Genomic DNA, 56,303 nt, shown 5'->3' on the forward strand with positions numbered 1-56,303 from the left:
TTTTTAACCCCGAGGACGCCCGCTGGAATCCGGCCAAGGCCAGCCAGGGGCTGCTTCGGTCGGCCCAGCTCGAGGGGGCCCGTTTAGCTTTGGAGAGTCCGGTCTGGCATCTGGAGGAGGGCTCAGGCTCGGTTCGCCTCTATACCCCCAAGGGGCGGATCGAGGCGGGCGCCGTTGTGCTGGCCACAAACGCCTGGGTGGGCCGGCTAATCCGGGAGCTTGTGGGCCGTGTGGTGCCGGTGCGGGCGCAGGTGCTCGCTACGGCCCCGATTCCCAGGCTTTTTCCCCATGCCACCTCTACGAACTATGGCTACGAGTATTGGCAGCAAGATCAAGAAGGGCGCCTGATCCTGGGCGGCTATCGGTGGTCGGTCCCGGATCGCGAGATAGGCTGCGCTGTCGAGGGGCTAAGGCCAGAGGTTCAGGCCGGATTAGAAAGGTTTTTGCGCCAGACCTTTCCGCAGCTGGCGGATGTGCCCATCGAATACCGGTGGAGCGGTATAATGGGCTTTAGCTACGATGAGCTGCCTCTGTTGGGTCCCGTACCGGGATGGTCGCGGCTTTGGATGGCGGGAGGATACACGGGGCACGGGACGGCCTTCGCGTTCTGGTTTGGTCGGGATCTCGTGCGCGCTCTCCAGGAGGGCTGGTATCCAGAGGGGGCGCTCCGCTACTTCGATACGGCTCGCCTGGAGCGCCTGGCCTCGGTGTAACGATCTGGTTTGGACTCCCGGACGCGATTGCCCCTTTGAGGGTGAGCCCGTAGCTTTCGGGCGCGTCTATAGCCGAGGAGGTCGGTATGAGCGTTTCTCGTCGGGATTTTCTGCGCACCGCGGCCGCCGCAGGAGTCGGCGCGGCCGCCGCGCCGTATGCAAGCGCCTTTGAATCCGTCTGGGGAGCGTCTTCCGAGGCCCCACAACGGGCTCCTCGGCCCGTTGTGATCGCCAGCGGCAACGGGCTTCGCGCTGTCGAGAAGGCTATGCAGATGATCCTAGAAGGTGCTGACGCATTGGACGCCGTCATAGCCGGGGTGAACCTGGTCGAAGACGATCCCGAGGACATGACGGTCGGGTTAGGGGGGTTGCCCAACGAGCGCGGCGAGGTCGAGCTGGACGCCTCCGTTATGCACGGACCCACGCATCGAGCCGGGGCCGTGGCCGCGCTCAAATACATCCGCAACCCCTCCAAAGTGGCCCGTCTTGTGATGGAGCGCACCGATCACGTGCTGCTCGTCGGCGAGGGGGCGTTGCAGTTCGCCCTTATGCACGGTTTCAAAAAGGAGGAGCTGCTTACCGAGAAGGCCCGCCTGGCCTGGGTGCAGTGGAAGGAGACGCTGAGCAACCGGGACGACTACCTGCCGCCGCACGGCCCACAGGATCGAGACATCGGCGAAGAGCTTCGGGAGGTGATCCGCTACTACGGTACGATCTCCTGTCTGGGTCTTGATTTGCGGGGCAACCTGTCGGGTGTGACGACCACAAGCGGGCTCGCCTTCAAAATCCCGGGCCGCGTAGGAGATTCTCCGATTATCGGAGCGGGTCTATACGTCGACAACGAAGTCGGAGCGGCGGGCTCAACCGGCCGCGGCGAGGCTAATTTGGTGAACTGCTCTTGTGTGTTCATCGTAGAACAGATGCGCGCCGGCAGGTCTCCTGAAGAGGCCTGCCTGGAGGCCTGTAAGCGCATCGTGCAACACAACAAGATGCGGCGCCTGCAGGACGAACAGGGACGGCCGAACTTCAACGTGCGCTTCTACGCCATCAACAAGGCCGGCCAGTTCGGATCGGCCGAGATCTGGCGTAGCGGCAAGTTCGCCCTGCACGACGGCACCCAGGCTCGGCTCTTGGATTGCGCCTACCTGTACGAGCGCCGTTGAGCTCCGCCATGATACGGGCCCTGTTAGCCTGGCAGACCCGCGCGGTCTTGTATCGGCACTGGCGCGTTTGGCGCCGCACATGGCATCTGGGTTTTTTGCCGCCCGTTTTGGAGCCCTTGCTGTATTTCGGTGTCTTCGGCCTCGGTGTAGGCGCTCTTGTGGGCGCCTTCGCAACCCCGCATGGGACGTTGGCGTACGCCGACTATCTGGCCGCGGGGGTTGTGGCCGTAAGCCTGCTGTATCAGTCCTTTTTCGAGGGACTCTATGGCTCTTATGTGCGCATGTTCTATCAGCGCACTTTCGATGCGCAGCTGGCCACGCCCGTGCAGATGGAGCACGTCGTGTGGGGGGAGATCCTCTGGGCGGCCCTTAAGGGCCTTTTGAGTGCCTTCTGCGTGCTCCTGGTGCTGATCGCGCTGGCGCTTGCCGGACAGCTGAGTATTCATCTTTGGGCCCTGGCCCCCATCGCCTTTGCGGGGTTCCTGGCGGGTGTAGCCTTCGGCGCCGGGGCGCTTTTGTTTACGGCCAAGGTGCCCCACATCGACTTCATGAACTATCCCGTCTTCCTCATCGCCGTACCGCTGGCCTTGTTGAGCGATACCTACTTTCCGTTTTCCACCCTACATCCCGTAGCGCATGCCCTTAGCCAGCTCAATCCGGTTTATCATCTGACGCAGATCGTGCGCGATACGCTCACCTGGGGCCGATGGACGACCCCGGACACGCTGGGACTGGGGGTGTTGGGCGCCTACGCCGTGGGGCTTTCCGCCGTGGCGCTGCGCTGGATGCATGAGCGCGTTCTCGGTGAGCCGTATCGGCCGCGCCGCACTCCGGCCCACATGCGGGCGCCGGCTGAGGTCCAATCTCCGAGATGCTGGGCCGAGAGCGCTTAAAGCGGCTAGCCGCGCTAAAGGAGAAGAAGTATCGTCGGCGCTACGGCCGGTTTCTGGTCGAAGGCCCTCATCTGATCCAAGAGCTGGCCATGTCGGACTGGCCCGTGGAGTGGCTACTCCTTACGCCCGATCGCGCCAAGGATCCGGCCCTCAGGCAGGCGCGGCGCAAGCTGGAGGGCCGCGGCGCTTCGGTGGCCTTGCTTTCGGAGGCGGATATGGCCCGTCTTTCGGAGGTCGCGACCAGCCAAGGCGTCGTAGCCGTCTGTCCGCTTCCGGATCGCTCCTGGAGCCAGAAGCAGCTCGCAAGCTGGCGGCGGGTGCTCCTGTTGGATGGGCTCGGAGATCCGGGCAACGTGGGGGCGATCATACGCACAGCGGCCTGGTTTGGCTGGGATGCCGTTTTGCTGGGGCCGGGCTCGGCCGATCCCTACAACCCCAAGGCGGTGCGGGCGAGCATGGGCGGTTTGTTTTTCGTGCCCGTCTACGAGGTTTCTTTGGAGGAAGCGCTAGAGGCCCTATTAACGCACGATGTGGCCCTCTGGGCGGCTGTGGCGGAGGGAGGAAGGCCCCTTGGGGAGGGGGTGCCCGTGCCGGAGCGCGTGGCGCTGCTAATCGGCTCAGAGGCCGCAGGGATACGACCGCAGTGGCTTAAGAGGGCTCATGCGCGCGTCTGCATCCCGCGCCTGGGCCGCGGGGTCGAGTCCCTCAATGCGGCCGTGGCAGCGGGCATTCTGCTGGCCTATCTCAGCGGCCTGGGCCCCAAAACCAGCGCAGGCTGAAGACTAGACGCCCCCGGCTGACTTGTTCGTACACGATCGGATCTGGTCCTACGGGGGCTGCATACTGGCGAAACTGATCCGAGAAGCGCGTCTGCGCGTAGGCCACGTCCAGCCGGGCGTTTTCCCCCATCGGGACGCCCAACCCCAAGCTCCAGGAGCGCTGGCCGAGCGCAAGGCCTCGATGTGGGCTGGGGCTGTTGCTCCAGCCCCCTCGCAGCACAAGCCCCTGCGGGCTTGGCAGCTGTAGCTCGGCGCCGAGGCGCTGCTGCACAGTGGGCCGATAGTCTCGACGCAATCGGCGGTTGGCTTCTCCGAACGTGGCGCTGGGCGCAAGCTCCAAGGCCGTCCAATCGGTCCATTCGGCCTCCGCACTTATGCGGATCAAGGCCATGCGCAGCGAAGCCCCGGCCGAGATCCGGGCGGGCAGCAAGATGCGGTAGCGATACAGGCCGGACCGGCTATCGGAGAAGCGCTCCCCGTTGTCGAAGGCCGTGCTGAGGGAACTTCTGTAGCGATCGCGCACCTCCAGGCGGCCCGGCACAAGCAGGGAGGCTCCCACCCGCGCCGCGGCACCGGCCGTATACAGCAGCCCCAGGCGGGCCTGTAAGCCGGACAGTTCTGAAGAGATCTCATCCAGCAGGCGCAGCGACTCAAAGTCCGTCGTGCCGCCGCGGCCGTTATGGATGTTGCGGCTGTCGAGCTCTTCGAAGACGCGCTCGTAGCGGTATTGACCCGTATACAGGTAAAGGGCCGCTCCGAAGTGCAGGTTTCGAAGCGCCTCGATCCCATAGGCCAGGCTGATCTGCCCCATCTGGCCGCGCTCGAAGACCTCTCCCTGCTGGTCCACTTCGCCTTCGAGCACGGCTGGATAGTAGCGCCTGCCCGGCAAGGTGTCGATGGCGTAGGTGCGAAAGGCCAGATCAAAGTAAAAAGGGCTTGTGAGGAAATACTCCGTGATGGAATGGCGCGGATTGAAGGCAGCAAACGAAAACCGGCGCGTGAAGTTGGCGGCCTCGTCGTATCCGATCCCGATAGCTAGGCTACCTCGACGGGTGGGGACTTTCTGTAGATACGCCAAGCTGGGCAGCTGCAGGCGCTGTACGTTATCCCGTTGGATGCGTTCCAGATACCGCGCTTGATCTTGCACCCCCGTGCCGCTCAGGCTCACCAAGAGCTCGCTTCGAGAGCTCAAGCTCAGGCCGGCCGGGTTGGAGAAGGCCGCCTCCCAGGAGCCCCCTATGGCCACGTATGCGCCTGCTAGGCCCAGGGCCGTCGCGCTCGGGGCTATGTGCAGCCGGCTATAGCGCAGCGCATCGGTTTCGTTTTGAGCCCACGCGGGGCTGAGCGCACCCCAAACGGCGCATGCGAGCAAACCGATTCGCAGCCGCCTCATAGCGCCTTTCTGGGCCCGGCGAAATCAGCTTCCATCTCGAGGCGCGCGCGCAGGCCGGCTTACGCCTTCAAGCTCGCTGCGCAGCGGGCGCTGCGGCGGAGGGGCCTCCATGCGCGCCGGGGAGCCATGGCGTGGGGGGCTTATCTCCCGGGTCGCGGGCGCGGAACGACCCGCTTCGCGCGACCTGGTTTCCGCAGGGACTGCTGTGCGTTGTGGTCTTGCGGCGGGGGTCAGAGGCGCGCCGAAAGCGGACCGCGGATGCGCTCCAGGTTCGCTCTTGGGCCGTTCGGCGGGGCTGAGGATCGGGTTTACGCCTGAGGTCCGCACGCCCTCTACGGCATCCCGGCTGCGCAGCATGCCCTTCAGAGGAGGCGCTGGGGAGACCGCTTGCGTTCTAGGTGTATGCCCGGGCGCTGAGTCTGAATACGGGGTGCGGCCCGATTCGCGGGGTCCGTAATCGGCAGGCTGAGGGATCCGATACCGGTATAGCCCCGTATAGCGCCACGGCGAGGCGTAGTAGGCCGGACGCCAGAAGGGATCATAATACGAATAGTAGCCCCAGCGCCACCACGGGTAGCGGAAGATCAGCGTAATGCGCACGGAGCGGGGCTCCCAACACCAAGGATCCCACCAAAAAGGGTCATAGTAGCCCCAGATGCCATACCAGCCCACATATCCGTAAGGTGGGCCAAAGGTGTAGGTCCACGTCCTATAGAAGCGATCAAAAGAGCGGCGCTTAAGATAAGCCCAATCCGAAGCCGATGGGCTTTCCTCGGTGTACCCTTGCTCCGGCTGCGCAGGTTGGCTCAGCTGCAGCTGCGTATAACAGCCCGCCATCAGGGGCAGGACCGCGATCCAGAGGGCGCCTCGTGGCATAGCCGTCTTCCCTATGTTGCGCATGTGATTTTGACGCCTAAGATAGCATTTTGTTGCCCCAGGGCGCAGAACTCAGGCGAAGACAGCCGAAAAGAGCATGCCAACCGCACAACAGAAGACGCAGGCCCTGAGGCGGTGTCCGCTTTTTCCGTCAGCGTGTTCCGATCTGGGACATACCCCTTGCCTACGGCCCTCTAGAAGGTGTTTCTTTCGGTTCGTATGGCGAGGAGGGTTATTCCTATGCTGCGCTCATGGTTCGTCGTGCTAGCCGTTCTCGGAGCCGTTTGTTCCGCGGAAGCCCAAGGCCGACTTGCTAGGCGGCCAGATCCCAAGGCGGATTTAGAGGCCCGCGTAGAGGCGTTAAGGCCGGAGCTGGTGCGGCTTTCGGATGCGCTCTGGGAGTATGCGGAGACGGCACTTCGGGAGGTGCGTTCGGCTGCGCTGTTGGCCGAAACGCTCGAACGGGCCGGGTTTCGGGTAGAGCGCGGCGTCGCCGGTCTGCCCACGGCCTTCGTGGCCACTTACGGCAGCGGTCGGCCGGTGATCGGGATTCTGGCTGAATACGACGCCCTGCCCGGCGTGGGCAACGCCCCCAAGCCCGAGAAGGCGCCGCGCTCCGACGGGGTGGACTCCGGACACGGGTGCGGGCACAACCTCTTTGGGGCCGCCTGCGTGGTGGCGGCGATAGCCCTCAAAGAATATATGCAAGCGCACAACCTGTCCGGCACGATCAAACTCTTTGGCTGTCCGGCCGAAGAGACGCTGGTGGGCAAGGTGTACATGGCCAAAGAGGGGCTCTTTAGCGATCTCGACGCCGCGCTGGAATGGCATCCCGGCACCGAGACGGAGGTCCGCAATCAGCCCGGTCGTGCGATGAACAACTTTGTCGTGGAGTTTTTCGGACAGGCCGCGCACGCCTCCGCCGACCCCTGGAATGGTCGAAGCGCCCTGGACGCGGTGGAGCTCATGAACTACGCCGTCAACCTGCTGCGTGAACACGTGCGCCCCTCGGCCCGTATCCATTACGTGATCTCGCATGGAGGGGGGGCCCCTAATGTCGTGCCCGAATACGCCAAGGTTTGGTATTACGTGCGCGACACTTCTCGCGTGGCTGTAGAGCAGCTCTATGAGCGGGTGCTCAAGTGCGCCGAGGGGGCGGCTGTTGCCACGGGCACCCGCTACAAGGTCACGCTGCTTGCGGGGGTGCACGAATATCTGCTCAACCGGCCTCTACAGGAGGCCTTATACGCGAACCTGCAGCGGGTCGGGGCGCCCCGATTTAGCGAGCAGGATCAGGCCTTCGCGCGGCAGCTGCAGCGCTTTTTGGGGCTCGAAGAAAAGGGGCTCAGCACCGCAATCAAGCCGCTGGCCCCCAATCCGGAGCCCGCTACGGGGGGCTCAACCGATGTGGCGGAGGTGAGCTGGATCGCGCCCACGGCAGGCCTCAGCGTGGCCACGGCCGCGCAGCTCATCCCTTGGCATAGCTGGGCCTCCACGGCCTGTCACGGGACCTCGATTGGGCATGCGGGGGCGCTGGTGGCGGCCAAAGTTTTGGCCCTCACCGGATATGATCTATTGACGCAACCGCGGCTGCTTGAGGCAGCTAAGGCGGATTTTCAGCGCAAAACCGGAGGCCGACCCTATCGGTCGCCTGTGCCCAAGGATCAAAAGCCGCCTCTCGAGGAGCGCCCATAAATGTCACGGCAAAAAGGCCGGATCCCGTCCGGCCTTTTTGCTTGCAGGCGCTCAAAAAAACCCACTTTTCGGTGGGCCATATCGGGGAGCCAACGGTGGGACTCGAACCCACGACCTGCTCATTACGAGTGAGCTGCTCTACCGGCTGAGCTACGTTGGCTTGCTCAACGAAGGCTTGGCAAATATACGCCGAGCCGCGTAGGGCGAGCAAGAGCATAGACCCCGACGGGCAAAAACGATACAAGCTGGATCCAAAAAGAAAAATGCCGGACGGAAAAAGGGAAAAAATCCGCTTTTTGAGCTCCCGGCACATGGCTTGCTGCGGCGTACCAGGCCCATTAGCGTGGTCTTCCCATGCGTGGTTCCGAGCCTTGCAGCCGTTTCCTCCCGATCCTCGGGCTTTGGGTTTTATCCTGGGGGGCCACGATCGGGGTACACTTATGGGCTTATCAGCGGGGGGCTGATCTCGCTCTTGCCCTCTTCGGTGGGATCTTCGCCTTGGGACTGGTGGGCTCCCTGCTGCTGTGGGGCGCATATACCGGCGCAGATCAGGTACACCCGTCTCGGCAGGGGTGCTTTTCTGAATCCCCCAACATAACGGAGGCTTCTGAACCCGACTGGGCGCATTGGCCTGTAGCAGTGGCTATAGTGGACCCCCACGGCCGTATCGAGAGGGCCAACGCCGCTGCGCGGGCCCTTAAGGCCGGGGCCCGGCATGTACAAGATTGGGGGCTAGAGGATGAACAAGGACGACCTTTGGCGGGCTGGATAAGCATCGGTTCCGCCTCCCAAAGCTCAATCGTAGGGGGGATGGTATTTCGGCGTACTGCAGATGCCCAAGACCGCCGTTGGGTTGCCTTCCTCGCTCCGCACGCCCGGGCTGGACGTTGGTATCTGATTTTAGCTCCGACACCCCAAGCCTCCGCCTCCACGGCGCTCGATACGTCGGAGGAAGGCCTTCAGCAACGGTTTTTGAGTCTGCTATCCCACGAGATCCGCACCCCGGCCAACGTGCTCGTGGGCTACGCCGAGATGCTCAAGCGCGAATGGGGGGAACCGCAGAACCTCTTCATACGGGAGGCTTTAGAGGCGATCGCGCAAAACAGCTTGCGCTTGGTGCACACGATCGAGAGCCTGCTGGAGATTGCGCGTTTGGAAGCGGGAGAGTGGCGTCCCAGCCCTAGGCCGGTCTATGCCGATGCGTTGTTAGAGCGCCTCGCGGGTCGTTACGCCTCGCTGGCCCAGGCCAAGGGTTTGCGATGGTCTTTGCAGCTAGAGGCCGGTCCGTTGCCCGTGCGGTCGGACCCAGATGCGTGTCGGAAGGTGATGGAATCCATCCTTGAGAACGCGATCAAGTTTACCGAGCGGGGAGGTATCGCTGTGCGCACACGTCGACGGGGGGCCAACTGGGAGCTCAGCGTGCAGGATACCGGCATCGGCATCGCTCCGCAGGTGCTGCAGCGTTTGGGGGAGCCTTTCCGTCAAGGGCATGAGGGCCTGTCCCGGCCTTACGAGGGACTGGGCCTGGGCCTGGCGCTCGCACACCGACTGGTGCGCCTTACGGGCGGGGAGCTGGAGATCCGTTCCCAGTCCGGCGTAGGCACGACCGTGTGGGTGCGCTGGCCGCTGCTCACCCCCAGGCCGATTCCGGAGGGCGTCTGTCTGCGAGGTTGCCGGGTGCTGCTATACGACCCAGATCCGCGTCGTCCAGGCTGGTTGGCCGCGCTCCTAGAGCGCGTGCAGGCCGAAGTGCTGCGGGTGCAGACGCTGGAGGCCTTTTGGGAGGCCCTGGGGCGGGGGGGGTTCGATGTGTGCGTGGTGAACTTGGCCCCGATGGAGCAAGGGAGCTGGGAGCGCTTTCTGGAACGGATTCAGACTCTGCGCGCCTTACCGCTTGTGGCGGTGGCTCCCCTTAGGGGAGAAGCCGATCGCCGCACCCTCTGGGGACTGGGGTGCTCCGGGGCGATAGACATCTCCCAGAGCGGAATCGAGCTCGGCCGCGAGGTTATGAGCTGTTGGCTAGCCGCTTCCTAGCTGCCAGCGGCTGCACGGCCTCCAGCATCCAGGAGTGCAGATGGCTATTGGTGGCCAGGATCTGACGGCCGAAAAGGTAACCAGATCCCCCGTCGAAATCCGTCACCGCTCCGCCTGCCTCGGCCACGATCAGGGCGCCGGCGGCCACGTCCCAGGGGCTTAGCCCGAGCTCCCAGAAGCCGTCGAAGCGGCCGCAGGCCACGTAGCAGAGGTCCATCGCCGCCGAGCCGGGTCGACGCACCCCTTGGGTGTGCCGCATAAAGTAGCGCAGCACCTCTAGATAGGCGTCGATCCGATCGAATTCCCGGTACGGAAAGCCCGTCGCTAGCAGCGCATGCTCGGGCCTGCGAACACGCGAAACCCGGATGGGCTGGCCGTTCAAGTAGGCGCCCTGGCCGCGCACGGCCCAAAAGAGCTCATCCCGGCCCAGTTCGTAGACCACGCCGAGCGCAAGCTCACCTGCAGCTTCCAAGGCGATGCTTACGGAGCAGGCCGGCACGCCATGTACGAAGTTCGTGGTGCCGTCCAGGGGGTCGATAAACCAGCGCAGGGGGGCCTCAGAGGCCGTTTGGGCGGGGGCGCTCTCTTCGGCTACGAAAATGCTTTCTGGCAAGGCCTCGCGCAGTATCGTGAGAATGCAGGCCTCGGCCTCTCGGTCTACTTCCGTAACCAGGTCGTGTACGCCTTTGAGGGCGGCCGTTTCGGGATCGAGGCGACCCCAGCAGCGGCGGATGATCGCTCCGGCCTCGCGCGCGGCGCGCCGAGCAGCTTGCAGCGCCCCGTCTAAGGACAGGTTCAGAAGCTCCAAGGCCATCGGCGCAGTTCCTCTAAGGCGGCGTATGCGGTAAGATCGTAATGAATCGGGGTGATCGAGACGTATCCGGCCGCTATGGCGGCCTCGTCCGTGTCTTCGCCCTCATCGAAATTCACGAATGTGCCCGTAAGCCAATAGTAGGTGCGGTTAAAGGGGTCGGTGCGGGAATCGAACTCCTCGATCCAGCGGGCTTGGGCCTGACGCGTGACGCGAATGCCTTGGATCTGCTCCAGGGGCAAAGGGGGAATGTTCACGTTCAGCAACACCCCCTGGGGAAGGCCTCGGCGGAGCACCTCAGCCGCGATCCGGCTTGCGATCTGACGCGCGGCCGACAGATCCGCCTCCCAGTTCTGTTCGCAGAGGGAAAAGGCGATCGAGGGGATGCCGTAGAGCGCGCCTTCGGCTGCGGCCGAGACCGTGCCCGAGTAAAGCACGTTTGTAGAGGTGTTGGATCCGTGGTTGATGCCCGAGACGACCAGATCGGGGCGTCGCTCCAGGAGCTTGGCCAAGGCCAATTTCACGCAGTCTGCCGGTGTGCCCGTTACGGCCGTGCCCCACAAGCGCCCACTGCGCCGATGCGGATAGGCCCGCAAGGGCTGCTGCATCGTGATGGCATGCCCCACGGCGCTCTGCTGTCGTTCTGGGGCCACCACGCGCACTTCGCCCAGGGGGGATACGGCTTCCACGAGCGCCTTCAGACCGGGGGCGTCGATGCCATCGTCATTGCTGACCAGAATGAGGGGGCGATCGGACATGGCCCTTTAATAGCTTTCCTCCGGGCTCGGAAAGCACTGCGTTTTGACGTCCCCCACGTAGCGCCGAACGGCATCTTGGATGAGCTCATCGAGCTCCAGATACCGGCGTACAAACCGCGGCCGGAACTCCCGCGTAAGCCCCAGCATGTCGTGCAGCACCAGCACCTGCCCGTCGCAATGAGGACCGGCTCCGATGCCGATGGTGGGGATGGAGAGCATCTCCGTAACCTCATGGGCCAGCTGAGAGGGGATCTTTTCGAGCACGATCGCAAAACAGCCGGCCTCCTCGAGCAGCTTGGCGTCCTTGCGAAGCTGGGCGGCCTCCTGTTCGTCGCGGGCCCGAACCTGATAGGTGCCAAACTTGTAAATGGACTGCGGGGTCAGTCCCAGGTGCCCCATGACGGGGATGCCGGCCTCCACGATGCGCCGGACGGCCTCTAAGACCACCTCGCCGCCTTCGAGCTTGACCCCATGCGCTCCGGTCTCCTTCATGATCCGGATGGCACTGGCCAGGGCCTCCTGGCTGTTGCCCTGGTAGGTGCCGAAGGGCATGTCCACAATCACCATGGCTCGGCGGACGGCCCGCACCACGCATTGGGCGTGATAGATCATCTGCTCCAACGTAATGGGCAGCGTCGTCTCATGCCCGGCTATGACGTTGGAGGCCGAATCGCCTACCAGGATGATGTCCACCCCCGCGGAGTCGACCAGCCGGGCCATCGTGTAGTCGTAGGCCGTAAGCACGGCGATCTTTTCGCCTCGGGCTTTCATCTCCACCACAGTCCGGGTTGTAACCCGTCGGACGGGCCCGGGCGTTTGCGGCTGGATGCTCACCGGTGGGATTCCTTGTGGGGAAGCGTCTCGGTGGCGAAAGTTAGAACGTATCCTGTGGGCAATACAACCCCCCCTTAGGCGGCCAGAGGCTTAAGGCGCCTAGCCTTAGACCAGCTCCCGGCTGTAGACGGGGGTAAGCCATCCGTAGGGATCCTCACCGTCGTGGACGATGTGAAAGAAGGCCTCTTGCAGCCGGGCCGTGATGGGGCCGCGAAAGCCAGTCCCGATCGGGATCCGATCTACGGACCGAATCGGGGTGATCTCCGCGGCCGTGCCTGTAAAGAAGAGCTCATCGGCCACATAGAGGCTTGAGCGCGGCAGGCGCGTCTCAACCACCTCCAGACCCATATCACGGGCCAATCGTATGACGGCATCCCGCGTCACCCCGGGCAAGATGGGGGCTTCTAGGGAGGGGGTGAACAAGCGACCATCCCGCACCAGAAAGAGGTTTTCTCCACTGCCCTCGGCGATGAATCCATCGTAGTCGAGTGCGATCCCCTCGGCGTAGCCATTTGTGAGGGCCTCCATTTTGATGAGCTGTGAGTTGAGATAATTGCCCCCGGCCTTGGCGATGTACGGGATCGAATTGGCCGGAAGACGGTTCCAGGAGGACACTTGCACGTCTACGCCTTGCTCTAGCGCCTCCTGACCTAGATATGCCCCCCACTCCCAGACGGCTATAGCCACCTCGACGGGGCAATGCAGGGGGTTAACCCCCATCGGTCCGTATCCGCGAAACACGATGGGCCGAATATAACAGGACTCAAGGCCATTGGCCCGGATGCTCTGCAAAACGGCCTCTTCCAGTTCCTCCGGTGTATAGGGGATGGACATCCGGTATATCTTGGCCGAATCATAGAGCCGGCGCAGGTGCTCCCGCAGGCGAAATATCGCCGTGCCCTTTTTCGTTTTGTAGGCCCGAATGCCCTCAAAGACGCTCGAACCGTAGTGAATGACATGAGCGAGCACGTGCACCCGGGCCTCTTCAAAGGGCACTAACCGTCCGTTGAACCAAATCCACTCGCAAAGCGGCTCCATAGGGGGCTCCATAGGCTGTTTGTCGCCGGCCAAAATACACGGGGCAGCAAGCGCGCGCAAGCTGAGCGGGCAAACTTAATGAAGGCGAAGAGCGGAAAGTTCCGAAAGAATTTCGTCTATGCTGCCTACCGGCTTAAGAAAAGAAGAGGGCCGCATGCCTTGCGCCTGCGTCTCCAGGCCGGGCTCGGCGTCTATGAGGCGTATAAGGGGCTCCCAAAACGGGGCCCAAACCCAAATCGGCTTGCGCATCCCCCAACCTTTGTAGGCGAGCTCCCACACCAGGGCCACTTCCACCAGGGTGCCCGTCCCGCCGGGCAACACCACATAGGCCGAGCCGATCTCCACCAGCCGTCGCAGGCGCTCAAAGAGGTCGGCGGCCGGCGCTAGCGCGTCCAGGTGGGCATTGGGCGCGCCCACACCGGCAAGCGGCACCCCAAGGCTTCGGCCGCCCCCACGCCGACAGCCGCGGGCGCTAGCCTCCATCACGCCCCCATAGCCGCCGTTGCACACGTTGTAGCCGGCCTGGGCCAGCCGGAAGCCCAACTCCTCGGCCAACGCATAGAGCGGTTCCTCCGGCAGAGGCCGGGAGCTGCCGAAGATCGTCACATAAGGACGTTCTGCCACGGAGGATCTGCGCTTCTTCGGGGCCAAAATTGTCGATTGCGAAGCGATAAAAACCAGCGCCCTAAAAAGAAGACCCCGTGCCTCACCACGGGCACGGGGTCCACAAGGAGGCGTCACCTCTACGACACTGGGATGAGAAAAGGCAACAAGCCGAGTGCCAAATTCGCGAACATCCGCACAAGGCCCCTCAAAGAGGGCTAGTGGCCGGCAGACTGTTTGGTTTTGCGGACAGGGCTGTGCGGAAAGCCGGACCATAGGCGCGTTGCACACCGCCGGAGGGGCGTTCTAACTTAGCTCACCGAACCCGAACCAACCGCTTGAGCTTTGCATGGATCTGCGTCCCCATCTGGCGGCTGCTTTGCGGGATGCCGCCAAGCGGGCCGGTCTGGACGGATCGGCTCTGGATGCCATAGCATTTCAGAAGCCGGCTCGTCCGGAGCACGGAGACTGGGCGACCAACCTGGCGCTCCGGCTGGCCGCGGAGTTGGGCCTTCCGGCGCGCGAGATCGCGCAGCGGCTCATAGAGCAGGTTTCCTTCGATCCCCGCCGGGTCAGCCGGGCTGAGGTGGCCGGGCCCGGGTTCATCAACGTCTTCTACGCCCCGAGTTTTCTGCACGACACGCTGGCCGAGATCCTGGCATCTCCCGACGACTACGGGCGCAGCAGGCACGCAGCGGGCCGTCGGGCTCTAGTGGAGTTCGTAAGCGCCAATCCCACCGGCCCCCTCACCGTGGGACATGGCCGAAACGCCGTTTTGGGCGACGCCATAGCTCGGCTCTTGGAGTGGAACGGATACGCCGTCACGCGCGAATATTACTTCAACAACGCGGGCCGGCAGATGCGCCTACTGGGCGAATCGGTGCGGGCCCGTTACCAGCAACTGCTGGGCCAGGACGTCGCGTTTCCCGAGGAGGGCTATCAGGGGGAGTACATTTGGGATATTGCGCGGGCGCTGCTTGCGGAACACGGCGATCGCCTGTTGGCCGTCGAGGAACTGGAGCCCTTCAAGGAGGCCGCCGAGCGGATCATCTTCGCCGATATCCTGCGCACACTGGCGCGCCTGGGCGTGCAGATGGATTCTTTCTTCAACGAACACGATCTGTACAAGTCCGGCGCCCTCAAGCAGCTCATCGAGCGCCTCCGGGAGCGCGAGCTGGTCTACGAGTCCGAGGGCGCCCTTTGGTTTCGAGGGACGTCCCTGGGCCGGCATCGCGATGTGGTGCTCCTCAAAAGCACGGGCGAGCCCACGTACCGGCTTCCGGATATCGCCTATCACATTCATAAGCTGGAGCGCGGCTACGACCTCATCGTAAACGTCTTCGGCGCCGATCACATCGACACTTATCCGGATGTGCTGGCCGCGCTGCGGGCTTTGGGCTATGAGGTTGAGCGCGTACGCGTGCTGCTGTATCAGTTCGTGACCCTGCTCAAGGATGGGCAGCCCTACAAGATGAGCACCCGGCGGGCCACGTTCGTCACGCTGGATGAGCTCATCGACGAGGTGGGGCCCGATGTGACGCGCTTTTTCTTTCTCATGCGCAGCCCCGGTACGCACCTGGAGTTCGATCTGGATTTGGCCAAGGAGGCCTCGGAGAAAAACCCTGTCTTTTATCTGCAGTACGCGCATGCGCGCATCGTCTCGATCGTGCGCAAGGCCCAAGAGCTGGGCCTGGTCTTTGAGGAGGCGCCGGCCTACGAGCTGCTGACGCATCCGCACGAGGTGGCGCTTATGAAGGCGCTCCTGGACCTGCCTCTGGTGATCCAGGAGGCCGCCGAGATGCTGGAGCCGCACCGCGTGATCGGATACCTAAACGAGGTGGCGGCCGCTTTTCATCGGTTCTACCACAGCTGTCGGATCATCGGCGAAGAGCCCAGGCTCGCCTCGGCCCGGATGCATCTGGCGCAGGCGGCGCGCGTGGTGCTGCGCAACGGGCTAAACGTCCTGGGCGTTTCGGCTCCGGAGCACATGTAGGGGATGAGCGATCGGGCGCTTTTCGAACAACTGCAGCGCCTGCTTACGGAGCAGCGCAACCCGGCTTCCCAGCACATCGACTTGGCCGATACCGAGGAGATCCTGCGCATCATCAACGCCGAGGACCACAAGGTGCCGGAGGCCGTCGAGCGCGAGATCCCCTATATAGCGCAGGCCGTCGAACTGGTGGTGACGGCCTTTCGCGCTGGAGGCCGGCTCTTCTACGTTGGGGCGGGCACGAGCGGGCGCATCGGCGTGCAAGACGCGGCCGAATGCCCTCCAACTTTTGGCACAGACCCCGAGATGGTGCAGGCCATCATCGCCGGCGGGCCGGAGGCCGTCTTCCGAGCCCAAGAGGGGGCCGAAGACCGCAAAGAAGACGGCGCCCGCGCGATCCGGGAGCGCGGCGTCTGCGCCCGCGACGTGGTATGCGGCCTGGCCGCCAGCCGGCGTACCCCCTTTGTCGTAGGGGCTATCGAGGAAGCCCGAAAGCTCGGAGCCCGCACGATCTTCGTCACCTGTAATCCGCGTCACGAGTTCGACCTAGAGGTCGACGTAGCCATCTGCCCCGTGGTGGGGCCTGAGGTCATCATGGGCTCTACGCGCATGAAATGCGGCACGGCGCAGAAGCTCGTGTTGAACATGATCTCCACGGCCGCCATGATCCGGCTTGGCAAGGTCTACGAAAACCTCATGGTGGACCTGCAGCTGACGAACCAGAAGCTCCGGCAGCGCGCACGCCGTATCTTGATGATGATCACCGGCGTGGACTATGAAACAGCCTCCCGGGCCTTAGAGGCGGCCTCGGGGCATGTTAAGACGGCCCTGGTCATGTTGCTTGCGGGCGTGGACGCCGGTGAGGCCCGCTGGCGCCTTGAGGCGGCCGGGGGGGTTGTGCGTCGGGCCATCGCCGGGCTTAATTCCCCTTCGCGACCGGAGCCCGGCTAAGGGCTGCGCCCGCCCGCAAACAGAAAGGCCCGAGGCGCTTGACCTCGGGCCTCGCTTTGGCAAAGGGATATCTATTCGGTTTTCTCTGCGGCGGGCTCGGCCGTCCGCTGGGTGCGGAACCAAAGCTCCCCCGTCTTCTTGTCCCAGTCGAGTTTGATCTTGTCGCCCTCTTTGAAGGTGCCCTTGAGGATTTCCTCGGCCATGGGATCTTCGACATACTTTTGGATCGCCCGTCTGAGGGGTCGGGCCCCGAACTGCGGGTCGTAGCCCTTTTCGACCAGGAAGTCCTTGGCGGCCCGGGTGATCTCCAGCTCGTAGCCCAGCTCCCGCACCCGTCGCATCAGGTCCGCCGTCATGACGTCGATGATCTGGTAAATGTGCGGCTTCTCCAGGGGATGGAAGACGATCACGTCGTCGATGCGATTGAGGAATTCAGGGTTGAAGACCCGTCGGAGGGCGTCTTCGATCGTGGATTTTATGTTTTTGTAGTTGACCTCTTGCGTAGTGGGGGCGAAGCCGATCCCCTTGCCTAGGTTCCGGATGTCCCGGGCTCCGATGTTGGAGGTCATGATGATGATCGTGTTCCGGAAGTCCACGCGCCGACCTAGGCCGTCGGTCAGGATGCCGTCGTCGAGGACTTGAAGCAAGATGTTGAAGACGTCGGGGTGGGCTTTCTCGATCTCATCCAAAAGCACGACCGAGTAGGGCTTGCGGCGCACTTTTTCGGTCAGCTGACCGCCCTCCTCGTAGCCCACATAGCCCGGAGGCGCTCCGATGAGACGGCTAACGGAGAATTTCTCCATGTACTCGGACATGTCGATGCGGATAAGCGCCTCTTCGGTGTCGAACAGATACCGGGCCAGCGCCTTAGCTAGCTCCGTTTTGCCCACGCCCGTGGGGCCCAAGAAGATGAACGAGCCGATCGGGCGCTTGGGGTCTTTTAGGCCGGCTCGGCTGCGCCGGATAGCCCGCACCAGTTTGTCGATGGCCTCATCCTGGCCGATGACCTGGCGCTTGAGCTCCTCGGCCATGTTGAGCAGCTTACTAGACTCACTCTGGGCGATCTTGTGCACCGGGATGCCTGTCATCATGGCCACGACTTCGGCGATGTGGTCGGCCGTGACTTCGTAGATCGTGTTGGCCGATTCGCGCTCCCAGCGCTCCTTGGCTAGCTCTAGCTCCTCTTGCAAGCGCTTTTCGCGGTCCCGCAACCGGGCCGCCTCCTCAAAGCGCTGGCTGCGGACGACCTGGTTTTTCTCCTCCTTGATGCGCTCGATTTCCGCTTCCAGGTCCAGGATCTCCTGGGGCACTTTGATGTTCGACAGCCGTACCCGCGCGCCGGCCTCATCGATGACGTCGATGGCCTTATCCGGCAGGAAGCGATCCGTGATGTAGCGCTCCGATAGCTTCACGGCCGCCACCAGGGCCTCATCCGCATAACGCACGCCGTGGTGCTCTTCATACTTGGACTTGATGTTCCGTAGGATGTCTAGGGTTTCCTCTGGCGTGGGGGGGTCGATGAGGATCTTCTGGAAGCGCCGCTCTAGGGCGCCGTCTTTTTCGATGTACTGCCGATATTCGTCCAGCGTCGTGGCTCCGATGCACTGGATATCCCCGCGCGCTAGGGCGGGCTTGAACATGTTCGAAGCGTCCAGGGAGCCCGAGGCGCCTCCAGCCCCCACAAGCGTATGCAGCTCGTCGATGAACAAGATCACATCCGGGTTTTTTTCGAGCTCGTTCATGACGGCCTTGACGCGCTCTTCGAACTGTCCGCGGTACTTGGTGCCCGCCACGAGCGCGGCCAAATCCAGGGACACGATGCGCTTGTTGTAAAGGGCGCGGCTGACCTTCTTCTGCACGATCCGAAGGGCCAACCCCTCGGCGATGGCGGTTTTGCCCACCCCTGGCTCGCCGATCAAGACGGGGTTGTTCTTCTTGCGACGGCTTAGCACCTGCGCTACGCGCTCGATCTCCCGGTCGCGTCCGATTACGGGGTCGAGCTTGCCCTCTTCAGCTAACTTCGTCAGATCCCGGCCGAAGTTGTCCAGCACGGGGGTTTTGGACTTCTCCATCTTTTTGGGCTCCGTCTTGGTGGCATGACGAGCTGCCATGAAGGTGCCGAATGAGGCACTGGACGAGCCGCCAGAACGGCCAGAGCGGCCGCTGATGATGGCGTCTAGCTCACTGCGCACGCTCTCATAGGACACCCCGAACTCATGTAGAATCTGCGCTGCGATGTTCTCTTCGTCTCGCAGCAGGGAAAGCAATAGGTGCTCGGTGCCGATGACGTCGCTTTTGTAAAGCTTGGCCTCAAGGTAGGTGATCTTGAGCACCTTTTCGGCCTGTTTGGTCAGGGGCAGATTGCCCACCGTAAAAGTTCCCCCCGTGGGCCGTACAGCTTCTTCGATGCGCCGCTTTAGGCGGTTGAGGTCCACCCCTAAGTTGCGCAAGATCTTGACGGCAATCCCTTCGCCCTCTCGGATGATGCCCAGCAGCAGGTGCTCCGTGCCGATATAATCGTGACCCAGCCGAATGGCTTCTTCCCGGCTGTAAGAGATCACGTCACGCACCCGATTGGAGAAATTGCCTTCCATAAGACGCTTGCGTTTTCGTTTTAGCGGCCCCCGCCTTAGCGGCCCATCCGTCGAACTCAAGCCAAAGCCTATAACCCCATAAGCCTGGTCGGAATTTACATGGGGTCGGTAGGCTTGTCAACTACTAAGACCGCAAATTCATTGCCAGAGGCCGAACGATTCCGTGAGCATTCAACGTGATGCTTACGTCGGGGTTCCGGCCTCCCGCTCAGATGGCGAAACGAAATGCCGGAGTGTACTTTAATAAAGCCGGAGTCGCATCCACATGGAAAGCCGCAGCCCCTACGTGCCCCTGCAGACGGGCGATGGCTCCTGGACGCTCTACGAGCCGGAGCGGGGTCTATGTTTTCGTTCTCGGTTCGGGGCCTGCACCGAAGCCCGACACGTGTTCCTGCGCGGCACCCGCCTGGAACGCTATGCTCCCCCCTGGCGAGTGCTGGAGCTGGGCCTAGGGGCCGGCATGAACTTTCTGGTGACCGCAGAGGCTTTTTTGCAACGTTACTCCGGAGGTCTGTTGGAATACCACGCCATCGAGCGTTCCCCCGTAAGCCCTGAGCTGATCGAGGCCTTGCGGTATCGGGAGCGCCTGGAGCATCCGGAGCTAGTGGAGGTGCTCTGTGAGGCTCTTGCGCGCGCCCGTCGGCATCCGGATCGCTGTCCGCAGGTGGTCTTGGGGGCCCAAGGGCGCGTGTGTCTGTATCTGTACCCCGTCGACTGGCGTCAGGCCCCGGTGCCGAAGTTAGCTGCTCAGGCCGTCTACCATGATCCTTTTGACCTTAAGAGTAACCCGGAGTGTTGGACGCGAGCCTGTTTTGCCTGGCTGGCTCATCGCATGGCGCCGATGGGCATCCTGGCCACCTACGGGGCTGCGACCGCAGCCCGCAGGGCCATGCTGCGCGCTCGGCTCATCATCGCCCGCTTGCCCGGCGTGCTGCGCAAGCGTGAAATGACCGTAGCGGCCCATCGCGCCGAGGCTCTGGCTGGATACTTCATTCTGCCCTATAGCCGGTTCTTTCGGAGCTGCGAGGATGCCTCCTGAGCAGGCGCTGATTCTGCTTGTGGGAGGGGGAATAGCCGGGCTTAGCCTGGCTGAAGCGCTTTTGCAGGCGGGCTTTCCGGCTTCGGCGCTCTGCTTGGTAGACGCCCGGGGGCCTAGCGCCTCTGAGGTTCCGGAAGCCTTGCTGCACCCTTTTTCTGGGCGTTCTGTCGCGCCAGCTCAGGAAGCGTTGTGGGCGTATCAGGATGCGCTGTTGTGGCTGGCTCGCACGGGGGAGCGAGGGCGTCCGCTAGAGCTCATTCGGGTGCCCGTTGACACGGAAGAAGCCGAGCGCCTAGAGCGCTCTTATCGGGGGAGGGCGGCTGGCCGCGGCCAGATCGCCCTGGTGGAGCGCTTGGACCCTGCAGAGGCCCGGCGACGCTACTCGAATTTGCAGCTGGCCCAGGTTGCCTATCGTCTTCTGCCCGCTTGTGCGGTCTCAATGAGCGTGCTTGTGGGGCGTTTCCACGCCCTGTTGAGATCCGCCTCCGTATCCTACTTCGAAGGGCGCCTAGAGGCTTTAGAGCGCATGGGTTCAAGCTGGATCGCTCACGGATCCTGGGGTAGGCTGCGGGCCGGGCGCGTCGTGCTGGCCGTGGGAGCTGAGCTGGGCACCTGGTTTCCAGCTTTGCCGGTGCGTCGATACCAAGGAGATCTGCTGCGGCTTCGGCTTGCGCCAGGGCCCTCCTTCGCCCTGCACCGGCGCGGATATCTGATCCCGGAGTCAAGCCAAACCGCTTGGTTGGGGGGCATGTACCGCGCTTTAGATGGGTCACCCTTTGAGACGAGACCTCTTGAAGAACTAAGGGCTTATCTGGCGGAGGTTTATCCCCCACTTGAGCAGGCCGAGGTGCAAGCAAGCTGGGCTGGCTGTCGGCTAGTGGCGAGGGATTTTCGCCCCGTACTCGGCCCCGTGCCCGGCTGTGAAGGGCTCTTCGTCTTCGGCGCGCTTGGCTCTAGGGGGCTTCTATGGGCCCCCGGTCTGGCGCAGGCGCTGGCCGGCTTTCTGCGTTGGGGAGGTGTGGAGCGTTTGCCGCGTTGGGCGCTCGCGAGCCGGTGGCCCCTTGAGGCGCTTGCTCCGGATCCGGAGCGCGTGCGTTCGTAGCGGGCCCCTGCAGGGATCCGCTTACCCCCCATAACAGCAGCCCTAGGCAGGCGGCAAAGGCAAGAAGCAGCGGAAAACGCTCCAGCAGGTGCCGCACCTCGAAGAGGGCCTGTCCCAGAAGCGCGCTCATGAGCGCTGTGCCCATAGCTCCTCCCACGTTGCGGGCGAAGAAAACGAGAGCCGTGATCACCCCCAGCTCATCGCGGCGAGCGGCTTCCTGGGTGCTGATGAGCAGGGCGATCATAACCTGTCCCATGCCCGCGCCTATCAGGATGCCGCAGAGCATTTGCACGCCGAAGGGCGCTCGGCTGAGCGCGGCCCAGGCCGAAAATCCAATTACGATCAGGGCGGCTCCGAGCCGCACAAGCCGAACCGCCCCCCAACGCGGCAGCCAGCGCGCCGCCAGGGCTCCGCTCAACGTCCAGCCCCCGCTTAGGGGCGTGAGCAACAGACCCGCCTCAGCCGCAGATCGACCGAGCGCGACCTGGCCCCAAAGGGGAATGAAAGCCACGGCCCCGAAGAAGGCCATCCCGCCCAAGTAATTGCCCAATAGCGAACCGCGCAGGAAGCGGTCGCGAAAGGCGTGCACGGGCACCAGGGGCACAGGCTGATGCGCCTCTATGCAGGGGAGCATGAGCAGCAAAGCGGCAGCAGCCCCTGTCAACCCCCACAGGTGACGCTCTAAGCCGTATAGGAGCATTGCGCCGCTGCAGGCAAACCACAGGGCGCCCGGAACGTCTAGGCGAGAGCCTCGACGATAGCCCGCAGAGCGGGGGTAAGCGCTGCCCACCAAGCTCAAGGCCGCTACGCCCACGGGCAGAGCCAGCCAGAACACGGCTCTCCAGGAGAGCACATCCGTGATCAGCCCGCCCGCCAGAGGGCCTATAGCGGAGGAAAGCCCCCAAACCACGCTGATGTAGGCCTGCATGCGGGCCCGTTCGGCCATGGGATAGCATTCTCCGATGAGGGTCAGGTTGAGCGTTTGCACCCCACCGGCTCCCAGCCCCTGAAGGGTTCGAGCCGCGATGAGGGTCATCATGTCCCAGGACGCCCCGCTGAGGGCCGAACCAAGCAAAAACAGCCCCACCGCCCAGCAGTAGGGGGTTCTGCGACCCCACAAATCCGAAAGCCGTCCCCACAGGGGGCCGCTGAGGGTCATGCTGAGCAAATAAAACGTGAAGGGAAGGCTATAGAGCTCGGCGCCTCCGAGATCCCGTATAACGCGCGGCATGGCCGTAGCCACCACAGTGCCCTCTAGGGCCACTAGCAGCACCCCTAGGATGACCCCTGTGGTGAGCCGGGCCCGCCGCTCGGGTTTTACCGCATAAACCAGAGACTCCATGCGAATCGGGCGCGAAGATACGGCGAATTAGCGGGATTCGCCCTTATGACCGTTTACTTTTCTGTGTCGTAAGCCGTAGGTTTGCGCAGGTATGGGGCGTGCGGCGCGCACCTGGTTACGCAGCGTGTGGGCGGTTTTTCGTAAGGAGGCCGCATCGGAGCTGCGCCTACGCTATGGGTTGCAGACGCTGTTTGTCTTCGCCGCCTCCGCGCTCATGCTCGTAAGCTTTGCCGTGCGGGGCCGACAAGTGGAACCCGGGCTGCACGCGGCCCTGCTGTGGGTAGTGCTGCTGTTTTCGGCTAGCAGCGGTTTGGGTCGCGCCTTCATTAGCGAGGAGGACCGGGGCACGGTCTGGATCCTACGCTTGCACGCCCCGGCTTCGGCTGTCTACGTAGGCAAATGGCTCTTTACGCTGGCCCTTACCCTGCTGCTGAGCACGCTATCCGTCGGCGCCTATGAGCTGTTGTTGGGGCTCTCGGTACGGCGGCTTGACCTGCTGGCCCTCCTGCTGGGGCTCGGCTCTTGGGGGCTTTCGGGGGTTATGACCCTGCTTTCCGCCCTGATCGCCCGCACGAGCGCCCGCGGCCCCTTGCTAGCGGTCTTAGGTTTGCCTGTGCTCATTCCGGTGCTTCTGGTGGGCGCGCATGGCACCGAACAGGCGATTCGAGGCGGAGGGCTTGCGGAAACGAGCGCCGCGCTTTTGGCGTTAACCGGGTACGCTGGGGCCATGTTTGCCGCCTCCTGGGCGCTGTTCGATTACGTTTGGCAGGAATGAGTATGCGCATAGCGTTCTGGAAGGGACTTGTGGTCCTTTGGATAACGGGGGTCCTGGTGGCCGCATTCGCAGTCGAGATCCCGCGGCTTCCGATTCTGGAGCAGAGTGCGCGCAACCTGTACTTTCATGTGCCCATGTGGTTTACCATGATCCTAGGCTTTGGGCTGGCCGTGTGGTACAGCCTGCGGTACCTGCTGCGAGGCCGCACCGAGGATGACCTCAAGGCCGAGCAGGCCGCGCGAGTGGCTGTGCTCTTCGGCGTGCTGGGGCTGCTTACGGGCTCATTGTGGGCGCGTTTTACCTGGGGGGCCTGGTGGAACTGGGATCCGAAGCAGACGCTGGCCCTGGCCCAGCTGTTGCTTTTGGGGGCGTATTTTGCTCTGCGCAGCGCCGTGGAAGAGGAGCGGCGCCGAGCGCGCCTGAGCGCCGCGTACGCCTTTTTGGCCTTGCTGAGCATGCCGTTTCTGCTCTTCATCGTGCCCCGACAGCTGCCCAGTCTGCATCCGGGTGCAGAAGGCAACCCCGCCTTTGATGAGATCACCGCGCCCCAGATGCGCGTTGTGTTCTACGCCGCGGTGTTGGGCTTCCTGGGGCTTTTCGCCTGGCTCTTTGAGCTTAGCTATCGCCAAGCTCGCCTGCGCCGCCTTCTGGAGGCGCAGCGCGAGCAGATAGAGGAACCGTAGCCATGTCCACCGTAGACAGCCTGCAGCGGCTGCAGGAGTACACAGACACGCTCCTTGCGTCCACCGCGGGGGCGCGTTCCGGGTTTGAGGCCGTCATGCTGAGCCAAGAGAAGCTCTACGTGGTGCTCGGAGTCGTGCTGCTGATCTGGGCCGGCATCGTGGCTTTTCTGTGGCATCTGGAGCGTCGTACCCATCGACTGGAGCAGGAGCTAGAGCGCTTACAGCTTCTGGAGCCCGAAAATGAGCCGAACGCATAAGCTTCTTGTAGGCGGACTGCTGGCGGCGGGTTTCCTGGGGCTGCTGCTGTTCAACTTCGGTCAAAGCGTTGGCGGATATATGGACTTCGCCCAGGCGGAGTCCTCGGGAGCTCGCGCCCATGTAGTGGGCTTTTGGGTTCCTGAGCGGGGAACGCGCTTTGACCTGGCCCGCGCCGAGTTCAGCTTCTGGATGCGGGATGAATCCGGGAACCTGCGCCGCGTAATCTACCCTGGCCCCAAGCCCGCCGGCTTCGAAGACGCCGAGCGCATCGTGGTCGAGGGCCGCATGCGCGAAGGGCTCTTCTACGCGGATCGAATCCTGATCAAATGCCCCTCGAAGTACAACGATCAGGTTCCCGCTGAGCTCAAGCCCAGCTCGAATCTGTGATGCGCCAGATGGAGCGGCCATGGACATAGGATTTTGGGGGAGCGCGCTGCTTAAGCTGGCCTTCGTGGCCACGGCGGTGTCCGGATGGGCCTACTATAAGGCCGTGCGGCAGCCGCCGTGGGAGGAGGCGTGGACCCGCTGGGGGCGCGCGTCCTGGATGCTCGCCCTCGGGGGGCTTCTGGGCGCTTCGGCTCTGCTGCTCTACCTGCTTGTGGCCCAACGCTTTGAGTACGCCTATGTGTATCAGCACACGGCGCGCGAGCTGCCCCTGCTATACGTCGTCTCCGCCTTTTGGGCGGGGCAGGAGGGGAGTTTCCTCCTGTGGGCGCTCTATCAAGCTGTGCTCGGATGGGTGCTAGCGCGCACGGCGGGCAGCTTTCGAGCCCCCGTTATGGCTGTGGTGGCCGTAAGTCAGCTTTTTTTGCTCTCCATGATGCTCGGTGTGCGCTTGGGCCCGCTTGAGATCGGCAGCAGCCCCTTCTTGCGGCTGGCTGAGAAGTTCCCCGACGCCCCGGTCTTTCGGCAAAACCCCGCCTTCCGACCCGAAGACGGCAACGGGCTAAACGACCTGCTGCAAAACCCCTGGATGGCCGCCCATCCGCCGACGCTTTTCGTCGGGTTTGCCGCCATGGTGGTGCCTTTCGCTTTCGCCGTGGCCGGAATGTGGACGCGCCGCTACACGGAGTGGATCCGTCCCGCTCTGCCCTGGATGCTCTTCGCGACACTCGCCTTGGGGGTGGGGATCATTCTAGGCGGCTACTGGGCCTACGTGACGCTTTCCTTCGGGGGCTACTGGGCCTGGGATCCGGTTGAGAATTCCTCGCTTGTGCCTTGGCTGATTGGGGCCGCGGCTCTGCACGCGATGATCGCCTACAGAGGAAGCGGCACCAGCTACAAGGCCGCCTTGCTTTTGCCCGTGCTCGCCTTCGCCTTTGTGGTCTACTCGACCTTTCTGACGCGCAGCGGGATTCTGGGCGACTCTAGCGTGCACTCTTTCGTCGATCTGGGCCTCTACAATCAGCTGCTGCTCTGGATCCTAAGCGTAGTGGGGCTGGGGCTCGGGCTCTTCGCCTATCGCTTTCGCGAGCTGCCCAAGTCCTCACGGGAGCCTCGTCTGCTGAGCCGCGAGTTCTTGCTCTTCTTGGGCGCCATGGCGCTTTCGGCCACGGCGATGGTTATCATCGTGGGTACAAGCACCCCCATTCTGGGGCGGCTTTTCCGGGAGAACCCCGCCCCGCCGGATGCGCACTTCTACAACAATTGGACCCTGCCCCTGGCCATAGTCATAGGCCTGCTTATCGGATTGGGGCAACTACTTTGGTGGCATCGCACCGAGCCGCGCCGCATCAGCCGCCTCGTATTCGGTCCCTTTATGTTGGCCGCCGCCGCAGCGGCCCTGGCCCTATGGGGAGCCGGTGTGCAGGAGCTGTCTTATTTATTGCTTGTTTTCGCTTCTGCCTTCGCTTTCTTCGCCAACGTCTGGGTGCTGATGCGCCTGTTCCGGGGGAACCCCCGGCTCGCCGGAGGCGCGGTGGCTCATCTGGGCGTAGCCCTTATGCTAGTGGGCATTGTGGCCTCCTCGGGGTACGATCAGGTCCTTGTGCCACCTGGAGAGGGCATCCTGCTCGGCAACCCAGAGGATCCCCACGTAGCCCATCGGGATGCGCGCCCCAAACACTTCCAGCTCTACCTGGGCGAAAGCAAGCAGGCCCAAGGCTATCGCATCGCGTACACGGGCCGGCGTACAGAGCCTAGACGCGGGGAGACGTTCTATCGAATCGAGATCACCGACCCGAAGGGCCGGCTCGCCGTTCTGGAGCCAAGCGCATACAAAAGCCGCAACGGCCAGGCCATTCAGCATCCGGATGTGGCCAGCTTCTGGACGCACGATCTATACGTGGCTGTGGTGCCGGACTGGATGCTGCGCTCCGAAGAGGACGACAGCACACGGCATCGGTTCTTGCTGCGCCGCGGAGAGGCCGAGCGTATAGGCGATTACGAAATCCGGTTCCTGCGCTTTCGCGTCCTTAAGGCTCCAGAGCCGATGCGGGCTGAGGGCGAGCTGAGGCTGCCAGAAGGCCTGCGGCCTGAGGACGTCGACATCGCCGTAGCCGCCGCGGTAGAGGTGCGCAACCGCACTAGCGGCCAAAGCCGCACGCTTGAGCCCGTATACCTGATCCTTAAGGACCGCACACAGCGCTTTCTGGCGGCCCAAGTAGCGGACTGGAACGTGATGGTGCGCTTTGAGGGCATGCGCGTCGAGCAAGGGCAGGCCGAATTGGTCGTAGAGGGCCTCGCACAGCCGCCCTGGGTACTGGTGGAGGTGCACCGGAAGCCCTTCATCGGGCTGCTTTGGCTGGGCACGCTCGTGCTCATGCTCGGCTTCTCGATGGCCATTCTGCGCCGGTGGTGGGAGCTGCGTCGGCTAGAGGCCTTGCGTCGCTCTGTCCAGGAGCCCGTTCAAGAACCGGTCCTCGCTTGAGGTATGCCGACGTACGCGTTGCGGATCGAATACGACGGCACGCGTTACGCCGGCTGGCAGCGGCAACCGAGGGGGATCAGCATCCAGCAACTTCTGGAGGAGGCGCTCCAGGTGCTGGTGCGCGAGTCCGCGCGCGTGGTGGGCGCCGGACGCACCGATGCCGGGGTGCACGCTCGGGAGCAGGTGGCCCATGTGCGCCTGGAGCGGCCCATAGGACCGCGTCGGCTGCTGGCCGGTCTGAACGGGCTTTTGCCGCGGGATGTGCGCCTGTGGGCCGTGGCCGAAGCCCCTCCGGGGTTTCATGCCCGCTATAGCGCGCGACGCCGCACTTATCGATACTACCTGAGCACCGCACCCTCGGCCCTGGACGGGCATCAGAGCTGGTTTTGCCCATATCCGTTGGATTGGGATCGCCTCCAAGAGGCCACGGCCCAGCTGGTGGGCGAACGCGACTTCGGCGCTTTTGTCAAACAAGGCTGCGCGGCCGCAAGCCGGAGATGTTTCGTCTACGAGGCCTCCTGGCATCGGCACCCGCTCTGGCCGAGACGTTACTATTTCGAAATCACGGCCAACCGGTTTTTGCGCGGCATGGTTCGCTTGCTTGTGGGTACACTCGTGCAGATCGGCCGCGGAAAACTGCCCCCTGACGCTGTGCGGGCTTACTTGGCCCATCCCGAACAAAGCCGGGCCATCTGGGCCGCCCCGGCTCATGGCTTGGTGCTGGAGGCCGTCGAATACGAAGAGGAGCTGCCATGGGTATACGCGAGCGCATCCGGTCTGTAAGGCTGCTGCTTGTGGCGCTGTGGGGGATGTACTTCCCCTCCTGCGGCGTTCCGGCCGGTCTGAACCTGTTTCCCGTAGAAGAGGACGTGCGCCTGGGTGCGCAATTTGACGCCGCGTTGCGGCGCAGCCCGGAGTACGCCATCTGGGAGCCCCGAACGGCAGAGGAAAGGGCGCTGCTGGCCTACGTACAGGGGATCGTGGACACGCTGCTGCGCCATAACTCCGTGCCCCACGAAGAGGTGTTCCGCTACCGCGTCAGCCTCGTACGAGGGGAAACGGTAAACGCCTTCGCCACGGCCGGGGGATACCTGTACGTGTACACGGGGCTTCTAAAGCAAGTCGAATCCGAAGCCGAGCTGGCCGGTATTCTCGGACACGAAGTCGCGCACGCTGCCCATCGGCATGTAACGCGCCAGCTCACGGCCCGTTATGGGCTCTCTTGGGTAAGCCAGATCCTGCTCGGGCAGGACCCCGGTTTGCTCGAGCAGCTCCTGGCCTCTCTGGGAACGGGACTTGCCGCGCTGCGCTTCAGCCGAGATTTTGAACTTGAGGCCGACCGATCGGCTACGCGCTGGCTTTTGGCCTCTCCATACCGAGCGGATGCCATCCTGAATTTTCTGCGGCGTATTCAGCACCAACCTCGTCCACCGGAGTTCCTTTCCACGCATCCGGATCCGGCTCGCCGCATCCGGGAGATCGAGCGCCTTCTGGCCGCACCCGGCTCTGCCCCCAGGGGCGATGATTTCCGGGAGCGCTACCAGGCCTTCAAAGAGCGCTTGCTAAGGCTAGGCCTGTAACGGCTTGCTTGCGCTCGGATGCCCGTCGTACCTTTACGGCTGATTTTCTGCGGAAATTTTCCCTTCCGCAGGGTCCGTGCTTTCTTCCGCAATCGTAACCCTATCCCGCCGCCGGTCGTGGCTGCCGGCGGCGGCGAAGCGATAGCCACTAAGGAGAGCGCTGCATGAACGACGAGCACAAGACGACGCTCGAAGCCGTGGAGAGCACCGCGCCGGCGGATGCGGGGACTTCGGAGCTTCCGGCGCCATCGAAACCGTCCCCCCGAGTGGTTAAGCTGGAGGAACTCAGAGAGGCCGAGGCGCAAGCTGAGCGCGAGCGCTGGGAGAGGGCCAAGCTCTACGAGGCCACCCTAGCTCGGTTTCAGGAACGCGAGATCGTCCGGGGCCGCATTACGGCCATTACGGACCGTGAGGTCTACGTCGATGTCGGCCTCAAATCCGAGGGGGTCATTCCTATTCAGGAGTTTAAAGACATCACCGCGCTCAAGCCCGGCGACGAGGTCGAGGTGTATATCGAGTCCGTGGAAGACGTCGAGGGCAGGCTCGTCCTGTCTCGCCGGAAAGCGGATCTGATGCGGATCTGGGAACGCATCGAGCAGGCTTACCGGAATGACGAGGTCGTGGAAGGCGAGATCAAGCGTCGTGTCAAGGGGGGCATGATGGTGGATCTGTTTGGTGTGGAGGCCTTTTTGCCCGGATCCCAGATCGACGTGCGTCCGGTGCGCGATTTCGACGCCTATCTGGGCAAGCGCATGGAGTTTAAGATCGTCAAGCTCAACCGCGTCGGCGAAAACGTGGTGGTTTCGCACCGGGTGCTGATCGAAAAGGATCTGGAGGAGCAGCGTCAGCGGATCCTGGAAAACCTTGAGCGCGGCCAAGTTTTAGAGGGCACGGTTAAAAACATCACGGACTTCGGCGTGTTTATCGACCTGGGCGGTGTCGATGGGCTACTGCACATCACCGACCTATCCTGGGGTCGGGTCAACCATCCGAGCGAGGTCGTGCAGCTGGACCAGAGGCTGCAGGTCGTGGTGCTCGACTTCGATGAAAACAAGCAGCGCATCAGCTTGGGGCTCAAGCAGCTGCAGCCGCATCCTTGGGAGAATATCGAGGAGCGCTACTTTGAGGGCATGCGCACCCAAGGCCGGGTGGTCTCGCTAACGGAATATGGGGCCTTCGTGGAGCTGGAAAAGGGCATCGAGGGGCTGGTGCACGTCAGCGAGATGAGCTGGACGCAGCACGTTAAGCATCCCGCGCAGATGCTCTCTGTGGGTCAGATCGTGGACGTGGTGATCCTGTCCATCGACAAGGAGAACCGCAAGATCTCCCTGGGCATCAAGCAGTTGACCGAGGACCCCTGGAACAAGATTCCGGAGCGATACCCGATCGGGTCCCGTCACTTGGGCACGGTCAAGAACCTAGCCCAGTACGGGGCTTTCATCGAGCTAGAGCCAGGTATTGAGGGGCTGGTGCACGTGAGCGATCTGTCCTGGACGAAAAAAATCCGCCATCCCGCCGAAATGCTCAAAAAAGGCCAGCAGGTCGAGGTCGTGATCCTGGACATCGACGCGGAGAACCGGCGCATCAGTCTGGGCATCAAGCAATTGGAGGAAGACCCCTGGGATACGTTTGCGCAGGTCTACGCCGTGGGCACGGACGTAAAGGGCACAGTGCGCAAGTTCATAGAGAAGGGCGTCGTGGTGGAGTTGCCTTATGGAGGTGTAGAGGGTTTCGTTCCGAACAACCACCTAGCTCGGCTTAAGGAGGGAGATCCGGCTCAGCTGTATAAGGTGGGGGAGCAAATCGAGCTGCGCGTAATCGAGTTCGATCGGCAGGAGCAGAAGATCATCTTAAGCGAGACCGTGCTGCAGAAGGCCCGCGAACGGGAGCGTCGGGAGGCTGAGCGCGCCCAGCGGGAGGCGCAAAAGCGCGCCGAAGCCGAAGCCCGCGCCCGCGAGCAAGCCGAGTTGCGTCAGGTTTTGGGCGAAGAGCCCGCTCCCCCTACCCTGGCAGAGCTAAGTGGGCTAGCTCCCCTCTCGGCCGAGGCCGAACCGGAGGCCGCACAAGCCGAGCCCGCTCCGCAAAAGCGCGCCCGCAAGAAATCACCCTCTAAAGGCGCGCAAGCAGAATAGTGCGGACTTCTGGGCTTCTCCTACCGAAAAAATGAAGCGCAAGGCGCCCCTCCGGGGCGCCTTGCGCGTTTATGTGGGCTCCACCCCCGTCGTCCCGTGTTTTAGAGCGGTCACCTTGGTGGCTGCGGCAGGTCGCTGTAATGGGGCCAACAGCGGCTTTAGGAGTCGATACGAGGGATGGGTTAAGGGGATTGGGCTCTAAGCGTCGCAAAGAACCGACGCAATAGCGCCTCCGCCGCCTCCGCCTCGAGGCCCGAGAGCACCTCGGGTCGGTGATGTAGGCGTCCTCCCCCCAGCAGATCGAACAAACTGCCCGCGGCGCCGGCCTTGGGGTCCCAGGCCCCAAACACCACCCGACCCAGGCGAGCCCACAAGATCGCCCCCGCGCACATTGGGCACGGCTCCAAAGTGACGTACAAGGTGCAGGTCGAGAGGAATTTCTGTCCTCGGGCTTGAAGGCTTCGCTGTATGGCCAGCAACTCAGCGTGCGCGGTGGGATCGCATCGGGCCTCGACTTCGTTGTGCGCCTCGGCTATGATCTGGCCCTCACAGACGAGCACCGCGCCTACGGGGACCTCGCCCATATGCAGGGCGCGCTCGGCCAGCTGAAGCGCGCGGCGCATGAAAATGCGATCCACCTCAAGGCCACGCACCATCTTCAAGCAGCCACCGTCCTAAGCGGGGCAGGTCCACATTGCCTCCGCTTAGGATCACACCGATCCACTTGTCGCGCACCGGGATCCGACCCGAAAGGGCCGCTGCGGCCGCTACAGCGCCCGTCGGCTCTACGAGCACCTTGAGGTAGTGCAGCAACATCCGCATCGCCTCGATGACTTCCAGCTCTGAGACGGTGAGCACCTCATCTACATGCTCCCGGATGATAGCCCAGTTAAGCTCGCCCACCTCCAGGTTGCGCATGCCGTCGGCGATCGTGTGGGGATAGGAGATGCGCACCCGCTCCCCTCGTTGGAAGGACAGGTACAGGTCGTTGGCCGCTTCCGTCTCGACCCCGATGATGCGGACTTCGGGATTAAGGGCCTTTGCAGCAAGGGCTATGCCGGCGATAAGCCCTCCGCCCCCAACGGGTACGAGCAAGTAGTGCAGGTCGCCCACGTCCTCAAAAAGCTCCAGCGCAACGGTGCCCTGTCCCGTGATGATGGCGGGATCATCATATGGGGGGACGATCGCGTACCCGTGTGCCTCGGCCAGCTCGTGTGCGCGGCGAAAGCGTTCCTCTGAGGTGCGCCCGGCGAAGATGATTTCGGCCCCGTAGGCACGTGTGGCCGCCACTTTGACTTGGCTTGCGTCTTCGGGCATGACCACTACGGCCGGAACGCCCCACCAGTTGGCGGCAAAGGCCGTAGCTTGCCCATGGTTGCCAGAGGAATACGTAATCACCCCGCGCTGACGGACGGGTTCGGGAAGTTGGCTGAGCTTATAAAAGGCCCCGCGCACCTTGAAGGAGCCTGTGCGCTGGAAATTCTCCGCCTTGAAAAAGAGCCGATTGCCCGTGCGACGGTTTAGTTGGCTTGAGGTGAGCGTGGGGGTCCACTGCGCCACCTCCTGAATCTGCACGTGGGCCTGCCGGATCTGCTCCAGAGTGGGAAAACGCATAAGAGGACCTGGTTGCGATTCGCCATTGCGAATCTACGGGTGCACCAGATCCCTGGTCAACGTGCCGTGGACGAAAGGGATCACCTGCTAGCGCGCGCTCCAGGAAGACCACCAGGTGGCTCTTTATCCGAACGGAGGACAGAGCCTCGTCCAGTCCAGGGGCCTCCTGGTCCAGTGAGCTTATTCTCCTGAGCCCAGCTCACGCTGACAGAGTTCGCAAACTCCGGGAAGCGCTGTGCGCTGGCCGCAAAGGAGGCATCGATGCCGCCGCGGCTGGCGATCCGGATCACGCCAGATAAGCCGACGCCAATTTAAACGCTCCAACAGGCGCCTTTTCCTCCTCGTTTGCGTCGCATCCGTCTGGCCCGTCATGGTTAGGATCCTCCTCCTCTCAACTGACAGCTGCTGTCAACTAAGAAAGCGCTTTCCCGCGTAAAGTCAAGCGCGTCTAGTGAGCGCCTTGCACACCTGAGGCCGGGGCCGTAAGTTTGGGGGCGCTGTTTTGCATCATCGCTTTGGCATGTCTCGGCGCCTAGAGCTCGCCTTGTTGGTAACGGCTGATCTGGTGGCCTTCACGTTGGCCACGGGGCTTTTCTACATGGCCCGTTTCGAATGGGGTTGGTTGGGGCCGGTGCAGGCCCGTCCCGCCCTAGTGGCCCCGGCCATCGGGGTGCTAAGCCTGTATTGGCTTTGGGTGTTTGTCTTCTTTGGTCAGTATCAGCCCCGCTTTGCGCAATCGCGCTTCGATGAGCTTGTCAGTCTAGCCAAGGTCGTCACCATCGGTCTGCTGATCTTGTTTTTTTTGCTTTTCGTAGACGATCCCAACATCGGCTCAGCCCGGCGCAGCATCGCCTTCTACTGGGTGGCCGTCTTCGGCACAAGCGCGGGCCTGCGGCTTACTGTGCGCTCCTATCAGCGTTGGCGCCTGGTGCGGGGCCTGGATGCGCACCGAGCCCTGATCGTAGGCACCCCAGAGCGGGCCGAGGTGCTCTACCGAGAGGTGGGGCACTACCCCGCCCAAGGGCTGCAGATCGTAGGGTTTGTGCCCGTAGGGGATGAGGGTGAAGGTGAATCCGATGAGGGCCCGGTGCTCGTGCATGCGCTGCCCCGGGTGGGTCGCCTGGAGGAGATCGCCGAGCTCGTGGAGCGCTATCAGATCCAAGACATCCTGGTGGCCCTTGAGGCCACCGATCAGACGCATCTGCTACAGGTTGTGGAGCGCTGCGACGGGCTGCCCGTATCCCTTAAGATCCTGCCGGACTTTTACGATGTCATCAGCGGTTTTGCTCGCACAAACGAGATCTATGGGCTGCCCTTTATCGATCTGCTGCCGGCTCCGATGCCGGTCTGGGAGCAGTATGTAAAGCGCCTCATCGACGTGGTGGTCTCCGCCTGCATTCTGCTGGGCGGGCTTCCGCTCTGGGTGCTCATCGCCCTTCTAATCCGGTTGGACTCCCGCGGGCCGGTTATTTTCCGTCAGGAGCGCGTAGGCCGCAATGGGCGCATCTTTGTCATGTACAAGTTCCGCACCATGCGCCAAGATGCCGAGCGCGACACAGGGCCCGTCTGGGCCTCCGAGCGCGATCCCCGCCTGACGCGCATAGGAGGCTGGTTGCGCCGCACCCGACTGGACGAAATCCCCCAGTTCTGGAATGTGCTCAAAGGAGATATGAGCCTAGTGGGGCCTCGGCCGGAGCGCCCGTATTTTGTCGAGCGCCTGAGTCGTGAAATCCCCCTGTATCGACGCCGTCTGCGTGTAAAACCCGGCATCACGGGCTGGGCCCAGGTCCGCTGGAAGTACGATAGCTCCATCGAGGACGTGCGCCAGAAGGTCAAGTACGATCTCTTTTACATCGCCAACATGAGCCTGCGCATGGACCTGAAGATCATGCTCCGGACCTTGTATGTCATGTTTGCCGCAAAAGGACGCTAAAGTCCTCTTGGCTTTTGCGATAGCTGGGTTCACGCACGCCGAAGATCGCCCTCTGATGGGGGCCGGCAGAATACCCTCTCCTGTCTCCCATCCGGTGCCCTTAGCGCCCGCGCGTGCACCGGTCCGGCCGCCTCCGTCGACTGCGTACCTGGCCCTGAGCAGCGCGCTGTGCGGTGCAGAGCTCGGACTTTAAGGTCAAGCCTCCATGCCGGATCGCATTTTGGTCGTCATCCCCACCTATAACGAGGCGGAAAACATCGGACCGCTCATCGACGCCTTGATCCGGCTTTCCGAGAAGCTGGATGTGCTCGTGGTCGATGACGCCTCCCCGGATGGCACGGCCCAAGTTGTCTGCGCTCGCCAGCAGCGTTACCCGGGTCGGGTGCATCTGTTGGTGCGTTCCACTAAGCAAGGGCTGGGGCCGGCTTATGTGGCCGGATTCCGCTACGCCTTAGCTCAGCCCGAATATGTTCTTATCGCGCAGATGGACGCCGACTTCTCCCACAGGCCCCTCTACCTTGCGCGCATGCTTCGGCGCGCCCGGCGCGGTTGGGCGGATCTGGTGATCGGTTCTCGCTATGTCCGAGGGGTGAACGTGATCAATTGGCCGCTTACGCGGCTGCTCATCAGCTACGGGGCCAGCGTTTTTGTGCGCTTCATTACGGGCATGCCCGTTCGGGACACAACGGCGGGCTTTAAAGTCTTCCACCGTCGGGTGCTGGAGAGTTTGCCCTTGGAGCGCGTGCACTCCAATGGGTATGTGTTCCAAATCGAGCTGACGTATCGGACCTGGCGGGCCGGGTTTCGGATTCGAGAATTCCCGATCATTTTCTTCGACCGGCGTCGAGGGGCCTCGAAGATGTCCGGGACCATCATCTGGGAAGCTTTCTTTAAGGTCTTGGAGCTGCGCCTGCGCACCTTGCTGGGCCGTCTGTGAGCTCACCCCTCAAAGCGGGTCACCGAGTACACCCCGGGAATCCGGCGCAGGCGCTCAATCAGCCGATTGAGGTGATCCAAATCGTGCACATACAGGATGATCGTGCCGTCGAACATGCCGTCCTGGGTGTCGATGTTGATCGAGCGAATGTTGGTTTTAAGCCCCCGGGAGATGACGTTTGTGATGTCGTTGAGCATGCCCACCCGATCCTCGCCCATGATCCGAAGCCCAGCGATAAACTCGAGGTCCTTGTGTCGGGCCCAGTCAACGCGTTTGATCCGTTCGGGCTCGGTCTGGACAAGATGGGCCACGTTCTGGCAGCTGGTGCGGTGGATGCGCAGCGTTCCGTTGCGGCTCACGTAGCCGATCACTTCATCGCCCGGAATCGGATTACAGCAGCGCGCATAATCGTAGGAGAGCCGCCCCAAGGGCTCTCCCTCGATTAAGATGGCGTCCCCTCTTTCTTGGCGGGCCTCCTGGAGATAGGACGACTCCGATGCGGGGGTCGGAGGTGGGGCCTCGGGGTGCTGCTCAAGCCGAGCCAAGGTCTGCAGCACCTCTTCGGGGGATAGCAGCTCGGCTCCGAGCTCGTAAAACATCTGCGCTACGTTGGGAAACTTGAGCGCAGCCGCCACCCGGTTCAGGTCTTGATCGGAAACCGAGCGTTTGCGCTTTTCCAGATGTTTTTCTAAAAGGGCCCGGCCCGCCTCTATGGTCTGGCGTCGCTGTTCGTTGATGAACTGCCGGATTTTGGCGCGGGCCTTATGCGTGACGACGAAGTTGAGCCAATCCGGATTCGGCTGCTGCCGCCGGGAGGTGAGGATCTCGACCTGATCGCCGCTTTGCAACTTGTGGCTTAAAGGGACGATGCGGCCGTTGACCTTGGCTCCGATGCAGTGCAGGCCGATTTCCGTGTGGATGTGAAAAGCGAAGTCCACCGGCGTGGCCCCCGCCGGCAGCGTGATCAGATCGCCCTTGGGGGTGAAGACGTAGATCTCATCCTGATATAGGCTCAACTTGAGGTCTTGCACGAACTCCGTGGGAGCCTCCGTGCGGCTTTCCAGGATATCGCGCACCCAGCCGATCCATCGGTCCAGCTCGGCGTTTACGCTCTGCAGGCCCTCCTTGTATTTCCAGTGAGCCGCCAGGCCCCGCTCCGCCACCTCGTGCATCTGCCGAGTGCGGATCTGCACCTCTACGGGCCGTCCGTCGGGTCCGATGACCGTTGTGTGCAGGGACTGGTAGCCGTTGGCTTTGGGCACGGACAGAAAGTCCCGAAACCGATCCGGGATTGGCGTGTAGATGTCGGTCACAATCCCGTAGACGCGCCAGCAGGCCTCCTTGCCCTCCGACTCGGGCACGTCCAAGATGATGCGCACGGCAAACAGGTCGTAGATCTCCTCGAAGGGCTTGCCCTGAATGCGCATCTTACGATAGATCGAATAAATGTGCTTGGGGCGGCCGGTGATCTCAAAGCGCAGCCCCGCTTGTTCCAGGCGCTCCCGAATGGGCCGCACGAAGCGTTCGATGTAGGCCTCGCGCTCTTGTCTTTTTTCGCGCAGCTTGCGTGCGATGAACCGATACGCCTCCGGCTCGATCACCTTAAGCGCCAGGTCCTCTAGTTCGCTCTTGATCCGAAACAGCCCAAACCGGTGCGCAAGCGGCGCGTACAGATCGCGCGTCTCATAGGCGATCCGCAGCCGGCGCTCCGGCGGCAGGACCTCGATCGTGCGCATGTTGTGCAGCCGATCGGCGAACTTGATGAAGATCACGCGCACGTCCTGCACCATGGACAAGAGCAGCTTGCGAAAGCTTTCCGCCTGCGTGATGGCCCGGCTGCGGAAAAGCCCCGATATTTTCGTGAGCCCGTCGATGATGCGCGCGATCGTCTCGCCGAATTCGGCCCGGATGACCTCGAGCGAGTACTCCGTATCCTCTACCACGTCGTGTAGCAGCGCGGCCGCGACCGAGATGTCATCTAAGGCGATCTCCTGGGCCACGATCTTAGCCACCTCGATGGGATGTAGCACATAGGGCTCCCCGGAGGCCCGCACATGGCCCTCGTGTGCGATATAAGCCACGGCGAAGGCCTTCTGAATGAGCGCCTCATCGACTGTGCGCAGGTGCTGGCGACAAAGGCCTAGGAGCTCCTCTAGAATATCCCGATATAGAGGGGGCAGGACGATCTCGGACGCCGCTGGCAGCGTCGAGGATACCGAGGGGGCGGGAGGTTTAGCATCCGGCATGGAACGGCGTGCGAGGCTGGGTGCTAAGTTCAGAACCAGAGCCCGAACTTACAGACGTTCGCCTCAAGACAAAGTTCCTCCTTGGGGCCTGCGTTAGCCTTTGGGGGCTTGGGAGACGGAGTCGAGTTCTTGTGGGTCTAGCTCGCGGAGACCCCCACAAAGGATACGGGTTTGCGCTCACCCGTTTCTGCGTCCTCGAGCCAGGCTTCATAGGAAATCGGCACGCTGGCGCGTAGCATCGCGGCCACCGAGCAGTACTTCTCTTGCGATAGCAACACGGCCCGGGCGACCTGCTCCGGCTCCAGACCCCGGCCCTTTACTCGATAACTCAAATGCAGCCGCGTGTACACCCGAGGATGGGTCTCGGCCCGATCGGCCTCCACCTCTACCTCCAGGTCAACGAAGGGGGCGCGCATCTTTCTGAGGATCGCCACCACGTCCATAGCGGAGCAGCCCATTAGGGCCAACAGGATCATCTCCATAGGGCTTGTAGCGGCCGCCGGACGCTCTCCATGCGGCGAATCCAGCACGGTCCAATGCCCGGATCCGGCCTGGCCCACGAACGTGAGGCCCTCGACGTACTTAAGGCGGGCGCGCATGTAGGTTGTCTCCTTCTGCTCGTTATGCGGACCTTAAAAAGGATGCGAGCGCTCAAAGGTTTGAAAAAAAACAGGCCGACGCAACCCCATCAGGCCCAGGGGCGTTGGGGGGTCTTTGGGCGCGCCTGCTGGGATCTTCTGCGACATGGGCATCCGTTTTACATGGCCGCCGCGTTGGCCTTTTCGCTGGGTTTATCCACATTACCGCTATTGCTATTCGCCATAGCCGGCCTGGGCTTTTTCCTCTCTTCCAGTGAGGCGGCCCATGCGCGCGTACGCGAGCTTTTGGAGGCGTACCTGCCCGCCCTGGAACGCTTCAGTTCCGATCCCGAGCTTACGCGGCAACACCTAGAGGGGCTTTTGTTGTCTCTCATCGAGGGCCGAGGCATAGCCAGCGGTTTGGCCGCAGGGGCTCTGTTTCTAGCGGGTTCTAGCCTGGCCGCCTCGCTGCGGACGACCGTGCATCTTGTATTTGGCCTCCCGGAGCGCCGCAACCCGGTCATGAGCAAGCTTTACGATCTGCTTTGGTTTGGGCTGCTTGGGTCCGCGGTGGTCTTCACGGGCACGCTGGGCACCCTATGGGGGATCCTCTGGCGGCCTCTTCAGCCTCTACTAGAGGCCTACGGAGTCGGTTCGATTCTGGTCACTGGGAGCGGTTTGGTGGGTCCGGTGGGATCGGCTCTGGCTTCGCTGCTGAACGCGGTTGTTTTCGCCCTCTTGTTTCGCTATCTACCCGAGGTGCGGCTCCCCTGGTCGACGGCTTGGGTGGGATCGGTCGCCTTTACCCTGTTACTGGAGCTAGCCAAGTACGCGATCGGCTTTTATTTGGCCCACAGCTTTGCCCGCTTAAATGCGCTCTATGGATCCTACGCCCTGCTTTCGCTTCTGGCGCTGTGGTGCTATTATGTGGCCCTGATGTTCGTTTTGAGCGCAACGATCGCCCATGCCTACCAACGAAGCTCTCGCTCCAGATCCCGCAGCGCCTCTGGCTGAGCGCACACGCCCCCGGGCCCTGCAGGACGTCGTCGGACAAGAACACCTGACCGGTCCGGGGCGCCCCCTGCGCCGCTGGCTGGAGGAGCGCCTGAGCCTTTCGCTCATCCTCTGGGGGCCTCCGGGTACGGGCAAGACGACTCTGGCGCGGCTGCTCGCCGCGGGATCCGGGGCCCACTTCGAATCGCTCAGCGCCGTGCTGGATGGCGTAAAGGAGGTGCGCGCCGTTCTGGAGCGAGCCGAACGCCGGCATGCCTGCGGAGAGCGGACCGTAGTCTTCATCGACGAGCTACACCGTTTCAACAAAGCTCAGCAAGATGCCCTGTTGGCCCATGTGGAACGGGGGCAGGTGATCCTGATCGGGGCCACGACCGAGAACCCGAGTTTTGAGATCATCCCCGCCTTGGTCTCGCGCTGTCAGGTGTATCGGCTTCGGCCCCTAGAAGCCGAAGACCTGCGCCAGATTCTGCAGCGTGCCCTACAGGACCCCTACATACAGGCCCTCCGGCCTGAGCTGGAGGACGAGGAGACGCTGCTACGGCTCTCAGGAGGGGACGCCCGGCGAATGCTCAACGGTCTGGAGCTAGCCCTGTCCCTGGCTGTGGCGGATGCCGACGGCCGCCGCCGCATTCGCACCGAACACGTAGAGGCGGCTTTTCAACAGGTTGTACCGAGGTACGACAAGGCCGGTGAAGGGCATTACGATACGATCAGCGCCTTCATTAAAAGCGTGCGCGGCTCAGACCCCGATGCCGCGCTGTATTGGCTGGCCGTGATGCTGGAGGCAGGCGAGGACCCGCTTTTCATCGCCCGTCGGCTCATCATCTTGGCCGCCGAGGACATCGGCAACGCCAACCCCAACGCGCTTCTGCTGGCCACGGCGGCCTTTGACGCCGTGCACCGGATTGGACTGCCGGAGGCGCGGATCGTTTTGGCACAGCTTACTACGTTTTTGGCCGGCTGCGAAAAAAGCAACGCCGCTTATCGGGCCATCGAAAACGCCCTTGAAGAGGTGCGCCGAGAGGGCGCGCGCCCCGTGCCCCTGCACCTGCGCAACCCCGTAACCGCGCTTATGCGCCAAGAGGGATACGGAAGCGGATACGTCTATCCCCATGAAACGCCAGAGGGCTTCGCGCGCCTCTCCTATTTTCCAGAGGGCATGCAGCCGCGGCTGTTCTACAGGCCCACCGGCCGAGGCTACGAGGCCCGCATCCGCGCTTGGCTAAACCGCTGCTGGCCGGACCGATACAAGGAGGAGCCCGACGGAGTGTGATAATCTTGTAACAGCTCCCTCTTCACCCGGAGTTGGGAAACTTTTTGCCGCTACAGTCCGGTCTAATGCAGCGGCTTATTGTAGGTGAGATCCATGCCCTTGTATTACGGAGTGCTCTTGCTGCTCGCCCTCGGGTGGTTGGGATGCGCTCGGAGCGCCTCCGAAAGCGCTCGTTCTGAAAACAGGGCCCAAGCCGCCTCCATCGAGGTCTTGCCCGTCACGGCCGAAGGTATCTTGGCCGAGGTGCGCAAGCCCGAGGCGGCCGTGACGCTGGTGAATCTGTGGGCCACGTGGTGCCAACCCTGCGTGGAGGAATTCCCGGATCTTGTGCGCTTGGCGCGGGCCTATCGGGAGCGGGGGCTGCGCGTCATGTTCGTATCCGTGGATTTCGACTCCGAACTAGAGGCCGTACGCCGCTTCTTGGCTGAGCAGGGGGTGGATTTCCCCACCTACATCAAAGCGCAGGATGACGACAACGCCTTCATCAATGCGCTCAACCCCGACTGGTCGGGGGCGATTCCGGCTACGCTGGTCTTCGATCGGCAGGGCCGGTTGCGTCATTTCCATGAAGGCAAGGCCGACTACGCCACCTTTGAGCGCATGGTTCAAGAGGTGCTTTCCAACCCTTAAGTGAGAGGAGGACGCGCTATGCGCCGTATCGCCTTCGGTTTACTGGCTTGCCTGTTGCCCTTCGCCCTCTGGGCGCAAGCTCAAGGTCAGGCCGCTAACCCCAAGCTCAAGCCCGGTGAGCTGCTGCCGGCTTCGGTAAAGGACGTCAAAATGCTCAATGTAGACGGCCGCGAGCTCTCCATTGCCGACGTCAAAGGGCAGAAGGGCACCCTAGTGATCTTTTCCTGCAATTCCTGCCCCTGGGTGAAGGCTTGGGAGACGCGCATCGCCGAGGTGGGCAACTGGGCCCAGACGCAGGGCATCGGGGTGATCATGATCAATCCCAACGACCCCGCCAAAAACTCGGAAGATCGCTACGAAGTCATGCAGCAGCGCACCAAGGAGCGGGGCTTCAAGTTCCCGTACGTGGTGGACGCTACAAGCGATGTAGCGCGCGCCTTTGGGGCGACGCACACGCCGGAGTTTTTCCTGTTTGATTCTCAAGGGAAGCTTGTCTATACCGGCGCCCTGGATGACAACGCGCGCAACCCGGAGGCCGTCAAGGAGCGCTACCTCAAGAACGCCCTCGATGCCCTACTGGCCGGGCGTCCCGTGCCCGTGTCCCAGACCAAGAGCATCGGCTGCACGATCAAGTTCCGTGAAAAGACCTAAGCCCTAAAGCTTACAAGGTAGGTTCTCAGGGGGGCTCAAGGCCCCCCTTTTTATTCGGACATGGCGGTGGGTTGCCCCGGGTGAGCCCAGAGGCGCATATTCTGGTGGCTAAGCGGCAAGGAGGTGTGACGATGTCAGGCATGCGTGCGCTCGTTGTCCTCGGTCTGCTCCTGTGCCAGGGGCTTTGGGGCTGGGCTCAACGGCGCCCCGTGGAAGCCCGCAACGGCATGGTCGTCTCGGCCCATCGCCTGGCCTCTGAGGCCGGCGTGGAGATCCTCAAACGGGGGGGCAACGCCGTCGATGCGGCCGTAGCCGTAGGGTTCGCTCTGGCTGTAGTCTATCCCGAGGCGGGCAACTTGGGGGGTGGGGGCTTTATGGTGATTCGGTTTCGGGACGGAGCTGTTTACACGCTCGATTACCGGGAAACGGCCCCCCTGAAGGCGCATCGGGATATGTACCTCGATGAGCGCGGCGAATACATCTCGGAGAAGAGCAAAATCGGTCATCTGGCCGTCGGGGTGCCTGGGTCCGTGGCGGGCCTGCTGGAGGCGCACGAGCGCTTCGGTCGGCTGCCCCGAGCCGTGGTCATGGAGCCCGCAATCCGGCTGGCTGAGGAGGGCTTTACGCTGAGCCGGATCGCGGCCGAAAACCTCAACGAAGCCGCCCCGTACTTCCGGCGCTTTGCCGGTTCGCGCAAATACTTTCTGCACCCCGACGGCCGCCCCTGGCAAGAGGGGGATCGGCTTGTGCAGCGCGACCTGGCCGAAACGCTCAAGCGCATCCGCGATCGGGGTCGAGAGGATTTCTACCGAGGCAAAACGGCCGATCTGTTGGTGGCCGAGATGCGCCGCGGCGGAGGGCTGATCACGCACGAAGACCTGGCCCGCTATCGGCCCCTTTGGCGGGAGCCCGTACGGGGCACGTATCGGGGTTATGAGATCATCTCGATGGGCCCGCCGAGCTCCGGCGGGGTGGCCCTGCTGCAGCTCCTTAACATGGTAGAGCCGTATGACCTGAAGGCGATGGGCTTTCTGAGCTCCGGCACCATTCACCTGATGGCCGAGGCCATGCGGCGCGTCTACGCCGATCGGGCCGAGTTCCTGGGGGATCCGGATTTTTATCCCGTCCCCGTATCCCAGCTTATCAGCAAAGCCTATGCGCATGACCGGATGCGGGATTTCGACCCGGAGCGCGTAACCCCCAGCGCGCAGGTTCGGCACGGTCAGCCGCATCGATATGAATCGGAGCAGACCACCCACTACTCCATCGTGGACGCCGAGGGCAACGCCGTAGCCTGCACCACCACCCTCAACGGTGGCTATGGCTCCTACGTGGCCGTGGAGGGGGCGGGTTTTCTGCTGAACAACGAAATGGACGACTTCTCGGCCAAGCCGGGCGTGCCGAACATGTTCGGCCTGATCGGCGGGGAGGCCAACGCCATCGCGCCGGGCAAGCGGATGTTGAGCTCCATGACGCCCACGATCGTGACCCGAGACGGCCGGCTTTTCCTGGTCATCGGCACCCCCGGAGGGGCGACCATCATCACGACGGTTTTTCAGATCTTGGTCAACGTCATCGACTTTGGTCTCAACATCCAGGAGGCGATCGACGCCCCGCGTTTTCACCATCAGTGGCTGCCGGATGTGCTCTTTTACGAAAAGCGCGGCCTGCCCCGGGACGTGCTCGAAAACCTGCGACGTCGGGGTTGGGAGCTGCGCGAACGTCCGGGCTATTCCGGACGGGCTGACGGGATCCTGGTGGGGCCCGACGGACGGCTCTACGGGGGGGCCGACCCCCGCGGGGAGGATACGGCGATCGGATACTGATGTGGGCGCATCCCGAGTTTCTGTGGCTGGGCTTTCTGATCCCCGTGCTGCTCGCCCTAGGCTGGGCCTTTGAACGGCGTCGGCTACGGGACATGCGGCGTTGGATGGACCCGGCCCTCTGGGCCCGCTATGGACAGCGGCTGCGGGTGCGCTGGGAGCGCCTGTTCATGCTGGCTTTGGCCCTCGTGAGCGCTTGGATTGCCCTCCTGGGGCCGCTTGGCAAGATGCGGCTTCGACATGCGCCCCAGCGCGGGCCCGACGTCGTGGTGGCCTTCGATCTGTCGCTGAGCATGTATGCCCAGGATGGTGCGCCCACGCGTCTGGAACAGGCCCGTCAAGCCGTGCGCTTGCTTCTAGAGGCGCTTCCGGAGGCGCGCTGGGGGCTTGTTGCGTTTGCGGGGACGGCTTTTCCCCAATGCCCCCTTGTGTCGGATCCGGAACCGATCCGATTGTTGCTAGATGCGCTCGATCCAAGCTGGATGCCCGTACAGGGCACCGATTTCGGCGCGGCCCTGGCCAGAGCCCAGGAGCTTTTTTCGCCTCTTGAAGGCCCTCGGGCGCGCGCCATCGTGCTCGTAAGCGATGGCGAGGATCATGAAAACCGCTATGGGCCCGTCCTGCGAGAGCTTCAGCGGGCTCGCATACCCGTGTTCACCGTCGGGGTGGGCTCTTCGGAACCGGTCCCGATCCCGTTGCCGGAGGCCTCACCCCCGGAGCGGTACAAACGAGATCGCTCAGGGGCCGAGGTGCGCACGCGCCTGGAGGCCGATCGGCTTCGCACGATCGCGCAGCAGACCGGAGGTCGCTACCTGCGCGCGGAACATATCCTGGAGCTCGCCGAGGCCCTGCGCCAGTTACCCGGACAGTTCGCTTCGGTTCGGGCCCGATACGAGCGCGACATCCACGTGGCCCCCTTTCTGATCCTGAGCCTGCTAGGGTGGTGGGGCTATTGGTACGGGTTTCGGCTGCCCGTAAGGGGAGGCGCTGCGCTGTTCGCCTTGCTTTTTTGGGGCGCCTCAGCGGCTCAGGCTCAGGTCATCGGGCTTCCTGGGGAAGATCCTCAGGCGCTGGCGGACTTTCAAGCCGGCGTTGCGGCGTATCGGGCGGGGCGTTACGAGGAGGCGGCAGCTTACTTCGAAAGCGCTCTGCACCGGTTTCGGCTTCCGGAGAACCAAGCCCGGGCGGCCTACAACGCCGGAAACGCCTGGTACCGCTCCGGAAAAGCCCAAGCCGCCCTGCAAGCGTATCGACAGGCCCTGATGCGCGGCCCCGAGCGCGAGGTTCGGTTTAACTACGAATGGGTTTGGCGTCAGCTAAGCCGCAACAAAAGCCCTGCTGTCTCCGACACACTGGCGTTGGACGCTTTGCCGCGTCCGCGTCCGTATGCAGAGGCCGCCTCGGCCGCCAATCCGGCCCCCCAAGGGCCGGAGCAGATCGACCGCGCTACGGCAGAGCGGCTCTTGGAGAGTCTGCGCGAGCAGGAAGCGCGCACGCTGGATCGCGTTCAGCGCCGCCTAGCACGGGCTGCTCCGCGCCGGCCGGAGCGGGATTGGTAGGCTCACCATCCGAATGTGTAGCTGTATTTGAGCATCAGAGCGCGGCTATTCGTCCAGGGCAGGGCCGGGCTGGTGCGCCCGCGCTCGGTGTTGAGCGTCTCGTTATAGACCACGTACAGGTTTACCCCTTCGCGCGGGGTAAAGCGAAGTCGAAAGTTTACGTCCACCGTACGCAGAGCCGAGGTGTATTGCACAAAGGCCTTGGCCGTCCATTGGGCGTTAAAGGCGTATTGCGCCCGCAGGCGCAAAACTTGGGTGGTAAACGCCCCTCCGGGCAGGTCGGCATAGCCCAGGTTGTGCTGCAGGCCCAGGACAAGATGGCGGTTCAGGACCCAAGAGGGCGACAGGCTGCTGGACCAGCGCCATCCACCGTAGTAAGAGCCGACATTGATGCGCCAATTTCCCGAAAGCCGGCTTGCGCCCCCCAGAAAGCCATGAAAGTCGAGGGTCCAGAATCGATACCGACCCGCCGGGATGCGGATGTTCTTGGGGGCGTAGATAAGGAAGGCTCGGGGCACCCTATCGAAGGTGTACTGGAGCATGGGGTGAATATGGGCACCTGTTTTGGTGTCCGTGGCCCAGCCAAGGGTGATCTCGGCCGTTTCAAGCTGTCCGCGTGTGTTCCAAAAGAACGTCGGATCGAAGTTGAGCATGAAGTTGCGCACGGGCGATGAGGCGGGCTGGAAGAAGTACTGGGAGAACTCCCCCGCGGCCCGGTAGTAGCCTCGACGCACCAAGAACCCTAAGCGGGGTTCAAAGCTGTCGCCGACGTAGCTGAGCATGGCGTTATAGGTAAAGCCGCTGTTGCGGCGGTCCTCTAAGCTTATGTGCACGAGCGCATTGTCCCAGCCGGGCGCCTGAGGACGCCCCTCTACGGTGTTGCGCGTCTGCGCCGCCAGGAACGATAGGTAGTGCGTGCCTGAGTAGCGCAGCAGCCCATCTAGGGCGTAAGTCGCATCCCAAGAGCGGCTATCCAGATCCAAGCGCGAGGTCCAAAGCAGGCCCAAGAAGGAGTTTTCGTTCCACACCCGGCGTTTGAGCCGGAGCACACCGAAGTTGCGCGAGCCCACATTAAGATCCGCTTTGCGCACGGCTCCGGTCTGCATCTCGATAAGCCCTATTTCCCAGTCGCCTACGCGGCCCGTCAGGCGCGCTCCGCCCAGGATGGGTACCTGCTGCCCCTGCTCGATGCCGATGCTGCGGCTATAGAAGAGCCGGTTTTGCTGTTGGCCGACTCGAAACAAAAACCCTACGTTGAAGAGGCTGGCGTACTCCAGGAAAAAGTCCCGTTTTTCCGGAATGAAGATGGAAAACCGGCTTAGATTGATCTGCTGGTCGTCCACTTCCACCTGAGCAAAATCCGTGTTAGCCGTAAGATCGAGCGTAAGGTTGGAGGAAAGCCCGTATTTCGCGTCCAGGCCCACGTTGCGCACCCACCGGGGATCCATGCGGTAGCCGAGCCCCGCCGGGCGGGCATCTTGTCCGTATCCGCCCAAGGCGTAAGGGGTGAGGTAAAACGGAGGGCGAGAGGGCCGATCCAGGGGCAAGATAAGGTCCGCGGCTTGGGAGACGCGCCACTGCGCGTTGCGAAATTCGCGTCCGATATGGGGCAGCAATGCGAGTTCGCTTTTGCGCCGGATCATGCGCGAGGCGATAAAGCCCATACGGGCCTGGCCGTTTTGCACCTGATAGCGGAGGCTGGAAAGAGGGATCCGGAACTCAGCCGACCACCCCCAATCGCCCCGCGCCGTGGCCACGTCCCAGAATGTGTTCCAGTTCGGATCCAGCGGTATGCGCTCGGCCGCATCGTTGAAGATCGCAAAGTCCCGACGCACTCCGTTGGGGTTGGTGCTGAAGCCAAGGCCGCTTAGCCGGGTCAAGTACGTGTCCAGCACGATTGTGACGTGATCATCCTGGTTGAGCTCCGCATCTCGCTCCAGCGCGTTTGCGATGATCGCCTCCGGCTCGGAATCGAAGCAAACGAAGGCCACGTACAGGTAGCGCTCGTCAAAGCCGACTCGCAGCTCGGTGCGTTCCGTCGGCTCGGCCCCATCTTGGGGGTTGTTTTGACGAAACCCCGTAAGGGGCTGTACGCCCTCCCAAGCGGCTTCTTGTATCCGTCCGTCGAGCACGATGGCCCCGTTGATCCGAGTGGCTACGATCTGCCCGCTAGCAGGATGGGAAAGCGCATAGGCGATCCCCAGAAGAGTCACACATCGCCACATAGAGCGATCTCCCGCACCTAAGGTCACTCAAAAATAGAGAGGGTGTGCGGATAGAAGGTGCGGTTACAAAAAAATTGCACCCTCTGTTTTGCGCGTCACCGGGCTTGGGCTTTCGGGCTTGCGTCGTTTTGGCGGATTTGTGCTACCTTGTGTCCGTGTCGGGATGCCTGATCAGCGTCGAGGGCCTTGATGGATCCGGTAAAAGTACGCTTCTGGCCGCGCTCCAGAAGCGTCTAGAGCGTCTGGGCCTTGGGGTGCTCGCGTTGCGGGATCCGGGGGGCACGGATCTAGCCGAGCGCATACGCCAGCTCTTGCTGGAACCTAAGGGCCAGATAAGCCCTACGGTAGAGCTGTTTCTGTTTTTGGCCGCGCGAGCGGACCTCACCTTCCGTCGCATTCGACCCGCCCTGGCCGAGGGCCGCTGGGTGCTCTTGGATCGCTTCTCGGATTCCACCATGGCGTATCAAGCGTTTGGTCGGGGGGTCGTGGGACCAGAGCGCTGTGCAGAGCTTAACGATTTGGCCACCGGCGGGCTTAAACCGGATCTCACCCTATGGTTAGATGCGCCTCTTAAGGTGGCGTTGGCGCGCAAGCGGGGCCAGATGGCCGATCGAATTGAACAGGCCGAGGAGGCCTTCTACGAACGCGTGCAGGCCGGCTATCGTTGGATCTGGGAGCGCGAGCCGGATCGAGTTGTGCGCCTTCGGGCCGAGGAGCCTTTCGAAATCGTCCTGGAAGCCGCTTGGGAGGTCGTGAGGGGGCGCTTCGTATGTGCGCATTTTCGATGAGAAACTCCGCAATAGGTTGACCCGAATCTTTCTACAGCTGTATTTTCTGTGACGCCTATGAAACGCTCCTCGTATCCAGAGGCGTTCTTGCGCGAGGTTCGGGAGATTTTTCGGACCTACATTCAACGCAAAAACCTGCGGCAGACTCCGGAACGCTTTGCCGTGCTGGAGGAGGTGTACGCCATCGACGGTCACTTCGACGCCGATGAGCTCTTCCTGCGGCTTCGGCAAAAGGGCAGTACCGTGTCCCGAGCCACGGTCTATAACACGCTAGAGTTGCTTCGGGAGTGTAACCTCGTCACCCGGCATCAGTTCGGCCGCAACCAAGCCAAGTACGAGCGCTCCTATGGATATCGGCAGCATGACCACTTGATCTGTCTAGATTGCGGACAGGTGCTGGAGTTCTGCGATCCGCGGCTGCAGGATATCCAGCAGCTCGTAGAGGAGGTGTATCATTTCGAGGTGACGCATCATTCGCTGGAACTTTATGGACACTGCCGTCGTGAGAATTGCCCGAATCGGCCCTCTGCCCAACCCCCTACCGGCTGAACCCTAAGTGGAAAAAGAGGGCGTTTTTTTGATGTCTTCATCCTAGATTTGGTCTAAATTTGGAGCCCTGTTTAATGGTGCCGCTTGCCGAGTGTATCGTGGGAAGCCAGGTGCAGGTCATCCGAATCGCCGATGACCGATATGGGACGCGGTTGCGCGAGCTGGGGCTCGCAGAGGGGGAGCGTATGGCGGTGCTGCGAGGGCCCGATCCCATCCTGGTATGCGTTCGGGATGCCCGGCTGGCCATAGGCCGGCGGCTGGCTCACGCCGTCTGGGTGATGCCGCTTCAGTAAGGGTTCGGTTATGCGCGTCTCCCATACTGTGTTAGCCCGTCTGAGACCCGGCATGCGCGCCGTGGTGCGGCGTCTGCGCCCGGAGGCCACCGTGCGGCTTTTGGAGATGGGGCTGCTTGAGGGAACGGAGGTCCAGGTGGTGCGCTTCGCCCCACTTGGGGATCCCATGGAGATCCGCGTGCGCGGCTATTTGTTGTCCATTCGCCGGCGCGAGGCGGAGGCCGTAGAGGTGGAGCTCTGTACATGACTCCTCCTCCAACCGTGCGCGCCGAGGCCCGCACGGTGCGGGCCATCTTGGTGGGCAACCCCAATTCTGGAAAGTCCTCTCTCTTCAACGCCCTTACGGGCCTGCGGCAGAAGGTCGGCAATTACCCCGGGGTGACCGTGGAACGCCGCTCGGGCTGGTTTCGGCTCTCCGATGGCACCACGGTTGAGTTGCTCGATCTGCCCGGGATGTACAGCCTAAACCCCAAGTCGCTTGATGAGCAGATCGCCTACGAGACCGCCATAGGCGCCTCTCCCGAGGAGCCCGTGCTTCCGGATTTGGCCCTGATCATCGTCGATGCGAGCAATCTTGAGCGGAATCTGTATCTGGCCACCCAAGTGTTGGACCTGCAAATCCCGGCCGTTATCGCGCTGAACATGCTCGACGTGGCGGCCTCTAAGGGGATCAAGGTCTATCCGCAGGTGCTGCAGGAGCGCTTGGGGGTGCCCGTGGTGCCGATCCGAGCCGATAAGGGTCGTGGAATCGCCGAGCTGCGCAGGGCGATAGAGGAGTTGCTACGCCAATCGCGTCCAGCCCCGAGCCAATGGAGGCCACCTGAGCCGGTGGAGGCCGCTTGCCGGCAGATCGATCGAGAGTGGTTCGACCCATATACGGCCTTAGATGAGCGCGTACATGTAGCAGAATCCCTGCGCGTGCTCACAGATGATCACGCCCTGGAGCGATGGGCCAGAAGGCCGCAAGGGGAGCGGTTGCGCGCCTTGGTGCATCAAGCTCGCGCCGTCTTAGAACAGGCGGGCCTGGATTGGCGCTCCGTCGAGGCTGCGTACCGATATCGTTGGCTGGAGGAGCTGGCTCAGGCAGCTACGGAGCGCGTCCGCACGGTCAGCGAAACGATCACCGACCGGCTTGATCGTGTGCTCGTACACCCATTTTGGGGGCCGGTTCTGTTTGTTGCGCTGCTTGCGCTCATTTTCCAGGCCATTTTCTCCTGGGCCGAGTATCCCATGCAGGGCATCGAGGCCCTCGTGGGATGGGCCCAGGAGCGCGCCCGCGCCCACCTGCCGGGCCCCTGGCTGGCTAGCCTGGTGGCGGACGGCATACTAGCCGGCTTCGGAGCGGTCGTCACCTTTCTACCCCAGATTATGGTGTTGTTCTTCTTCATCGGCCTGCTTGAGGATTCCGGCTACATGGCCCGGGCGGCCTTTATCATGGACCGTTTTATGTCGCGTCTGGGCCTGCATGGGCGCTCCGTAGTGCCGCTCATGAGCGGTTTCGCCTGCGCCATACCGGCCATTATGGCCACGCGCACGATCGAGAACTGGCGCGACCGGCTCATTACGATCCTCGTGGTGCCGCTTATGAGCTGTAGCGCTCGGCTTCCGGTCTACACGCTCATGATCGGGGCCTTCATCCCTGAGAAGCGCATCGCGGGCCTCTTTAGCGCGGCCGGCCTGACGCTGTTGGGTATTTACCTATTGGGTATCGTTATGGCCCTGCTGGCCGCCTGGATCATGAAGCGCCTGATTGCGCGCGAGCAGGCGCCTGTCTTCATTTTGGAGCTACCCCCATACAAGCTTCCCTCGCTTAAGCACGTGCTTTGGCAGATGGGGGACCGGGCCCAAGCTTTCGTCGTGCAGGCGGGGCCGATCATCGTGGCTATCTCGATTCTGCTTTGGTTTCTGGCGAGTTTTCCCGTCTCGGAAGAGCTCCAGCAACGCTACGCGCAGCTCAAGGCGCAGGCCCCAACGGAGGAGGCTCGTCTGAACCTGGAGCGTCAACAGGCGGCCGAGCAGCTGGAGCAAAGCTTCGCAGGACGGCTGGGGCGCCTCATAGAGCCCGTCATCGAGCCCTTGGGGTTCGACTGGAAGATCGGAATCGCCCTCATTACCTCTTTCGCCGCCCGGGAGGTCTTCGTCAGCACCATGGCGACGATCTACAGCGTTGGCGAGGCCGATGAAAACTCCCTCACCCTGCGGCAGCAGCTGCGCGAAGCCCAGGATCCCGCCACCGGACTTCCGGCATACGATTGGCTCGTAGGGCTGTGCGTGATGGTCTTCTTCGCCTTGGCCTGCCAATGTATGAGCACCGTGGCCGTGGTGCGTCGGGAGACGGGCTCCTGGAAGTGGCCGCTTCTCCTGTTGCTTTACATGAACGTTCTGGCCTACGTCGTGACCCTGTTGGTCTATCAGATCGGACGCGTCCTGGGGGCCTGATGCTAAGCGAAATGGGGCAATATGCAGCTATTGCGGCTCTCGGCTTATGGGCCGTTGCCTACTTCGTCGGGTACATGCGCCGTCTGCTGCAAGCGGCCCCTCGGCGGAAGAAGGCTTCTTGCGGCTCCTCCTGTCGGGGGTGCGGGGCGGCCTTTGAGATCGCCCGTCTGGAGCTCAAAGTGCCCTCTTCGTCCGGATCGGCTACGGAATGAGCAGGTGTTCGTAGGAGCGGAAGCGCAAAGGTAGGCCGTGCTGCAGGTTACCGCTACCGGTGATCACGACCGTATACAGGCTGCCGGAGCGCAGCGACAAGCGGGCGCTTACCGTTGAGCGCACCCCATCGGGGCTTAGGTACAGCACCACGTCTCCGGCCTGAAAGGCCCGATAGCCCGTAACGTGACCCGCTTGTCGGAGCGTGATGAGGAGTTCCTGTGGGCTCTCCAGACGAGGCTGCCCGCCTCCGCCTCGAAGGGGGGCGTCTGTGACGAGCAGCCGCCCCACCCCTAAGGCGGCGTGCACGAAGCGCACGTAGGCCTGTCCGGATGGAGGCGCCGTGGTATCGTCTGGTAGCACGAGGGCCTGATTGGGCACTCCAAAAAGAAACAATAGCGAGTATTTACGCTCCGCCTCCATGCGGGGGCTTATGGCGAAAAGCGCCGGAGCGCGGCGGCCCTCCGGAAAAGCCTGAAAGCTGCTCTGCGTCAAGAAGGTCGCATACGAGGTGGCATCGCCGTAGGTGACCCCCACGAAGGCGGGCTTTTTGCCGGCCCATACGTCGACCGTGGCCGCGTATTCTGGGTTGACGTGCACAAACCGCACCCAGGCCGTAGGCTCTTCCTGCGTCTGACAGCCCAAAAGGCAAAGGGCCGGGGTGGCCAGCCGCAGGATAAGACGTCTGCCCATCGGGGCTCTCCTCTTGTTTCAGCACAAATTGCGCAGGGTCGAAGAGCAAAACAAGGTGCCTCGGCGGTCCTCATGAAGTAGCCGCGGGTTTTTGGTTATCTTGTCCTCCTACCTAGGGCGAGAAGTGATCATGGAAGGGTTCTCGACGACGCATATCGAGGAGGCCTGTTCTTGGCAAGCAATCCCCTCCAATACGCTTTTCCGCGCCTATTTGCGGGCCGAGCAGAGCCTACGCGCCCTTTGGCTGGGTCCCCATTACGCGGATTGGCGGGCCGGCGGATTTGCGGTTCCCCAAGACGGGCGACGCGCCCATCTTCGGGCGCTTTCCGAAGTGCTCCTGGCGCAGGTGCGTCGGCTCGGGGGAGACGCGCAGGCCCAATCGGCGGCGCGCGTTCTAGCCCATCCTGAGGCTCTGGCCGTGGTAACGGGCCAGCAGGTCGGTCTGCTGGGAGGGCCGTTGTACACGTTCTACAAGATCCTCACCGCGCTGCAGCTGCGCCAGGCCGTGCAGGAACGGCATCCGGATCGGCCTGTGGTGGCCGTCTTTTGGCTTGAGGGGGAGGATCATGATCTGCGCGAGGTCAATCAGCTGGCCTGGCCCGCCGATGGGACCCTGATGCGGGCCCATCTTCAGCTCAAGGAGGAGCGTCCCATAGCCATGTGCGCGCGCCTGTTGCCTGAGGAGATCTCCGATTGGCTGGGCGCGCTTTGGAGCCGGCTGCCCGATACCCCCTATGCTGGGCCGGTGCGCTCTCAACTGGAGGCCGCCTACCAGCCGGGGCGTTCTTGGAGTGAGGCGTTTGCGCGCTTGTTGTACGGCCTTTTTGCGGATACCGGACTGGTGCTGCTTGATCCGGCTGATCCGGCTCTTAAGAGGCTTTGGGAGGAGTTTTTCGTGCGCGTCCTTCGAGAGTGGCCCCAGGTCTTCCGGTCGCTGCGGGAGCAGTCCGAGCGCCTCAGCGCCCAAGGCTATGAACTGCCGCTTCGCCCGCGACCGATAGGCCTGTTTTGGATGGAGCCCGACGGGGAGCGACGGGCCCTGGAGCCGGAGCCCGATGCGCGGGTGCGCTGGCGCGGCACAGATCGCAGCTGGACGCAGGCGGAACTATTGGATCGCGTCCGCATTGAGCCGGAGCGCATAAGCCCCGGGGTCGCCTTGCGGCCCCTGGCGCAAGATTGGTTGCTGCCTACGGTGGCCTACGTGGCCGGCCCGGCTGAGGTGGCTTACTGGGCCCAAGTTCTGGCCCTGTATCCGCACTTTGGGCTTAGACCGCCCGTGGTGTGGCCACGCCTGAGCGCGACGCTCTTAGATCCCGCAGCCCTGCGTCTGTTGGAACGACTGGGGTTGCGGTTTGTCGAGCTCTTTGAGCGCGCGGAGCTGTTGCAGGAGCGCCTGCTGGCCCGGTACGCCCCCTTGTCTGTTCCCTTCTCGGCCGCGCGCGCGGCCATCGAGGCTGGCCTGGAGCAGTTGCTCGCCCCCGTGCGGGAGCTGGATCCCACGCTTGAGGGAGCTTGGGGGCGGACCCGAGCGCGTATTCTCCAGGAGCTGGAGGCGCTAGAGGTGCGCACCCGGCGCGCGCAACGGCGTCGTCACGCCGAGCTGCTTGCGCAGCTACTGCGGCTGCTGTCCCATGTTGCGCCCGAAGGGGAGCTACAGGAACGCGTCTGGAGCACCGCATACGCCCTGCTGCGCTGGGGGCCGGAATCGCTCCGGGAGCGGCTTACGGAGCACGCCCTGAATCCAGATCGTCACCATCTGGTCCGCATGCCCTAAAGCCATGATCCAGAAGGCCCTCTGGCGGGCGCATTGCCGCGCCTATCGAGCCGCCTTACAAGAGGCAGAATACGTCGAGCGGAGCGCCCGCATCAGAGATCATCTGCTTGCACTTCCCGAGTGGAGCCGGGCTCGTGTGGTGGCGCTTTATCGGCCCCTGCGCGCTCGTCGCGAGGTGGATGTGGGCCCCCTTTTTTCGGCGGCCTGGGCGGCGGGCAAACGCGTGCTAGCGCCCGTTATGGCAAATCAAACGCTGCACTTCGGAACCGTTTACCCCGACACCCGCTGGCGTTTGGGTCCCTACGGTGTCGAGGAACCGGAGTCATGGGATCTGGGTGCCTTCGCGCCTGACCTCATTGTGGTCCCTTCGCTGGGCGCGGATCGGTTGGGATACCGGATCGGATACGGCAAGGGCTACTACGACCGGGCTCTACGGGGCCAGGGCGCCTTCTTGGTAGCCCCTGTCTACGAGGCCTGCGTAGCGGAGCGCCTCTGTTCGGAGCCGTACGACGTGCCCGTGCATGCGCTGGTAACCGAAGAAGGCGTTTGGCGCCCGTAACCCCAAAGGCCTTGAACGCGTACAAACACCTGTATCTCGTTGGTGCGCACAAGGAGAGGCCACCATGCAGGAGCTCCATCCCCAAACGTTTACCGCCTCCGAAGCCGAAGTGGAGGCGTATCTGCGGAGGCTAGAGCAAACCCAAACACCCGAGGGGCCCTCGAGGCTGGCTACGTTTGCCGGCTTGGCTCTGATCGCGGCCGGCCTGCTGTATCTAGCCCAGCGGATCGGGGCTCCAATCGGTTGGGATCTTTCTGGGCTTGTGCGCGCGCTCCCCATTCTGGGTGGGGTCTTGATCCTCTTGCTGGGGCTTGGCGTGTTGGCGCGTCCTCGACGTCCTCGCCCTAGTCCGGACCCCCCTGTAGCGGCCGAAAGTCCACCCCAACCCAGGCGTCTGCGGCGATCCCAGCAGGGAAAGATCGCCGGTGTTTGCTCCGGGATCGCCGAATACTTTGGGATTGATCCCACGCTGATGCGGCTTCTGTTTGTGGTGCTCACCCTCTTTTTTAGCGGCACGGGCATCCCTCTATATCTGGTGCTCTGGTGGATTATGCCCCCAGCCTCAAGCTCCTCTGCGCGGGCGCGCCAAATCCCGATACGCGATTAGGAGGTATGGCGATGGCTCAGCTAGCGCGCTCGCGCACGGAACGCAAGCTGCTTGGGGTCTGCGGAGGTCTGGCTCGCTACTTTGGGCTCGATCCCACGTTGGTGCGCGCGGTCTACGCTGCGCTCACGCTCTTTAGCGTTGGCACGGGGATACTGGTGTACCTGCTGCTGGCGCTCGTGTTGCCGGAGGAGTAGCCCCACGCCGTTTTTCCGGCCTACGATTGCCTGCAGTGAGCTTTCCTTGCTACTTTCCTTTGGGTTCCGTTGGGGGTGCCCCGCTATCAGGGCAGGGCTGAGAGGATACCCTTTGAACCTGATCCGGGTAATGCCGGCGAAGGGAATACGGGGCCAGATTATGGACTTGTCTGCGCCTTTGTCCCCCTAGCCTCATCCCCAATATCCCCCGCAGACCCAACTAGCTAATGAGGAGGTTTGCTATGCGCGAGGAAGCCGTGCGCGCCCTGTGGGCGGATGTGCAGGCCATTCGGTCTCGATCGCCGCTGGTGCACAACATCACGAACTACGTCGTCATGAACACCACGGCCAACGCGCTATTGGCCATCGGGGCCTCGCCCGTCATGGCGCACGCCGAAGAGGAGGTCGAAGCCATGGTGGAGCTTGCCGGGGCGCTTGTGGTCAACATCGGCACCTTAAGCCCCCCGTGGGTGCGGGCTATGGAGCGCGCCATGGGGCGCGCCCATGAACGCGGAGTGCCGATCGTCTTTGACCCCGTTGGAGTGGGGGCGACGCCCTATCGAACCGAAACGGCGCGGATGCTCATAGAGCGCGCCAGGCCCACCGTGATCCGGGGCAACGCCTCGGAGATCGCCTCGCTTGCCGGGGTGGAGGTGCGCACCAAGGGGGTCGATAGCACCCTGGACTCCGAGTCCGTGGTGGGGTTGGCGCGCAAACTGAGCTCGGAGCTGGGCTGCGTGATCTGCATAAGCGGGCGCGTCGATTACATCGCCTCCGGCGGGCAGGTGCGGGCCGTGCACAACGGGCAT

50 protein-coding genes, 1 tRNA gene, 1 pseudogene and 1 riboswitch (2 of these 53 cut by a window edge) are annotated in these 56,303 nt (G+C 62.9%); of the genes and pseudogenes, 36 read left to right on the top strand and 16 right to left on the bottom strand.

The window, feature by feature from the left end:
• From NZ993_00260 to NZ993_00275, 4 genes are all read left to right on the top strand, one after another.
• Positions 1–713, top strand: partial view of an FAD-binding oxidoreductase gene (locus NZ993_00260; GenBank protein MCS7154232.1) — the 3' portion only. 520 nt of this gene lie to the left of the window's left edge; only the last 713 of its 1,233 coding nucleotides appear in the window; its start codon lies off the left edge, out of view; its stop codon occupies positions 711–713.
• A gap of 86 nt (positions 714–799) precedes the next feature.
• On the top strand, positions 800–1,876 hold the full coding sequence (locus NZ993_00265) for a N(4)-(beta-N-acetylglucosaminyl)-L-asparaginase (protein ID MCS7154233.1): 1,077 nt from the start codon (positions 800–802) through the stop codon (positions 1,874–1,876).
• An 8-nt stretch (positions 1,877–1,884) separates the two neighbouring features.
• Positions 1,885–2,769: an ABC transporter permease gene (locus NZ993_00270; protein ID MCS7154234.1), complete on the top strand. Its 885-nt coding sequence runs from the start codon at positions 1,885–1,887 to the stop codon at positions 2,767–2,769.
• Positions 2,748–3,548, top strand: a complete 801-nt coding sequence (locus NZ993_00275; GenBank protein MCS7154235.1) for an RNA methyltransferase — start codon at positions 2,748–2,750, stop codon at positions 3,546–3,548. The genes NZ993_00270 and NZ993_00275 overlap by 22 nt, the downstream gene beginning before the upstream one ends.
• Here NZ993_00275 and NZ993_00280 read toward each other — a convergent pair.
• Entirely contained in the window at positions 3,514–4,941 is a 1,428-nt protein-coding gene (locus NZ993_00280) for a hypothetical protein (protein ID MCS7154236.1), read from the bottom strand. The genes NZ993_00275 and NZ993_00280 overlap by 35 nt on opposite strands.
• A gap of 24 nt (positions 4,942–4,965) precedes the next feature.
• Complete coding sequence (locus tag NZ993_00285; protein ID MCS7154237.1) at positions 4,966–5,841, bottom strand: hypothetical protein; 876 nt, start codon at positions 5,839–5,841, stop codon at positions 4,966–4,968.
• A gap of 216 nt (positions 5,842–6,057) precedes the next feature.
• Here NZ993_00285 and NZ993_00290 point away from each other — a divergent pair, with 216 nt between their 5' ends.
• On the top strand, positions 6,058–7,512 hold the full coding sequence (locus NZ993_00290) for an amidohydrolase (protein MCS7154238.1): 1,455 nt from the start codon (positions 6,058–6,060) through the stop codon (positions 7,510–7,512).
• A gap of 87 nt (positions 7,513–7,599) precedes the next feature.
• On the opposite strand, the gene NZ993_00295 is transcribed toward NZ993_00290, so the two are convergent.
• Positions 7,600–7,672, bottom strand: a tRNA-Thr gene (locus NZ993_00295).
• A gap of 194 nt (positions 7,673–7,866) precedes the next feature.
• Here NZ993_00295 and NZ993_00300 point away from each other — a divergent pair.
• A complete protein-coding gene (locus NZ993_00300) occupies positions 7,867–9,546 on the top strand; it encodes a HAMP domain-containing histidine kinase (protein MCS7154239.1) in 1,680 nt (559 codons plus the stop codon).
• Here the strand turns inward: NZ993_00300 and NZ993_00305 are convergent.
• The 5 genes from NZ993_00305 to NZ993_00325 form a co-directional block, all read right to left on the bottom strand.
• A complete protein-coding gene (locus NZ993_00305) occupies positions 9,518–10,360 on the bottom strand; it encodes an inositol monophosphatase (GenBank protein ID MCS7154240.1) in 843 nt (280 codons plus the stop codon). The two genes, NZ993_00300 and NZ993_00305, sit on opposite strands and share 29 nt — an antisense overlap.
• A complete protein-coding gene (gene surE / locus NZ993_00310; GenBank protein ID MCS7154241.1) occupies positions 10,342–11,115 on the bottom strand; it encodes a 5'/3'-nucleotidase SurE in 774 nt (257 codons plus the stop codon). The genes NZ993_00305 and surE overlap by 19 nt, the downstream gene beginning before the upstream one ends.
• Before the next feature lie 6 nt (positions 11,116–11,121).
• Entirely contained in the window at positions 11,122–11,949 is an 828-nt protein-coding gene (panB, locus tag NZ993_00315; GenBank protein ID MCS7154242.1) for a 3-methyl-2-oxobutanoate hydroxymethyltransferase, read from the bottom strand.
• A 105-nt stretch (positions 11,950–12,054) separates the two neighbouring features.
• A complete protein-coding gene (locus NZ993_00320) occupies positions 12,055–12,987 on the bottom strand; it encodes a branched-chain amino acid transaminase (protein ID MCS7154243.1) in 933 nt (310 codons plus the stop codon).
• A gap of 75 nt (positions 12,988–13,062) precedes the next feature.
• A complete protein-coding gene (locus tag NZ993_00325; GenBank protein MCS7154244.1) occupies positions 13,063–13,611 on the bottom strand; it encodes an LOG family protein in 549 nt (182 codons plus the stop codon).
• A 328-nt stretch (positions 13,612–13,939) separates the two neighbouring features.
• Between NZ993_00325 and argS the strand changes: the two genes are divergently transcribed.
• Positions 13,940–15,583 carry an arginine--tRNA ligase gene (gene argS, locus NZ993_00330; protein MCS7154245.1) on the top strand — a complete coding sequence of 548 codons (1,644 nt, stop codon included), beginning with the start codon at positions 13,940–13,942 and terminating at the stop codon, positions 15,581–15,583.
• 3 nt (positions 15,584–15,586) lie between these two features.
• Positions 15,587–16,531, top strand: a complete 945-nt coding sequence (gene murQ / locus NZ993_00335; GenBank protein ID MCS7154246.1) for an N-acetylmuramic acid 6-phosphate etherase — start codon at positions 15,587–15,589, stop codon at positions 16,529–16,531.
• A gap of 71 nt (positions 16,532–16,602) precedes the next feature.
• Here the strand turns inward: murQ and NZ993_00340 are convergent, their stop codons facing one another.
• Positions 16,603–19,125 carry an ATP-dependent Clp protease ATP-binding subunit gene (locus tag NZ993_00340; GenBank protein ID MCS7154247.1) on the bottom strand — a complete coding sequence of 841 codons (2,523 nt, stop codon included), beginning with the start codon at positions 19,123–19,125 and terminating at the stop codon, positions 16,603–16,605.
• A 265-nt stretch (positions 19,126–19,390) separates the two neighbouring features.
• On the opposite strand from NZ993_00340, the gene NZ993_00345 reads away from it, so the two are divergent.
• Positions 19,391–20,164, top strand: coding sequence for an MnmC family methyltransferase (locus NZ993_00345; GenBank protein MCS7154248.1), 774 nt, complete (start codon positions 19,391–19,393; stop codon positions 20,162–20,164).
• The gene (locus NZ993_00350) at positions 20,154–21,266 is read left to right on the top strand and encodes an FAD-binding oxidoreductase (protein ID MCS7154249.1); all 1,113 of its coding nucleotides are present in this window, start codon (positions 20,154–20,156) and stop codon (positions 21,264–21,266) included. Before NZ993_00345 ends, NZ993_00350 begins: the two co-directional genes overlap by 11 nt.
• A 151-nt stretch (positions 21,267–21,417) precedes the next feature.
• Here the strand turns inward: NZ993_00350 and NZ993_00355 are convergent.
• A pseudogene (locus tag NZ993_00355) lies at positions 21,418–22,608 on the bottom strand (MFS transporter).
• A gap of 91 nt (positions 22,609–22,699) precedes the next feature.
• On the opposite strand from NZ993_00355, the gene NZ993_00360 reads away from it, so the two are divergent.
• The 8 genes from NZ993_00360 (at position 22,700) to rpsA (ending at position 30,905) form a co-directional block, all read left to right on the top strand.
• On the top strand, positions 22,700–23,383 hold the full coding sequence (locus NZ993_00360) for a heme exporter protein CcmB (protein ID MCS7154250.1): 684 nt from the start codon (positions 22,700–22,702) through the stop codon (positions 23,381–23,383).
• A 2-nt stretch (positions 23,384–23,385) separates the two neighbouring features.
• Positions 23,386–24,066 carry a cytochrome c biogenesis protein CcsA gene (gene ccsA / locus NZ993_00365; protein ID MCS7154251.1) on the top strand — a complete coding sequence of 227 codons (681 nt, stop codon included), beginning with the start codon at positions 23,386–23,388 and terminating at the stop codon, positions 24,064–24,066.
• A gap of 2 nt (positions 24,067–24,068) precedes the next feature.
• Complete coding sequence (locus tag NZ993_00370) at positions 24,069–24,323, top strand: CcmD family protein (protein ID MCS7154252.1); 255 nt, start codon at positions 24,069–24,071, stop codon at positions 24,321–24,323.
• A complete protein-coding gene (locus tag NZ993_00375; protein ID MCS7154253.1) occupies positions 24,307–24,711 on the top strand; it encodes a cytochrome c maturation protein CcmE in 405 nt (134 codons plus the stop codon). Before NZ993_00370 ends, NZ993_00375 begins: the two co-directional genes overlap by 17 nt.
• A 19-nt stretch (positions 24,712–24,730) precedes the next feature.
• Complete coding sequence (gene ccsA / locus NZ993_00380) at positions 24,731–27,193, top strand: cytochrome c biogenesis protein CcsA (protein ID MCS7154254.1); 2,463 nt, start codon at positions 24,731–24,733, stop codon at positions 27,191–27,193.
• Positions 27,194–27,196: 3 nt separating this feature from the next.
• On the top strand, positions 27,197–27,976 hold the full coding sequence (gene truA, locus NZ993_00385) for a tRNA pseudouridine(38-40) synthase TruA (GenBank protein ID MCS7154255.1): 780 nt from the start codon (positions 27,197–27,199) through the stop codon (positions 27,974–27,976).
• Positions 27,946–28,773 carry a M48 family metalloprotease gene (locus NZ993_00390; protein ID MCS7154256.1) on the top strand — a complete coding sequence of 276 codons (828 nt, stop codon included), beginning with the start codon at positions 27,946–27,948 and terminating at the stop codon, positions 28,771–28,773. The genes truA and NZ993_00390 overlap by 31 nt, the downstream gene beginning before the upstream one ends.
• Before the next feature lie 164 nt (positions 28,774–28,937).
• Complete coding sequence (gene rpsA / locus NZ993_00395) at positions 28,938–30,905, top strand: 30S ribosomal protein S1 (protein ID MCS7154257.1); 1,968 nt, start codon at positions 28,938–28,940, stop codon at positions 30,903–30,905.
• A 182-nt stretch (positions 30,906–31,087) separates the two neighbouring features.
• Here the strand turns inward: rpsA and tadA are convergent, their stop codons facing one another.
• Both tadA and NZ993_00405 read right to left on the bottom strand, forming a co-directional pair.
• Positions 31,088–31,528, bottom strand: a complete 441-nt coding sequence (tadA, locus tag NZ993_00400) for a tRNA adenosine(34) deaminase TadA (protein ID MCS7154258.1) — start codon at positions 31,526–31,528, stop codon at positions 31,088–31,090.
• Between the two features lie 16 nt (positions 31,529–31,544).
• On the bottom strand, positions 31,545–32,519 hold the full coding sequence (locus NZ993_00405; GenBank protein MCS7154259.1) for a threonine/serine dehydratase: 975 nt from the start codon (positions 32,517–32,519) through the stop codon (positions 31,545–31,547).
• 502 nt (positions 32,520–33,021) lie between these two features.
• Between NZ993_00405 and NZ993_00410 the strand changes: the two genes are divergently transcribed.
• Together NZ993_00410 and NZ993_00415 are read left to right on the top strand one after the other, a co-directional pair.
• On the top strand, positions 33,022–34,452 hold the full coding sequence (locus NZ993_00410; GenBank protein ID MCS7154260.1) for a sugar transferase: 1,431 nt from the start codon (positions 33,022–33,024) through the stop codon (positions 34,450–34,452).
• Positions 34,453–34,657: 205 nt separating this feature from the next.
• Positions 34,658–35,389 carry a polyprenol monophosphomannose synthase gene (locus NZ993_00415; GenBank protein MCS7154261.1) on the top strand — a complete coding sequence of 244 codons (732 nt, stop codon included), beginning with the start codon at positions 34,658–34,660 and terminating at the stop codon, positions 35,387–35,389.
• A gap of 2 nt (positions 35,390–35,391) precedes the next feature.
• Here NZ993_00415 and NZ993_00420 read toward each other — a convergent pair whose 3' ends face one another.
• The gene (locus tag NZ993_00420) at positions 35,392–37,635 is read right to left on the bottom strand and encodes a bifunctional (p)ppGpp synthetase/guanosine-3',5'-bis(diphosphate) 3'-pyrophosphohydrolase (protein MCS7154262.1); all 2,244 of its coding nucleotides are present in this window, start codon (positions 37,633–37,635) and stop codon (positions 35,392–35,394) included.
• A gap of 137 nt (positions 37,636–37,772) precedes the next feature.
• Entirely contained in the window at positions 37,773–38,234 is a 462-nt protein-coding gene (locus NZ993_00425) for an OsmC family protein (GenBank protein ID MCS7154263.1), read from the bottom strand.
• 60 nt (positions 38,235–38,294) lie between these two features.
• On the opposite strand from NZ993_00425, the gene NZ993_00430 reads away from it, so the two are divergent.
• The 6 genes from NZ993_00430 (at position 38,295) to NZ993_00455 (ending at position 45,163) form a co-directional block, all read left to right on the top strand.
• The gene (locus NZ993_00430; GenBank protein ID MCS7154264.1) at positions 38,295–39,227 is read left to right on the top strand and encodes a YihY/virulence factor BrkB family protein; all 933 of its coding nucleotides are present in this window, start codon (positions 38,295–38,297) and stop codon (positions 39,225–39,227) included.
• On the top strand, positions 39,178–40,500 hold the full coding sequence (locus NZ993_00435; GenBank protein MCS7154265.1) for a replication-associated recombination protein A: 1,323 nt from the start codon (positions 39,178–39,180) through the stop codon (positions 40,498–40,500). Before NZ993_00430 ends, NZ993_00435 begins: the two co-directional genes overlap by 50 nt.
• A gap of 93 nt (positions 40,501–40,593) precedes the next feature.
• Complete coding sequence (locus tag NZ993_00440) at positions 40,594–41,130, top strand: TlpA family protein disulfide reductase (protein ID MCS7154266.1); 537 nt, start codon at positions 40,594–40,596, stop codon at positions 41,128–41,130.
• Between the two features lie 18 nt (positions 41,131–41,148).
• Positions 41,149–41,781: a thioredoxin family protein gene (locus NZ993_00445; GenBank protein MCS7154267.1), complete on the top strand. Its 633-nt coding sequence runs from the start codon at positions 41,149–41,151 to the stop codon at positions 41,779–41,781.
• Positions 41,782–41,912: 131 nt separating this feature from the next.
• Positions 41,913–43,607 (top strand): gamma-glutamyltransferase, encoded by a 1,695-nt coding sequence (gene ggt, locus NZ993_00450; GenBank protein MCS7154268.1) that lies wholly within the window; start codon positions 41,913–41,915, stop codon positions 43,605–43,607.
• On the top strand, positions 43,607–45,163 hold the full coding sequence (locus tag NZ993_00455) for a VWA domain-containing protein (GenBank protein ID MCS7154269.1): 1,557 nt from the start codon (positions 43,607–43,609) through the stop codon (positions 45,161–45,163). The genes ggt and NZ993_00455 overlap by 1 nt, the downstream gene beginning before the upstream one ends.
• A 2-nt stretch (positions 45,164–45,165) precedes the next feature.
• On the opposite strand, the gene NZ993_00460 is transcribed toward NZ993_00455, so the two are convergent.
• Complete coding sequence (locus NZ993_00460) at positions 45,166–47,388, bottom strand: carbohydrate binding family 9 domain-containing protein (GenBank protein MCS7154270.1); 2,223 nt, start codon at positions 47,386–47,388, stop codon at positions 45,166–45,168.
• 149 nt (positions 47,389–47,537) lie between these two features.
• Here NZ993_00460 and tmk point away from each other — a divergent pair, with 149 nt between their 5' ends.
• The 5 genes from tmk (at position 47,538) to feoB (ending at position 51,457) form a co-directional block, all read left to right on the top strand.
• The gene (gene tmk, locus NZ993_00465; GenBank protein ID MCS7154271.1) at positions 47,538–48,176 is read left to right on the top strand and encodes a dTMP kinase; all 639 of its coding nucleotides are present in this window, start codon (positions 47,538–47,540) and stop codon (positions 48,174–48,176) included.
• A 57-nt stretch (positions 48,177–48,233) separates the two neighbouring features.
• Complete coding sequence (locus NZ993_00470; protein MCS7154272.1) at positions 48,234–48,725, top strand: transcriptional repressor; 492 nt, start codon at positions 48,234–48,236, stop codon at positions 48,723–48,725.
• A gap of 74 nt (positions 48,726–48,799) precedes the next feature.
• The gene (locus tag NZ993_00475) at positions 48,800–49,018 is read left to right on the top strand and encodes a ferrous iron transport protein A (GenBank protein ID MCS7154273.1); all 219 of its coding nucleotides are present in this window, start codon (positions 48,800–48,802) and stop codon (positions 49,016–49,018) included.
• Positions 49,019–49,028: 10 nt separating this feature from the next.
• Complete coding sequence (locus NZ993_00480) at positions 49,029–49,265, top strand: ferrous iron transport protein A (protein MCS7154274.1); 237 nt, start codon at positions 49,029–49,031, stop codon at positions 49,263–49,265.
• On the top strand, positions 49,262–51,457 hold the full coding sequence (gene feoB, locus NZ993_00485; protein ID MCS7154275.1) for a ferrous iron transport protein B: 2,196 nt from the start codon (positions 49,262–49,264) through the stop codon (positions 51,455–51,457). The genes NZ993_00480 and feoB overlap by 4 nt, the downstream gene beginning before the upstream one ends.
• A gap of 201 nt (positions 51,458–51,658) precedes the next feature.
• On the opposite strand, the gene NZ993_00490 is transcribed toward feoB, so the two are convergent.
• Complete coding sequence (locus tag NZ993_00490; protein ID MCS7154276.1) at positions 51,659–52,360, bottom strand: DUF4397 domain-containing protein; 702 nt, start codon at positions 52,358–52,360, stop codon at positions 51,659–51,661.
• Positions 52,361–52,490: 130 nt separating this feature from the next.
• Here NZ993_00490 and bshC point away from each other — a divergent pair, with 130 nt between their 5' ends.
• The 5 genes from bshC to thiM all read left to right on the top strand — a co-directional run.
• Positions 52,491–54,134, top strand: coding sequence for a bacillithiol biosynthesis cysteine-adding enzyme BshC (bshC, locus tag NZ993_00495; GenBank protein ID MCS7154277.1), 1,644 nt, complete (start codon positions 52,491–52,493; stop codon positions 54,132–54,134).
• 4 nt (positions 54,135–54,138) lie between these two features.
• Entirely contained in the window at positions 54,139–54,693 is a 555-nt protein-coding gene (locus NZ993_00500) for a 5-formyltetrahydrofolate cyclo-ligase (GenBank protein MCS7154278.1), read from the top strand.
• Between the two features lie 64 nt (positions 54,694–54,757).
• Entirely contained in the window at positions 54,758–55,300 is a 543-nt protein-coding gene (locus tag NZ993_00505) for a PspC domain-containing protein (GenBank protein ID MCS7154279.1), read from the top strand.
• 11 nt (positions 55,301–55,311) lie between these two features.
• Positions 55,312–55,494, top strand: coding sequence for a PspC domain-containing protein (locus NZ993_00510; protein ID MCS7154280.1), 183 nt, complete (start codon positions 55,312–55,314; stop codon positions 55,492–55,494).
• Between the two features lie 61 nt (positions 55,495–55,555).
• Positions 55,556–55,657, top strand: a riboswitch (TPP riboswitch).
• 79 nt (positions 55,658–55,736) lie between these two features.
• Positions 55,737–56,303, top strand: the 5' portion of a protein-coding gene (gene thiM / locus NZ993_00515) for a hydroxyethylthiazole kinase (protein MCS7154281.1). It continues 237 nt past the right edge of the window; only the first 567 of its 804 coding nucleotides appear in the window; the start codon lies at positions 55,737–55,739; its stop codon lies beyond the right edge, outside the window.

This window comes from Bacteroidota bacterium (assembly GCA_025059945.1).
Taxonomy (GTDB): Bacteria; Bacteroidota; Rhodothermia; order JANXDC01; family JANXDC01; genus JANXDC01.

Bases quoted from the DNA above. Each gene is read 5' to 3' on its own strand.
- NZ993_00510 (MCS7154280.1), top strand. From the start codon at position 55,312: ATGGCTCAGCTAGCGCGCTCGCGCACGGAACGCAAGCTGCTTGGGGTC.
- NZ993_00360 (MCS7154250.1), top strand. From the start codon at position 22,700: ATGGGGCGTGCGGCGCGCACCTGGTTACGCAGCGTGTGGGCGGTTTTT.
- truA (MCS7154255.1), top strand. From the start codon at position 27,197: ATGCCGACGTACGCGTTGCGGATCGAATACGACGGCACGCGTTACGCC.
- ccsA (MCS7154254.1), top strand. From the start codon at position 24,731: ATGGACATAGGATTTTGGGGGAGCGCGCTGCTTAAGCTGGCCTTCGTG.
- murQ (MCS7154246.1), top strand. From the start codon at position 15,587: ATGAGCGATCGGGCGCTTTTCGAACAACTGCAGCGCCTGCTTACGGAG.
- NZ993_00280 (MCS7154236.1), bottom strand. From the start codon at position 4,941: ATGAGGCGGCTGCGAATCGGTTTGCTCGCATGCGCCGTTTGGGGTGCG.
- NZ993_00470 (MCS7154272.1), top strand. From the start codon at position 48,234: ATGAAACGCTCCTCGTATCCAGAGGCGTTCTTGCGCGAGGTTCGGGAG.
- NZ993_00340 (MCS7154247.1), bottom strand. From the start codon at position 19,125: ATGGAAGGCAATTTCTCCAATCGGGTGCGTGACGTGATCTCTTACAGC.
- argS (MCS7154245.1), top strand. From the start codon at position 13,940: ATGGATCTGCGTCCCCATCTGGCGGCTGCTTTGCGGGATGCCGCCAAG.
- NZ993_00420 (MCS7154262.1), bottom strand. From the start codon at position 37,635: ATGCCGGATGCTAAACCTCCCGCCCCCTCGGTATCCTCGACGCTGCCA.
- rpsA (MCS7154257.1), top strand. From the start codon at position 28,938: ATGAACGACGAGCACAAGACGACGCTCGAAGCCGTGGAGAGCACCGCG.
- NZ993_00275 (MCS7154235.1), top strand. From the start codon at position 2,748: ATGCTGGGCCGAGAGCGCTTAAAGCGGCTAGCCGCGCTAAAGGAGAAG.
- NZ993_00490 (MCS7154276.1), bottom strand. From the start codon at position 52,360: ATGGGCAGACGTCTTATCCTGCGGCTGGCCACCCCGGCCCTTTGCCTT.
- NZ993_00505 (MCS7154279.1), top strand. From the start codon at position 54,758: ATGCAGGAGCTCCATCCCCAAACGTTTACCGCCTCCGAAGCCGAAGTG.
- NZ993_00480 (MCS7154274.1), top strand. From the start codon at position 49,029: ATGCGCGTCTCCCATACTGTGTTAGCCCGTCTGAGACCCGGCATGCGC.
- surE (MCS7154241.1), bottom strand. From the start codon at position 11,115: ATGTCCGATCGCCCCCTCATTCTGGTCAGCAATGACGATGGCATCGAC.
- NZ993_00320 (MCS7154243.1), bottom strand. From the start codon at position 12,987: ATGGAGCCGCTTTGCGAGTGGATTTGGTTCAACGGACGGTTAGTGCCC.
- NZ993_00305 (MCS7154240.1), bottom strand. From the start codon at position 10,360: ATGGCCTTGGAGCTTCTGAACCTGTCCTTAGACGGGGCGCTGCAAGCT.
- NZ993_00425 (MCS7154263.1), bottom strand. From the start codon at position 38,234: ATGCGCGCCCGCCTTAAGTACGTCGAGGGCCTCACGTTCGTGGGCCAG.
- NZ993_00415 (MCS7154261.1), top strand. From the start codon at position 34,658: ATGCCGGATCGCATTTTGGTCGTCATCCCCACCTATAACGAGGCGGAA.
- NZ993_00475 (MCS7154273.1), top strand. From the start codon at position 48,800: ATGGTGCCGCTTGCCGAGTGTATCGTGGGAAGCCAGGTGCAGGTCATC.
- NZ993_00435 (MCS7154265.1), top strand. From the start codon at position 39,178: ATGCCTACCAACGAAGCTCTCGCTCCAGATCCCGCAGCGCCTCTGGCT.
- NZ993_00375 (MCS7154253.1), top strand. From the start codon at position 24,307: ATGAGCCGAACGCATAAGCTTCTTGTAGGCGGACTGCTGGCGGCGGGT.
- NZ993_00455 (MCS7154269.1), top strand. From the start codon at position 43,607: ATGTGGGCGCATCCCGAGTTTCTGTGGCTGGGCTTTCTGATCCCCGTG.
- NZ993_00350 (MCS7154249.1), top strand. From the start codon at position 20,154: ATGCCTCCTGAGCAGGCGCTGATTCTGCTTGTGGGAGGGGGAATAGCC.
- NZ993_00370 (MCS7154252.1), top strand. From the start codon at position 24,069: ATGTCCACCGTAGACAGCCTGCAGCGGCTGCAGGAGTACACAGACACG.
- feoB (MCS7154275.1), top strand. From the start codon at position 49,262: ATGACTCCTCCTCCAACCGTGCGCGCCGAGGCCCGCACGGTGCGGGCC.
- NZ993_00440 (MCS7154266.1), top strand. From the start codon at position 40,594: ATGCCCTTGTATTACGGAGTGCTCTTGCTGCTCGCCCTCGGGTGGTTG.
- NZ993_00285 (MCS7154237.1), bottom strand. From the start codon at position 5,841: ATGCGCAACATAGGGAAGACGGCTATGCCACGAGGCGCCCTCTGGATC.
- NZ993_00290 (MCS7154238.1), top strand. From the start codon at position 6,058: ATGCTGCGCTCATGGTTCGTCGTGCTAGCCGTTCTCGGAGCCGTTTGT.
- NZ993_00390 (MCS7154256.1), top strand. From the start codon at position 27,946: ATGGGTATACGCGAGCGCATCCGGTCTGTAAGGCTGCTGCTTGTGGCG.
- NZ993_00460 (MCS7154270.1), bottom strand. From the start codon at position 47,388: ATGTGGCGATGTGTGACTCTTCTGGGGATCGCCTATGCGCTTTCCCAT.
- NZ993_00345 (MCS7154248.1), top strand. From the start codon at position 19,391: ATGGAAAGCCGCAGCCCCTACGTGCCCCTGCAGACGGGCGATGGCTCC.
- NZ993_00270 (MCS7154234.1), top strand. From the start codon at position 1,885: ATGATACGGGCCCTGTTAGCCTGGCAGACCCGCGCGGTCTTGTATCGG.
- NZ993_00300 (MCS7154239.1), top strand. From the start codon at position 7,867: ATGCGTGGTTCCGAGCCTTGCAGCCGTTTCCTCCCGATCCTCGGGCTT.
- bshC (MCS7154277.1), top strand. From the start codon at position 52,491: ATGGAAGGGTTCTCGACGACGCATATCGAGGAGGCCTGTTCTTGGCAA.
- NZ993_00265 (MCS7154233.1), top strand. From the start codon at position 800: ATGAGCGTTTCTCGTCGGGATTTTCTGCGCACCGCGGCCGCCGCAGGA.
- tadA (MCS7154258.1), bottom strand. From the start codon at position 31,528: ATGCGCCGCGCGCTTCAGCTGGCCGAGCGCGCCCTGCATATGGGCGAG.
- NZ993_00405 (MCS7154259.1), bottom strand. From the start codon at position 32,519: ATGCGTTTTCCCACTCTGGAGCAGATCCGGCAGGCCCACGTGCAGATT.
- NZ993_00445 (MCS7154267.1), top strand. From the start codon at position 41,149: ATGCGCCGTATCGCCTTCGGTTTACTGGCTTGCCTGTTGCCCTTCGCC.
- ccsA (MCS7154251.1), top strand. From the start codon at position 23,386: ATGCGCATAGCGTTCTGGAAGGGACTTGTGGTCCTTTGGATAACGGGG.
- ggt (MCS7154268.1), top strand. From the start codon at position 41,913: ATGTCAGGCATGCGTGCGCTCGTTGTCCTCGGTCTGCTCCTGTGCCAG.
- NZ993_00500 (MCS7154278.1), top strand. From the start codon at position 54,139: ATGATCCAGAAGGCCCTCTGGCGGGCGCATTGCCGCGCCTATCGAGCC.